This window comes from bacterium (assembly GCA_028820935.1).
In the GTDB taxonomy this organism is placed as follows: domain Bacteria; phylum Actinomycetota; class Acidimicrobiia; order Spongiisociales; family Spongiisociaceae; genus Spongiisocius.
The window spans coordinates 1-57,671 of the sequence record JAPPHZ010000016.1 but is presented as its reverse complement, the minus strand read 5'-3'; the positions used below and the strand labels follow the sequence as shown (position 1 = coordinate 57,671).

The 57,671-nt window shown below is 63.7% G+C and carries 53 protein-coding genes (1 of these 53 running past the window's edge); 26 read left to right on the top strand and 27 right to left on the bottom strand.

What is annotated here, in order from left to right; genetic code table 11:
• The 16 genes from OXM57_03345 to OXM57_03270 all read left to right on the top strand — a co-directional run.
• A protein-coding gene (locus OXM57_03345) for an amidohydrolase family protein (GenBank protein MDE0351707.1) crosses the window boundary here: on the top strand, positions 1–35 show its 3' end. Its footprint begins 1,186 nt before the window's first position; 35 of the gene's 1,221 nt are visible here — the last part of the coding sequence; the start codon falls outside the window, past its left edge; its stop codon occupies positions 33–35.
• Between the two features lie 183 nt (positions 36–218).
• The gene (locus tag OXM57_03340) at positions 219–1,076 is read left to right on the top strand and encodes an amidohydrolase family protein (GenBank protein MDE0351706.1); all 858 of its coding nucleotides are present in this window, start codon (positions 219–221) and stop codon (positions 1,074–1,076) included.
• A gap of 51 nt (positions 1,077–1,127) precedes the next feature.
• Entirely contained in the window at positions 1,128–2,780 is a 1,653-nt protein-coding gene (locus tag OXM57_03335; protein ID MDE0351705.1) for a DUF885 domain-containing protein, read from the top strand.
• Positions 2,781–2,951: 171 nt separating this feature from the next.
• Positions 2,952–3,818: a DUF1028 domain-containing protein gene (locus OXM57_03330; GenBank protein MDE0351704.1), complete on the top strand. Its 867-nt coding sequence runs from the start codon at positions 2,952–2,954 to the stop codon at positions 3,816–3,818.
• 28 nt (positions 3,819–3,846) lie between these two features.
• On the top strand, positions 3,847–4,545 hold the full coding sequence (locus OXM57_03325) for an SDR family NAD(P)-dependent oxidoreductase (GenBank protein ID MDE0351703.1): 699 nt from the start codon (positions 3,847–3,849) through the stop codon (positions 4,543–4,545).
• Positions 4,535–5,602 carry a sulfite oxidase gene (locus tag OXM57_03320; protein MDE0351702.1) on the top strand — a complete coding sequence of 356 codons (1,068 nt, stop codon included), beginning with the start codon at positions 4,535–4,537 and terminating at the stop codon, positions 5,600–5,602. The genes OXM57_03325 and OXM57_03320 overlap by 11 nt, the downstream gene beginning before the upstream one ends.
• Positions 5,603–5,893: 291 nt before the next feature.
• Positions 5,894–7,744 carry an ABC transporter substrate-binding protein gene (locus OXM57_03315; GenBank protein ID MDE0351701.1) on the top strand — a complete coding sequence of 617 codons (1,851 nt, stop codon included), beginning with the start codon at positions 5,894–5,896 and terminating at the stop codon, positions 7,742–7,744.
• Between the two features lie 121 nt (positions 7,745–7,865).
• Positions 7,866–8,909 carry an ABC transporter permease gene (locus tag OXM57_03310; protein MDE0351700.1) on the top strand — a complete coding sequence of 348 codons (1,044 nt, stop codon included), beginning with the start codon at positions 7,866–7,868 and terminating at the stop codon, positions 8,907–8,909.
• Positions 8,906–9,736, top strand: coding sequence for an ABC transporter permease (locus OXM57_03305; GenBank protein MDE0351699.1), 831 nt, complete (start codon positions 8,906–8,908; stop codon positions 9,734–9,736). The genes OXM57_03310 and OXM57_03305 overlap by 4 nt, the downstream gene beginning before the upstream one ends.
• The gene (locus OXM57_03300) at positions 9,733–10,692 is read left to right on the top strand and encodes an ABC transporter ATP-binding protein (GenBank protein MDE0351698.1); all 960 of its coding nucleotides are present in this window, start codon (positions 9,733–9,735) and stop codon (positions 10,690–10,692) included. Before OXM57_03305 ends, OXM57_03300 begins: the two co-directional genes overlap by 4 nt.
• Positions 10,689–11,657, top strand: coding sequence for an ATP-binding cassette domain-containing protein (locus tag OXM57_03295; GenBank protein ID MDE0351697.1), 969 nt, complete (start codon positions 10,689–10,691; stop codon positions 11,655–11,657). The genes OXM57_03300 and OXM57_03295 overlap by 4 nt, the downstream gene beginning before the upstream one ends.
• Positions 11,654–13,693 carry a hydantoinase/oxoprolinase family protein gene (locus OXM57_03290; protein MDE0351696.1) on the top strand — a complete coding sequence of 680 codons (2,040 nt, stop codon included), beginning with the start codon at positions 11,654–11,656 and terminating at the stop codon, positions 13,691–13,693. Before OXM57_03295 ends, OXM57_03290 begins: the two co-directional genes overlap by 4 nt.
• 138 nt (positions 13,694–13,831) lie before the next feature.
• Complete coding sequence (locus OXM57_03285) at positions 13,832–14,113, top strand: type II toxin-antitoxin system HicB family antitoxin (protein ID MDE0351695.1); 282 nt, start codon at positions 13,832–13,834, stop codon at positions 14,111–14,113.
• Positions 14,113–14,343: a type II toxin-antitoxin system HicA family toxin gene (locus OXM57_03280; GenBank protein ID MDE0351694.1), complete on the top strand. Its 231-nt coding sequence runs from the start codon at positions 14,113–14,115 to the stop codon at positions 14,341–14,343. Before OXM57_03285 ends, OXM57_03280 begins: the two co-directional genes overlap by 1 nt.
• Before the next feature lie 275 nt (positions 14,344–14,618).
• Positions 14,619–14,843: a hypothetical protein gene (locus tag OXM57_03275; protein ID MDE0351693.1), complete on the top strand. Its 225-nt coding sequence runs from the start codon at positions 14,619–14,621 to the stop codon at positions 14,841–14,843.
• A gap of 43 nt (positions 14,844–14,886) precedes the next feature.
• Positions 14,887–16,536: a hydantoinase B/oxoprolinase family protein gene (locus tag OXM57_03270; GenBank protein ID MDE0351692.1), complete on the top strand. Its 1,650-nt coding sequence runs from the start codon at positions 14,887–14,889 to the stop codon at positions 16,534–16,536.
• Positions 16,537–16,679: 143 nt separating this feature from the next.
• On the opposite strand, the gene OXM57_03265 is transcribed toward OXM57_03270, so the two are convergent.
• Positions 16,680–16,985: a hypothetical protein gene (locus OXM57_03265; protein ID MDE0351691.1), complete on the bottom strand. Its 306-nt coding sequence runs from the start codon at positions 16,983–16,985 to the stop codon at positions 16,680–16,682.
• Positions 16,986–17,177 carry a hypothetical protein gene (locus OXM57_03260; GenBank protein ID MDE0351690.1) on the bottom strand — a complete coding sequence of 64 codons (192 nt, stop codon included), beginning with the start codon at positions 17,175–17,177 and terminating at the stop codon, positions 16,986–16,988. It lies immediately after the preceding gene.
• 103 nt (positions 17,178–17,280) lie between these two features.
• Here OXM57_03260 and OXM57_03255 point away from each other — a divergent pair, with 103 nt between their 5' ends.
• Together OXM57_03255 and OXM57_03250 are read left to right on the top strand one after the other, a co-directional pair.
• Positions 17,281–17,784 carry a hypothetical protein gene (locus OXM57_03255; GenBank protein ID MDE0351689.1) on the top strand — a complete coding sequence of 168 codons (504 nt, stop codon included), beginning with the start codon at positions 17,281–17,283 and terminating at the stop codon, positions 17,782–17,784.
• A gap of 35 nt (positions 17,785–17,819) precedes the next feature.
• Positions 17,820–18,737 carry a hypothetical protein gene (locus tag OXM57_03250; protein MDE0351688.1) on the top strand — a complete coding sequence of 306 codons (918 nt, stop codon included), beginning with the start codon at positions 17,820–17,822 and terminating at the stop codon, positions 18,735–18,737.
• Between the two features lie 67 nt (positions 18,738–18,804).
• Here the strand turns inward: OXM57_03250 and OXM57_03245 are convergent, their stop codons facing one another.
• The 16 genes from OXM57_03245 to OXM57_03170 form a co-directional block, all read right to left on the bottom strand.
• The gene (locus tag OXM57_03245) at positions 18,805–19,608 is read right to left on the bottom strand and encodes a phytanoyl-CoA dioxygenase family protein (GenBank protein ID MDE0351687.1); all 804 of its coding nucleotides are present in this window, start codon (positions 19,606–19,608) and stop codon (positions 18,805–18,807) included.
• Positions 19,609–19,626: 18 nt separating this feature from the next.
• Entirely contained in the window at positions 19,627–20,643 is a 1,017-nt protein-coding gene (locus OXM57_03240) for a TRAP transporter substrate-binding protein (protein MDE0351686.1), read from the bottom strand.
• 248 nt (positions 20,644–20,891) lie between these two features.
• Complete coding sequence (locus OXM57_03235) at positions 20,892–21,134, bottom strand: type II toxin-antitoxin system RelE/ParE family toxin (protein MDE0351685.1); 243 nt, start codon at positions 21,132–21,134, stop codon at positions 20,892–20,894.
• Between the two features lie 25 nt (positions 21,135–21,159).
• The gene (locus tag OXM57_03230; protein MDE0351684.1) at positions 21,160–21,396 is read right to left on the bottom strand and encodes a type II toxin-antitoxin system Phd/YefM family antitoxin; all 237 of its coding nucleotides are present in this window, start codon (positions 21,394–21,396) and stop codon (positions 21,160–21,162) included.
• A 94-nt stretch (positions 21,397–21,490) separates the two neighbouring features.
• Positions 21,491–21,886 (bottom strand): type II toxin-antitoxin system VapC family toxin, encoded by a 396-nt coding sequence (locus tag OXM57_03225; protein ID MDE0351683.1) that lies wholly within the window; start codon positions 21,884–21,886, stop codon positions 21,491–21,493.
• Entirely contained in the window at positions 21,883–22,098 is a 216-nt protein-coding gene (locus tag OXM57_03220; GenBank protein MDE0351682.1) for an AbrB/MazE/SpoVT family DNA-binding domain-containing protein, read from the bottom strand. The genes OXM57_03225 and OXM57_03220 overlap by 4 nt, the downstream gene beginning before the upstream one ends.
• 394 nt (positions 22,099–22,492) lie before the next feature.
• Positions 22,493–23,128, bottom strand: coding sequence for an adenosylcobinamide amidohydrolase (locus OXM57_03215; GenBank protein MDE0351681.1), 636 nt, complete (start codon positions 23,126–23,128; stop codon positions 22,493–22,495).
• Positions 23,125–23,661: a hypothetical protein gene (locus OXM57_03210; protein MDE0351680.1), complete on the bottom strand. Its 537-nt coding sequence runs from the start codon at positions 23,659–23,661 to the stop codon at positions 23,125–23,127. Before OXM57_03210 ends, OXM57_03215 begins: the two co-directional genes overlap by 4 nt.
• A 34-nt stretch (positions 23,662–23,695) precedes the next feature.
• Positions 23,696–23,824: a hypothetical protein gene (locus tag OXM57_03205; protein ID MDE0351679.1), complete on the bottom strand. Its 129-nt coding sequence runs from the start codon at positions 23,822–23,824 to the stop codon at positions 23,696–23,698.
• A 16-nt stretch (positions 23,825–23,840) separates the two neighbouring features.
• Positions 23,841–24,347, bottom strand: coding sequence for a hypothetical protein (locus OXM57_03200; protein ID MDE0351678.1), 507 nt, complete (start codon positions 24,345–24,347; stop codon positions 23,841–23,843).
• Positions 24,344–24,781 (bottom strand): DUF433 domain-containing protein, encoded by a 438-nt coding sequence (locus OXM57_03195; protein MDE0351677.1) that lies wholly within the window; start codon positions 24,779–24,781, stop codon positions 24,344–24,346. Before OXM57_03195 ends, OXM57_03200 begins: the two co-directional genes overlap by 4 nt.
• A gap of 355 nt (positions 24,782–25,136) precedes the next feature.
• Positions 25,137–26,276: an SIS domain-containing protein gene (locus OXM57_03190; protein ID MDE0351676.1), complete on the bottom strand. Its 1,140-nt coding sequence runs from the start codon at positions 26,274–26,276 to the stop codon at positions 25,137–25,139.
• Positions 26,277–26,280: 4 nt separating this feature from the next.
• Entirely contained in the window at positions 26,281–26,688 is a 408-nt protein-coding gene (locus tag OXM57_03185) for a Rid family hydrolase (protein ID MDE0351675.1), read from the bottom strand.
• Positions 26,689–26,691: 3 nt separating this feature from the next.
• On the bottom strand, positions 26,692–27,588 hold the full coding sequence (locus tag OXM57_03180; protein ID MDE0351674.1) for a carbohydrate ABC transporter permease: 897 nt from the start codon (positions 27,586–27,588) through the stop codon (positions 26,692–26,694).
• A 1-nt stretch (position 27,589) separates the two neighbouring features.
• Positions 27,590–28,480 carry a sugar ABC transporter permease gene (locus OXM57_03175; protein MDE0351673.1) on the bottom strand — a complete coding sequence of 297 codons (891 nt, stop codon included), beginning with the start codon at positions 28,478–28,480 and terminating at the stop codon, positions 27,590–27,592.
• A gap of 44 nt (positions 28,481–28,524) precedes the next feature.
• On the bottom strand, positions 28,525–29,475 hold the full coding sequence (locus OXM57_03170) for a nucleoside hydrolase (protein ID MDE0351672.1): 951 nt from the start codon (positions 29,473–29,475) through the stop codon (positions 28,525–28,527).
• Positions 29,476–29,949: 474 nt separating this feature from the next.
• On the opposite strand from OXM57_03170, the gene OXM57_03165 reads away from it, so the two are divergent.
• The 4 genes from OXM57_03165 to OXM57_03150 all read left to right on the top strand — a co-directional run bounded on the left by OXM57_03165 (position 29,950) and on the right by OXM57_03150 (position 33,996).
• Complete coding sequence (locus OXM57_03165) at positions 29,950–31,329, top strand: sugar ABC transporter substrate-binding protein (GenBank protein MDE0351671.1); 1,380 nt, start codon at positions 29,950–29,952, stop codon at positions 31,327–31,329.
• A 167-nt stretch (positions 31,330–31,496) separates the two neighbouring features.
• Positions 31,497–32,000: a DUF3830 family protein gene (locus tag OXM57_03160; protein MDE0351670.1), complete on the top strand. Its 504-nt coding sequence runs from the start codon at positions 31,497–31,499 to the stop codon at positions 31,998–32,000.
• Positions 31,997–32,878, top strand: coding sequence for a carbohydrate kinase family protein (locus OXM57_03155; GenBank protein ID MDE0351669.1), 882 nt, complete (start codon positions 31,997–31,999; stop codon positions 32,876–32,878). Before OXM57_03160 ends, OXM57_03155 begins: the two co-directional genes overlap by 4 nt.
• Positions 32,875–33,996 (top strand): alkaline phosphatase family protein, encoded by a 1,122-nt coding sequence (locus tag OXM57_03150; GenBank protein ID MDE0351668.1) that lies wholly within the window; start codon positions 32,875–32,877, stop codon positions 33,994–33,996. The genes OXM57_03155 and OXM57_03150 overlap by 4 nt, the downstream gene beginning before the upstream one ends.
• On the opposite strand, the gene OXM57_03145 is transcribed toward OXM57_03150, so the two are convergent.
• The 3 genes from OXM57_03145 to OXM57_03135 form a co-directional block, all read right to left on the bottom strand.
• Entirely contained in the window at positions 33,985–34,254 is a 270-nt protein-coding gene (locus OXM57_03145; protein MDE0351667.1) for a hypothetical protein, read from the bottom strand. The genes OXM57_03150 and OXM57_03145 overlap by 12 nt on opposite strands.
• A gap of 1,906 nt (positions 34,255–36,160) precedes the next feature.
• Positions 36,161–37,195: a CHAD domain-containing protein gene (locus OXM57_03140; GenBank protein ID MDE0351666.1), complete on the bottom strand. Its 1,035-nt coding sequence runs from the start codon at positions 37,193–37,195 to the stop codon at positions 36,161–36,163.
• A gap of 868 nt (positions 37,196–38,063) precedes the next feature.
• Complete coding sequence (locus OXM57_03135; protein ID MDE0351665.1) at positions 38,064–39,140, bottom strand: hypothetical protein; 1,077 nt, start codon at positions 39,138–39,140, stop codon at positions 38,064–38,066.
• Between the two features lie 409 nt (positions 39,141–39,549).
• Between OXM57_03135 and OXM57_03130 the strand changes: the two genes are divergently transcribed.
• From OXM57_03130 to OXM57_03115, 4 genes are all read left to right on the top strand, one after another.
• On the top strand, positions 39,550–39,726 hold the full coding sequence (locus OXM57_03130) for a hypothetical protein (protein MDE0351664.1): 177 nt from the start codon (positions 39,550–39,552) through the stop codon (positions 39,724–39,726).
• A gap of 316 nt (positions 39,727–40,042) precedes the next feature.
• Positions 40,043–41,782 carry a P-loop NTPase fold protein gene (locus OXM57_03125; GenBank protein ID MDE0351663.1) on the top strand — a complete coding sequence of 580 codons (1,740 nt, stop codon included), beginning with the start codon at positions 40,043–40,045 and terminating at the stop codon, positions 41,780–41,782.
• Between the two features lie 75 nt (positions 41,783–41,857).
• The gene (locus OXM57_03120) at positions 41,858–42,307 is read left to right on the top strand and encodes a hypothetical protein (protein MDE0351662.1); all 450 of its coding nucleotides are present in this window, start codon (positions 41,858–41,860) and stop codon (positions 42,305–42,307) included.
• 217 nt (positions 42,308–42,524) lie between these two features.
• Entirely contained in the window at positions 42,525–43,679 is a 1,155-nt protein-coding gene (locus tag OXM57_03115) for a toll/interleukin-1 receptor domain-containing protein (GenBank protein MDE0351661.1), read from the top strand.
• Positions 43,680–43,897: 218 nt separating this feature from the next.
• Here OXM57_03115 and drmC read toward each other — a convergent pair whose 3' ends face one another.
• The 6 genes from drmC to drmD are packed head-to-tail and all read right to left on the bottom strand — an operon-like array spanning position 43,898 to position 57,113.
• Positions 43,898–44,680, bottom strand: coding sequence for a DISARM system phospholipase D-like protein DrmC (gene drmC / locus OXM57_03110; GenBank protein ID MDE0351660.1), 783 nt, complete (start codon positions 44,678–44,680; stop codon positions 43,898–43,900).
• The gene (locus OXM57_03105) at positions 44,677–46,533 is read right to left on the bottom strand and encodes a DUF1998 domain-containing protein (protein MDE0351659.1); all 1,857 of its coding nucleotides are present in this window, start codon (positions 46,531–46,533) and stop codon (positions 44,677–44,679) included. The genes drmC and OXM57_03105 overlap by 4 nt, the downstream gene beginning before the upstream one ends.
• Positions 46,530–50,186: a DISARM system helicase DrmA gene (gene drmA / locus OXM57_03100; protein ID MDE0351658.1), complete on the bottom strand. Its 3,657-nt coding sequence runs from the start codon at positions 50,184–50,186 to the stop codon at positions 46,530–46,532. The genes OXM57_03105 and drmA overlap by 4 nt, the downstream gene beginning before the upstream one ends.
• Positions 50,171–50,533, bottom strand: coding sequence for a hypothetical protein (locus tag OXM57_03095; protein MDE0351657.1), 363 nt, complete (start codon positions 50,531–50,533; stop codon positions 50,171–50,173). The genes drmA and OXM57_03095 overlap by 16 nt, the downstream gene beginning before the upstream one ends.
• On the bottom strand, positions 50,509–54,324 hold the full coding sequence (locus OXM57_03090) for a restriction endonuclease (GenBank protein ID MDE0351656.1): 3,816 nt from the start codon (positions 54,322–54,324) through the stop codon (positions 50,509–50,511). The genes OXM57_03095 and OXM57_03090 overlap by 25 nt, the downstream gene beginning before the upstream one ends.
• A 20-nt stretch (positions 54,325–54,344) precedes the next feature.
• Positions 54,345–57,113, bottom strand: coding sequence for a DISARM system SNF2-like helicase DrmD (gene drmD / locus OXM57_03085; protein ID MDE0351655.1), 2,769 nt, complete (start codon positions 57,111–57,113; stop codon positions 54,345–54,347).
• Between the last annotated feature and the right edge of the window lie 558 nt (positions 57,114–57,671).

Here is a 57,671-nt window from a genome sequence, read left to right as displayed (position 1 = left end):
GCAGCGATCACTGGGCGCCGTCCTGGAAGCGTTGAGGGTTCCCTGTCCGGCAACCACCACAACAGACGACAACCCTCTTTCGTCAGGGGTTTTCCGTGGTGAGAAACGGGCCGCACGCAGGGCCTCAGCACCGAGCATCCTGGTAGCCTCACACCAAACAACGGTTGGGGCTGCACAGCCAGATTCGTACGGCCTTGCCGGCGCAGGAAGGATCTCTAATGATTGTCGACTTTAGGATACGACCCCCCTACAGGGGCTTCAAGGATCTGCACATCTTCAGCCCTCGCGACCCCAACCCGGATCCTGTCACGCAGCACGGCCTCTCGCTCGACTTGCCGGAATACAAGTCGCGTTCTGAGCTATCCATGACCCATCTCATTTCAGAAATGGATGAGGGGGGTATCGACGTAGGCGTCGTCCACGGCCGGCAGTCACCACCACCCTTTGGCAGCGTCAGCAGCGAGACGGTCGCAGCGATAGTCGAGGAGTATCCCGGGCGGTTCGTCGGCTTCGGGGGTGTGGATGGCTCCCGAGGCGAGGAAGCTCTGGAAGAGATCGAGAAGTGCCACAGTCTAGGACTCCGGGGCATTTCCTTCGACAACGGGTTCTCTGATCCGCCATTGCATAACGATGACCCGCAATTGATGCCGCTGTACCAGTTATGCAGTGATCTCGGCCTCATCGTGTCCCTCACCAGCAGCATCTTCCTGGGTCCGGACATGTCGTACTGCCACCCTATCCACGTCCAGCGTGTGGCGCTCGCTTTCCGAGACCTGACAATCGTGGTACCACATGCCAATTGGCCCTGGACCACACTGGCCTGCAGCGTGGTCTTCCAGACCAACAACGTCCACCTGATACCGGACTTCTATCTGAACATGCCCAACACTCCCGGCGCTCACGAGTACGTGAGATCGGCGAACTACTTCATGAGCTACAACCTGCTGTTCGGTAGCAGCTACCCGGTGAGGCCCTTCGGGCAGAGTGTCGAGCAGTTCCGAGCGCTGCCATTCGACTCGGACGAGATACTCAATCGGGCTCTGGGAGAGAACGCCGCACGGATTCTCGGCCTCTAGCTAGGCACGAAGATCCGGCCGCGGCTCGCGGTCTCCAACTGTGAGGTCTTGTTGACGGAAACGCTAGATCAGGTCATTGCCGACTATGTGCAGACGGTGCTCCGAGCCGATCCGGTGGCGGCCACGCAGTTGGGCGTACACACGTGGGACTCGGAACTCGGCATGTTCGGACCCGAGGTCGCTGATGACTACCTGAGAGATCTGCATGGATTCGTCGCTCGTCTGGAGAGCGTCGACCTTTCCTCCTTGCCCTTCTCCAGCCAACTAGATGCGTCCGTCGCCATCGTCGATGCCAAAGTGAAGGCACGCCAACTGGTAGAGACACGGTTCTGGGAGCGGGCGCCGTACTGGCATCTGGAACGACTCGGCACCGGGGCCTCCGTGCTCATGCAGCGGCCGTTCGCGGCCGTCCAGGAGCGGGCCGAATCCCTTCTCACGAGGCTCGAGGCAATCCCTGCGTATCTGGCATCGGTACAGCGCCTCATCGTGCCATCGGACTTTCCCGAGCCGTACGTCGATATGACCATCAGGGTGGCCGACGGCCTCCAGACGTTCTTCGGGACATCGGTCCCGGTGTTCGCGAGTCAGCTGGAAGGCTGCATAGCGTCTCAGCTTTCGGCTGCTGCCCGGAGAGCGGCAGACGCCGTGGCAGCGTTCTCCGGATCAATGAGTGAGATCCGAGGCACAGCTGGCGGGAGCTTCCGGGCAGGTACGGCGTACTTCGACTTCCTCCTCCGCACGTATCACGGCGTCCCGCTCGACCACTCCGAGCTGTTCGAGTGGGGGAGGGACCAAGTGGAGGGGGATCGTGCTCGATTGGAGGACTACGCCGGAGCCCTGGACCCGGACACTCACTGGACCGAACAGGTGAGCCGGGTCAAGGAGCGCCATCCCCGCCCGGAGGGGTTTGCCGATGCCTACGCAAACGAGATGGAGCGAGCTCGTGTTCACTGCGTGGACAAGGATCTGATCTCGATACCCGACGACGAGGTGTGTCACGTCCGATGGCTGCCCGACTACTTGCGGGTCGGCTTGCCGATTGCTGTCATGTCACCAAGCCCTAACTTCGAACCCGGTCTGGTCAGCGAATGGCTGATCACGCCCATCGATCCGGACGCGCCTTCCCACCGCCGGTCCCAGCACATGCGAGATAACTGCTATGCGTTCTGCGAATCGATCGCAGGCCACGAGACTTATCCCGGACACCATCTCCAGCGAGTCCATCACAAGTTGGCGACGAAGGCGTCGCCGATTCGTACGTACTTCGTGTCTCCACTCTTTACCGAGGGTTGGGGCCTCTACACGGAGGATCTGTTGGACGAGACCGGCCTGTTCGACGACCCGGCGGTCAAGATCTTCAAGCTGCGTAATGCCCTCTGGCGTTCCGTTCGCGTGGTCATCGATACAGGCCTCCATACGAGGAATATGAGCCTGGCTGAAGCGACCAGGCTCTTGGAGGAAGAGGTCGCTCTTGATCGGCATATGGCTGAAGGCGAGATCACCAGATACATCAGGTATAACAATCCGACGTACCCTTCGTCCTACCTCATGGGTCGGACCGCCATACATGATCTGCGAGCACGGTGCGGTACCGGCACCTCGTTGAGGAGTTTCCATGATCGACTGCTGTCGTACGGCTCTGTCCCGCTTTCCTTCCTGGCGGAAGAGTTAACGGGAGACAGAGATCAGAGACCCGGAACGTAGGAGGGTACTGAAAAAGGTCCAGTTGGTCCGATTGCCGGAACAAAACCCCAGTTCAAAACACCGCGTGCCAACCAATCCCCGTCTTTTTCAGCACCCTCCTAGCCGTGACACGTGAGCAAGTATCTCGTCTGGGCAAAGCTGGCAACGTCCAGCCGTGCTAGCGTCGAAGCGGTGACGTTTTCCATAGTTGCTCGCAGCGCAGATGGTGCGTGGTGGGGGTCTGCGGTGGCGTCGAGATGTCTTGCCGTCGGACGAGCCGTACCTGCCGCCAAAGTGAACGTAGGTGCGATCGCTACCCAGGCAAAATGTAATCTCACGTACCGGGAACGCGGACTCGCCCTTCTTAGTTCCGGGGCCTCAGCAGAGGAAGTCGTGAGGGATCTTGTGAAAGACGACGACCAGCAACAGTACCGGCAGCTGGGGGTTGTGGACGCGATGGGGGGCGCCAGCAGCCATACCGGAGAGGACTGCAACGGTTGGGCCGGCCATGCAGTGGGTGATGGCTACGCCATTCAAGGGAACTTCCTTTCCGGTCCGGGTGTGATCGCCGCGATGGAAAGGGCTTGGCTGGCAACCGACGAATCGGAGGAACTCGAGCGCCGGATGCTTGCGGCGCTGCTGGCCGGTGATCGCGCCGGTGGCGACAGGAGAGGGCGCCAGAGTTCTGCGATCCTGATCGTTACCGAAGAGGGCGCCTACGAAGAAGGCGCCAGCGACGAGTACACGAACCTCAGGGTCGATGACCACCACGATCCGGTCCTAGAGTTGATACGCCTTTCCGATATCCGAGCGGTTCACCTGGTCCAGAGTGATGGGCCCGGCGCGATTCCACTCGAGGGAGAGGTGCTGGGTGAGATAGCGGTGTTGCTGGACCGGATCGGATATCCGCCGAAGACCTCTGCCGACGACGCGGTCGTTGCAGCGTTGGAAGCGTGGGCCATCGACGAGTACCTGTCCGGACGCTTTCACGGCGACTCGATCGACAGCGAAGTCCTGACCGTCCTCCGCAATCGCGCCGGCTCGGGCTCCCTCATCTGAACGCGGACTCCGGCCTCGAGGAGTTGAGATGGTTGTGACCCCCGACCTCATCGTCGTGTTCGGCGCGGCAGGCGGTATGGGCAGGGCGGTTACCGATCTGGCTCGGAACCAGTCGTTCCGGGTCGTCGGCTACGACAAGGCCCCCCGGGCGGACGGCGAGTTCGAAGTCCTCGAACTGGACGCATGCGATCCGGTTGAAGTACAGGAGGGGCTCGCGGGCGCGCTCCGGTACGCAAACGGGGGAAGCGTGGCGGTTGTGAACGCTGTGGGGGTGCCGAGTCGGGGCACGGTTGCGGACGTGGCGCCCGAGGAGTTCGATCGGGTCATCAACATCAACCTCCGATCGGCCTACCTCATCACCCAGGGACTAGTTCGCCTGCTCCAGTCCGGAGCTTGTTCATGGGCCGGGATCATCCACATTGCGTCCGGAGCCGGCGCTCTCGGCGCTGCGGATCGGTTCGCTTACAGTGTTGCGAAGGCCGGCCTGTTGGGGCTGTGCAAGCAGGTAGCCAAGGACTTCAAGGGCGACTCCTTCCGGATCGTGGCGATAAGTCCCGGTCTCGTGGACACCGACTTCGCCACTCCGATGCTGACCGCCGAAGAGCGTGAGGAGTACCGGCATCGTCGGGCTCGTTCTATATCAGCCGGCGGGATCGCAGAACTGGCCCTGTGGACCATCCGGCATGGCATGATCGCCATGCATGGAGGCTCTCTGGATGTCTACTAGCTCCAGCGACGGCTTGATGGTCTCTCGAGTAAGGGCAGAGCTCAGCCAGCCGCGGGTGTCACAACTGGGCGAGTTCATCACTCCGAACCGTCGGTTCTTCGTGCGGGACCACTTCGTAGACCGGCCCGTTATACCTGCGGATGAGTGGCGTCTGCATCTGACAGGAGTCGGTGTCCGGGACACGGCCGTCTCGCTCGCCGACCTCGGAAGCCTCCCATCAAAGTCCCTGACCGTGACGCTGGAGTGTGCTGGCAATGGCGGCTACGGCAGGGGTGCCGACCGGCAGCAACACCATATGAGGACCATGGTGGGGACGGCAGTCTGGCGAGGCGTTCCGGTCGCGGCCTTGTTCGAGGACGAGATCCCACCGGAGGTCACGGAGTTCGTCTTTCGAGGCTATGACGGCGGTGAGGATCCCGACGAGCCGGTCCCGATCGACTGCTACACAAGGAGCATTCCCAGAGCCAAGGTTCTTGACGGCGATACGCTGCTCGTCTACGAGATGAACGGTGAGCCCCTACCTCGAGAGCATGGGTTCCCGGTCCGGCTGATAGTGCCGGGTTGGTACGGCATGGATTCCGTGAAGTGGCTCAGGTCTATCGAGGCAAGAACCACACCGCTCGGCCATTTCTACGACGATCACAAGTACAGGGCCCAGTGGACGGATGCGGGCTTGCAAGCCGGACGGCGGGTACGCGAGATGGGAGTGAAGTCGTTGGTCCTGTCCCCTTCGAATGGTCAGCGGATCCTCCTCGGGGACATACCCATCTCGGGGTTTGCATGGGCGGGTCAACGTGACGTGACCAGCGTGGATATCAGCTTTGACGGTGGCCAGAGCTGGCAACCCACCGAACTCGGCGATGAGGTGCGGCCATACAGTTGGAGGGCATGGAGCCTGACACACAAGGCGGATGAAGTGGGTCCGCTGGACTTTATGGTCAGGGCCGTCGATTCCGCGGGTCGCGCACAGCCCATGGAGGCGCTGCCTGCGCGCAACTACGAAGCCAACTGGGTGCAGCGGGTGCGCGTGTTCGTGGTTGCCGGCTTAGAGCCGTAGACGTCCGGTCGGTAGTGTCCGCCCGAGTGGGTCAACTCAATGCAGACGGGTCTCCGGCAGACCACCGCAAGGGATCAAAATCCTTCTCAAGGTCCTACGCCGAGCCGTCTCGCAGGGGTACCAACACCGACACTTTCATAGCCCGGCGGATCTTGCCTTCCTATCGCGCCCCAGCATATGCCGTTTTCGCGCCCCTTCGCTATGGTTAACGGCGCTCTGTGCGCAGGTGACCCGACCGCGGACGCGACCACCTGCCGAGACCGAAAAGCGAGCGAAAGCAAGGATGGAAACATGATCAGATCTCGTGTGTGGGTAGCAGCCCTTCTGGCGATGGCGCTAGTAGCGGCCGCCTGCGGAGGGGACGACCCCGAACCCGCGGCCGCCCCGACCACCGCAGCCGCCACAACTGCCACTACAGCTGCCATGGCGGAGGAAACGACCACGACTGCCGCCATGGTGGAGGAGACCACCACCACGGCCGCAGAGGTGACGACCACCACCCAGCTGACGGGAATCGAGCTGGCCGGCGGCGAGGGCAGTTGTGCCCCCGAGCCCGAGGCAGCTCCGCCCAGAGGTGTCGCTCCGGTTGACGGCATGACCATCGTCCGGGCCATCAGCGGTGATGTCTCCACCATCGACCCGCGGCGTAACTTCGAGGCTCGCGCCTCTGAGATGGTCGCCAACATGTACGACCAGCTCACCACCTTCCATCTGGTGCCGAACGCCGACGGCGTGCTGGTGGCCGACTCCACCCGACCCCAGGGTCTGCTGGCCGAGAGCTGGGACTTCAACGAGGACTGCACCTCGGTGATCTTCACCCTTCGCCAGGGTGTGAAGTTCCACCACACGGGTAACGAGATGACCGCCGAGGACGTCCGGTGGAGCTTCCTGCGGGCGGCCTACCTGGACGGGGGCGGCTGGTTCGACCATGCGGTGATCGGCCTCTACGACTTCGGTTCGGAGTCCGACATCGAGACCGCCATCACGGTCATCGACGACTACCACATCCGTTTCGACTTCAACAAGCCCACCCCGTTCCCGTTGCACGTGCTGTCCAACGCCGGAGTCACCGTCTACGACTCCGAGGTGTTGATGGCCCACGCGACCGACGACGACCCGTGGGCACACGAGTACCTGAAGACCAACGACGTCGGAACCGGCCCCTTCTACCTGGAGAAGCTGGAACCGGGCGTCGAGATCGTGCTCAAGCGCAATGACGACTACTACCTCGGCCCGGCCCAGGCGGAGCGGATCATCCTGCGGGTGATCCCCGACGCCGCCCAGCAGGCAGCCCTGCTGACCGCCGGTGAGATCGACTTCGCCGAGGCAGTGCCGGTCACCGCCATCCCCGACCTCCGCGACCAGGGCGTGAAGGTCACCACGGTCGGCGGTAACAACCAGGCCGTCATGTACATGAACCCCACCAAGGAACCGTTCGACGACGTGAACTTCCGGCAGGCGATCTCCTACGCCTACCCGTACGATGACGTGCTGGAAGGCGTCTACTTCGGTGCAGCGAGCCGAGGTGGTGGACCGATCCCCTCGACCACTCCCTCGTACAACCCGGACGCTCCGTTCTACAGCCAGGACCTGGACAAGGCCCGCGAGCTGCTGGCCGCCTCGTCATACGACGGCCGGACTCTGGACCTCTACATAGACGGAACGCTGGCCTTCGCGCCCGAGTTGGCGATCGTGGTCCAGGCCTCCCTGGCCCAGATCGGGGTGGACGTGAACATCGTGAGGCTCGACTCCGGTCAGTTCCGCGACAACGTGTTCGCCCAGGACGGCGACGTACGGATCAACCCGATGGAGTTCTTCCTGTTCTACTTCGGGTCCGGTTCGTGGGTGAACGAGCCCCAGTACCACATGGAGCTGTTCTGGGAGCCCAACGCCTTCGCCATGCGGAGCAACTACGAGAACCCGGAGGTCACGGAGAAGCTGATCGCCGCCAAGTTCCTGAGCCCGGCCGATCCGGCGAGGGCCCAGCTCTACCACGACGTGCAGGCGCTGATGCTGGCCGACGCCCCCGCGGTGTGGCTGGCCGAGCCGCATCACATCGTGGCGTCCAGCCAGGACGTCCAGGGATTCATCTGGCGCCCCGATCAGATCAACCGTTACTACTACGTGACCAAGTCGGCCTGATCACCCGGTAGTAACCCGAAGAACAACGGACAAGCCGCCGGGCCGGTACGCTGGCCCGGCGGCTTTCCCCTTTTTGGGGACCGGTGCTGTAATACCAGGAGAAGTCGCGGGCTAGGAGAAGATGCTCTCTTACGTGATCCGGAGGCTGGCAGCCCTCATCCCGATCCTGATCGGGGTCACCCTGCTCGCCTTCATCGTCTCCCATGCCCTGCCCGGGGATCCGGCCCGCCAGTACGCGGGCATCAACGCCTCCGAAGCCCAGGTGGAGGCCATCCGGGCACGTCTGGGACTGGACCGTTCCCTGCCCCAGCAGTACTGCGTCTACATGATCGGCGACACATGTCTGGGGGGATCCGGGAAGGGCGGGTTGATACGTGGCGACCTCGGTGATTCGATCCGCACCGGGTTCTCGGTCGCCGAGGACGTCGGCGCCAGGCTGCCGGCGACCCTCGAGATGGTGGCCGCCGGGATGCTGTTCGCCCTGGCGGTGGCCCTGCCTCTCGGGGTATGGGCGGCCGTGCGAAAGGGCAAGCTGCTGGACAAGTTCTGCCGTTTCATCTCGACCCTGGGGGTAGCGGTCCCCGACTTCTGGCTGGCCATGATCCTCCTGCTGGTCTTCTTCATAGTCCTCCAATGGCTGCCGGGACCGGTGGGACGGCTGCCGATCGGCGCGGAGCTCCCCGACGGCCCCACCGGCCTGTACCTCGTCGACTCACTGGTGGCCGGCGATTGGGAGACGTTCCGGACGGCGCTCAAGCACCTGCTCCTGCCCATGGTGGCGATCGGCTTCCCGGCCGTCGCCCCCATCCTGCGGCTCACCCGCAACGCCACCCTCTCGGTGCTCAACTCCGACTACATCGCCTTCGGCCGGGCCGCCGGCCTGCGGGGGGCGCCGCTCTACCTGAAGTACGTGCTCCGCAACGCGCTGCCGGGCGCGGTGACCATGACCGGGCTGATCGCCGGATACATGATCGGCGGGGCGGTGCTGGTGGAGCGGGTGTTCTCCTGGCCGGGGGTGGGTCTGTACGGCTACAACTCCCTGGTCAACACCGACTACCCGGCCATCCAGGCGTACGTCCTGCTGTCCGCCGTCACCTACACGGTCGCGTTCCTGATCGTCGACCTGGTGCAGTCGTTGATCGACCCGAGGGTGAGGCTGAAGTGAGCGCCCGCAAGTACGACGCGCGGCTGGTCATCGGGCTGACCATGTTCGGGTTCATGGTGGCCGTGGCCGTCTTCGCCCCGCTCATCGCCCGTAACGATCCGCTGGCGATCGACCTGACCAACCAGTTCGTGCCGCCGTCGGCGGATCACTGGTTTGGAACGGCCAGCCTCGGTTTCGACGTCTTCGCCCGGGTCGTCTATGCCGCCCGCCACGACCTGCTGATCGCGGTCTCCGCAGTGGCCCTCTCCATCGCCATCGGTCACCCGATCGGGTTGCTGGTCGGCTACGTGGGCGGGTGGGGCGACTCGGTGACGATGCGCTTTCTCGACGTGATCCAGGCCTTCCCGGCCCTCGTGCTGGCGATCGGCGTGCTGGCCGCCCTGGGTCAGGGAGTCCGCAACCTGATCCTCGTGATCGGGATCGTGGGCGTGCCCACCTTCGTCCGCCTGGTGCGGGCCGAGGTCCGCTCGCTCCGGGAGCACGCCTACGTGGAGGCGGGCCGGGCGGTGGGCAACTCCCGGTCCAAGATCCTGGTGCGTTACATCGCCCCGGGGACCGTCGGCACGGTGGTCACCCAGGCGGCGGTCAGCTGCGGCTGGGCGATCCTGCTCGCCGCCGCCCTGGGCTTCATCGGCCTGGGCGTACCGCTTCCCGAGCCCGAGTGGGGGGCGATGATCGCGGAGGGTATTCCCGAGATGAGAAGGGGAGGCAGCTGGTGGATACCGGTCTTCCCGGGAATCGCCATCGCCACAACCGTCTTCTCCCTGAGTCTCATCGGCGAGTCGGTGGCCGACCTCGTGGAGCCCACCCGGAGGAAGTCACGATGAGCGCCCTCCTCGAAGTCCGGGGCCTGGAGGTGGGGATCAGTGGTCTCCCCATCCTCCGCGGGGTGGACATGGAAGTCAGGCCGGGGGAGATACTCGGCGTGGTGGGCGAGACCGGGGCCGGCAAGTCCATGACCGCCCGCTCCGTCCTCGACCTGCTCCCCGCCGCCGCCACGGTCGACTTCGCGTCCTGCACCTTCGCCGGGCAGGACTTCATCCCTCCCAAGGCCCGCCAGGAGGCCCGCGGCCACCGGATCGGCTTCGTTCCCCAGCGGCCCCGCGGCAGCCTCAACCCGGTGTTCCGGGTCGGTAACCAGCTGTCCGCCACGCTACGGCGCCTCAGGGGCATGGGAAGGAGGGAGGCGAAGGACGAGGCCCTCGACCTCCTCCGCGCGGTGCGGATCACCGACCCCGAGCGGGTGTACCGGTCGTTCCCCCACGAGCTGTCGGGAGGCATGTGCCAGCGGGTCTGCATAGCCATCGCCCTGGCCGGGGAGCCCGACCTGATCATCGCCGACGAGCCCACCACCGGCCTAGATGTCACCATCCAGGCCGAGATACTCCGGCTGCTGGGCGACCTGATCACAGAGCGCCACGCGGCCGGGATGCTGATCACCCACGACCTGGGGGTGGTGGCCGACGTGTGCGACCGGGTGGCGGTCATGTACGCCGGGCGGGTGGTGAACCTGGGCACCACCGCCGAGATCTACCGCGAGGCCCTCCATCCCTACGCCAACCGGCTGGTATCCATCGCCACCTCGCTCGACTCGGGCGGCACCCCCCGCGAGATCCCCGGGCGGGTCCCCAACCCGGGCGACCACCTGGCCGCCTGTGCCTTCGCCCCCCGCTGCTTCAGGGCCGGGCCCGGATGCTTCGACGAGGAGCCGCCCCTGATCGACCGGGCCGGGCAGATCGCCTTCTGCCACCATCCGGTCAACGCCGGGGAGGTCCCGCGATGACGGCCGCCGGCGACACCCTGGCCCTCAGGGACCTCACCAAGATCTTCCGGATCAGGACCCGCGGCTTCCGCCACGCCGACCTCAAGGCGGTCGACGACGTCACCCTGTCCATCGCTCCGGGCAGGACCCTGGCCGTGGTCGGCGAGTCCGGCTCGGGCAAGACCACTCTGGCCCGCCTCATCCTCCGCCTGCTGGAGCCCACCGAGGGGACGGTGCTCCTCGAGGACACCGACATAACCGCCATGGAAGGGGCCGAACTGGAGGACGTGCGGGGCCGGATGCAGATCGTCTTCCAGGACCCCTACGACTCGCTCTCCCCCTGGCAGACGGTGGGCCGGACCGTGGCCGAGCCGCTGCTGCTGCACGACGGCCTCACCATGAAGCAGGCCGCCGGGCGGGTGGCCGACATGCTGGAGCGGGTGGGCCTCAGCCCCGAGCACGCCCGCCGCTACCCCCACGAACTCTCCGGGGGCCAGGCCCAGCGGGTGGGCATCGCCCGGGCGATGATCACCGAGCCCGCCCTGGTGGTGCTGGACGAGCCCACCTCATCGCTGGACATGTCGGTCCAGTCCCAGATTCTGCTCCTGCTCCAGTCCCTGCAGGAGGAGATGGACATCTCCTACCTGTTCATCTCCCACGACCTGTCGGTGGTCCGCTACATCGCCCACGACCTGGCCGTCATGTACCTGGGCAAGGTGGTCGAGTCCGGCCCGGCCGCCGAGATATTCGCCTCGCCCCGCCACCCCTACACCGAGGCGCTGCTGCGGGCCGCCCCCCGTCCCGACCCCTCCCACAAGACCGACCACGTCTACCTGGTCGGCGAGCAGCCCTCCGCCCTGGACCGGGCCCCGGGCTGCCCCCTGTACGGGAGGTGCCCGATCTCCGAGGACGTCTGCGCCGACACGCCCCAGGAGCTGGTGGACATCGGCGCCCAGCACCGCGTCGCCTGCTGGAAGCGGATTTGAAGCTCCGGGTAGCAACCGACATCGGCGGCACCTTCACCGACGTGGTGGCGTACGACCCGGACCTCGGCAGGTACACCACCGCCAAGGCTCCCAGCCGCAGTGATGACCTGGCAGGAGGGGTCATGGACGCCCTCGCTCTGGTGGTCGACGACCCGTCGGGAGTCGAGTCCTTCGTGCACGGCTCCACGGTGGGCCTCAACGCCTTCCTGCAACGTCGTGGCGAGCGGGTCATCCTCATGGCCACAAGGGGCGCCAGCGACATCTACCACGTCGCCCGGGGCAACCGCCTCGACATGTTCAACATCCGCTACCGCAAGCCCGTCCCCCTCATCCCCCGCCGCGACATCATCCCCGTCGGGGGACGGCTGGACAGCGACGGCAACGAGCTGGCCCCCCTCGACCATGACGACCTCCGCCGGGCGGCCGAGCGCATCCGCTCCGAGAATGTCCGCTCCGTGGCCGTGGCCTTCCTGTTCTCCTACGTAGACCCCTCCCACGAGCTGGCCGCGGGCGAGATTCTGGCGGAGCTGCTGCCCGGGGTGTCCGTCTCCCTCTCCCACCAGGTGGCGGCCGAGTGGCGGGAGTACGAGCGGACCGCGTCGGCGGTCATGGACGCCTACATCGCCCCCTCCGTCTCCCGGTACATGGCCGACCTCTCCACCCGCCTCACCGGCCGGGGGATGGAGGCCCCGCTGCGGGTGATGCAGTCCAACGGGGGAGTCATCTCCGCTCGCTCCGCCTCCGAACGTCCGCTCCAGACCCTCCTGTCCGGCCCGGTGGGGGGCGCGGCCGGAGGTGTGGCGCTCGCCGAGGTCCTGGACCGGCCCAACCTGATCTGTATCGACCTGGGAGGCACCAGCTTCGACGTGAGCCTGATCACCGCCGGCCATGCCGACAGCTCCCCCTCCGCCCTGCTGGAGGGCCTGCCCGTGCTCATGCCCGTGGTGGACATCCACACCATCGGGGCTGGCGGCGGGTCGCTCGCCTACCAGCAGGCCGGAGGCCTGCGGGTGGGGCCCGAGAGCGCCGGCGCCCATCCCGGCCCCGCCTGCTACGGAAGGGGAGGGTCCCGCCCCACCGTCACCGACGCCAACCTGTACCTGGGCAGGATCGACCCCACCTACTTCCTGGGCGGCAACCTCACCCTCGACGTCGATGCGGCCCGGCAGGCCCTCGAGGATCTAGGGGCCAGGCTGGAACTGGACGGGGAGAAACTGGCGCTCGGGATCATCGAGGTGATCAACGCCAAGATGTCCCAGGCCATACGCACCCTCACCGTGGAACGGGGCATCGAACCCCGGGAGTTCAGCCTGGTGGCCTTCGGCGGCGCCGGTCCCATGCACGCCGTGGCGCTCGCCCAGGAGATGGGCATCGCCGAAGTGATAGTCCCCCCCGACCCGGGCGGCTTCTCGGCCTGGGGCATGCTGCAGTCGGCGGTGCGCCAGGACTTCAGCGAGGCCTTCTTCCGCGACTTCGCCGACCTGGACACGGCTGACGTGGAGACCCGCTTCGCCAGACTGGGAGAGACGGCCGTCGGCAGCCTGCTCGGAGAGGGCGTGGGCCACGATGCAATCTCCCTCGTACAGCGCCTCGACATGCGCTACCAGGGCCAGGAACACACCCTGACCGTCACGCTCCCAAACGGCGCCTCCCCGTCCGCGGACGGCCATCTCGCCGGCCTGCACAGACGCTTCGAGGACACCTACCGCGCCCGCTACGGCCACTCCAACCCCGATGCCTCGCTCGAGACCGTCAACCTGAGGCTCACCGCCCTGGGCGACGTGGGACGCCCCCTCCTCCAGCCCAACTACCGCCCCGACCACCCCTCCGACGCGCCGTCCAAGACTACCCCGGTGCTGTTCGCCACCGGCTCCTATCCCACCGCCCGGTTCCACCGCGAGTACCTGATGCCCGGATGCGCCATCGCCGGCCCCGCCATCGTCGAGGAGGCCACCGCCACCACCGTCATCCCCCCCGAAGGCTCCGCCACCATCGACGAGTACGGCTGCCTGATCATCAAAGCCCCGCCGCTGTAGCATGCTGCTCAACCACAGCTCGCTGGCACCGCACAGGTTCGTAGACGACCATATGGAGCACGACCTCCTCGACGTTGGGGTACGTTTTACACTGCTACTCGGTATACTGTAGTGACGAAGCACAAGAAGGAGCCACCGATGGCCGCGACTGACACCGCCGTCGCAATAACCGCAAATGACACCACCGCAATCGCTCGATGGGCTAAGGCTGCAATCGCTCAGGCCGAGGTAGAGGCCATGAGCGATCCGGCCGGTTACTTCGCTACCGTTCCGGCCTGCAAGGGTGCGTGGGCTAGCGGGTCTACTCCTGAGGCGGCCATCCGTGAGCTCGAAGATGTTCTGGCTGATTGGGCCGAGGTTCACTTGCGAACCGGGAACCAGCCACCGCTACCTGCCATGGGCGGCATCAGCCTCGGCTGATGAGCCGACGGCTAACCCCCGTTAGCCACCGCGATCTCCTGAGGAAGCTCCGCAGCTTTGGCTGGGAAGGACCGATACGAGGATCGAAGCATTCTCATATGGTGCAACCGGGGCGAGAATATCCGGTGACCATCCCGAACCCGCATTCCGGTCAGGAAGTGAGCGTACCCCTGCTCCGGCAGATCCTACGCCAGGCCGGGATCTCGCGAGACGAGTGGCTGGACGGATGAGAGCACGACCCGCCGAGTGACCCAGGCTCCAGTACGGAAGCCTGCCCCGACCACTATGTAGATTCACCGCTAAGTGCCCACCGATTCGGGCCGATCATGAGCGCGAATCGCCTAGTTTCGAAGGCGCAAATCTCACAATTGGCTTCAACTGGGGATGCATGGAAGGGATTTATCGATCGTTACAAGCGACACCGCTCGCCCAACAGCTGGGTACGATGCCACCACCCCGTCGCGCTGCTTTCCTAACGATCTACACTCAGGGTACGGTGACTCGCATGCTGAACCTCGCGGACGAGATCCAGAACGTACGTCTCAAGTACGAGACGCTTGCCAAGAGGCTCAACGACCTTGCAACCGAGCTGACCAAGACGTCCCATTTCCGCAGCCCTGACGACTATTCCAAGGCGACGACAGAACTTCGCGCCCAGTTGATCGCCATCCAGGAAGAGATAGAGGCCACCGTGGACTACATCAATCGATCGGCTGACCTCGCCGACTAGGCCGGGCAGCGAACGGTTGCCTGATGATCGGAGTTCTACCGCTATGAGACCCGACCCGATCACGATCGAGATCCTCCGGAACGCCTTCATCATGGCGGCGGAGGAGATGAACGCGGCGTTGATCCGTTCGGCCTACACGCCGGTGATCTACGAGTCGAAGGACTGCGCGGTGGCGCTCATCGACAGCAAGCACCGGGTGCTGGGCCAGTCCTCGGGGGTGCCGCTGTTCCTCGGCAATCTGGAGGCCTGCACCCTCGCCACCGAGGAGATGTTCGGGCGGTCCGTATGGGGCCAGGGCGACATCTGGATCATGAACGACGCGTATTTGACCGGCACCCACATGCATGACGTCACGGTCTTCGCCCCCATCTTCTACCGGGGCGACCTGGCCGGCTTCGCCGCCTCCCGGGCCCACTGGCTGGACATAGGCGCCAAGGATCCGGGGGTGCCGATGGACTCGGTCGAGATCTTCCAGGAGGGGGTCCGCCTGCCCCCCACCATGGTGGTGAGAAACGGCGAGCCCGTGCAGGACATATGGGACATCATCGAAGCCAACGTTCGCTTCCCCCGCTCCGCCATCGGCGACATGACCGCCCAGTTCGCGGTGGCCTCCATCGGCGAGCACCGCCTGGGCGCCCTCTTCGACCGCTACGGGCGGGACACCGTGGAAGCCGCCGCCGAGGAGATCTTCCGCCAGAGCGAGCAACTCGACCGGGAAGCCATCCGAGCCATCCCCGACGGCGAGTACGCCGCCGAGGGCTTCCTGGACTCCGACGGGGTGGGCGACGACCCGGTCCGCATCAAGGTCAAGATCACCGTGGAGGGTGAGCGCCTGCTCTTCGACCTCACCGAGGCGGACGGACCCGGCCAGGGCCCCATCAACTGCGGGGCCGTGCAGACCCTGTCCGCCTGCCGCCTGGCCTTCAAGTACCTGTTCAACTCCCACCACCCCGTCAACGGAGGCACCTTCCGCCCCCTCGAGGTCAAGACCCGGCCCGGATCGATCCTCCATGCCCGGTCCCCGGCCGCGTGCCAGTTCTACTTCACCCCCCTGGGACTCATGATCGACCTGATCTGCGCGGCCCTCTCGCCCGCCCTGGCCGAGACCGTCCCCGCCGCCCACTACGGCGACGGGATGGTGTTCCAGTTCACCGGCATCAACCCGCGCACCGACGAGCTGTTCCTCGACAACGAGCCCCACGTGGGCGGATGGGGAGCGTCGCAGGGCCGCGACGGCGAGGACGGGATGATCTGGACCCTGTCGGGAAACTTCCACGACATGCCCATCGAGGTGTTCGAGTCCAAGTTCCCCGCCCTGATAACCGAGTACGGCTACCGCCAGGACTCCGCCGGCCCGGGCAAGTGGCGGGGAGGTAACGGCATCATCCGCGAGTACCGGATGACCACCGACACCGAGATGAGCCTCTGGTTCGAGCGTTCCGGCAACCCCGCCTGGGGCCTGTTCGGAGGCAAGGACGGGGCACCGCCCGACGTGGTTATCAACCCCGGAACCCCGAGAGAGACCCGCCGCCTCAAGACCAACCGCATGCCGCTTCGCGAAGGCGATGTTGTCCGCTGCTACACCGGCGGCGGAGGAGGCTACGGCAACCCCCTGGACCGCGACCCCCAAGCGGTCCAGGACGACCTAGCCGACGGCCACATCTCCCCCGACTACGCCAGACGCCACCACTGACCGACCTCACCGGAGCGATCCGACGATCGACCTCGTCCGGATCGGGGTCACCACTTGCATCGGTTCACAGCCCGTGCGGCGACCTACCGGACACAGGGTCCACGTTTCCTTCATAGCGGTTAGGGCCTATCGCCACATATTCTCTATACTCTCGTCGAGATGGACAGAGTCGCAACAAGACCCCGGCCGGTCGCGGGCGCTGCCGCAGCCTTCGCACTTGTCCTGGTGTTCGTGTCCGGGTTGTTTCTGGCGTCCGGCACGCAGGCGTCCGGCGGCGTGACGTGTACGGCGGGTCCGTCCTCGATCCAGATGTCGTGGAGCGGCGAGACCCACGTGTTCCAGTACCAGGCGTACCTGTCGAAAGCCGGGACCCAGACGTCGAAGATACTGGCTTGGAGGAGCGCTTCCGGGACCGCCTCTGTGACGTTCTCCTCACTATCCGCCGGCACCTACAGCGTGTGGGTGGTCAAGCAAACCGTCGACGGCTCGTGGATCAGATTCGGGGACCAGAGCTGCACGGTGACCGAGACAACCACTACCACGGCCGCCCCGACTACCACCACGGCCGCGACTACCACCACGGCCGCGACTACCACGACCACCACTCCGGCGTCGGACTGGGCCGGGAGCATTTCGTGCACGGGGGGTCCGTCCTCAATCCGGGTGACGTTGGATCCTGCGGACGGAACGCGCCACCTTGAGGTGTTCGCGCGGCATTCCACCGGGTATCCGAGGTTAGGGCAATTGACCTACGGCGACTCGAATGGCGACTTCTGGACCGAGTTCGGTTCGCTTGCTCAGGGCACGTGGAACCTGTCGGCGTACGTGGCATTCAACGAAGGCCCGCGGCGCCAACTCAACAGCATCAGCTGCACGGTGACCGGCCCGTCGTTCCAGGCCACCACGACCACCACGGCCGCCACTACCACCACGACCACCGCGACGCCGTCGAACTCGCCGGCCACGGGCGCGCCGACGATCAGCGGAACGGCGCAGGTGGGCCAGACGCTCACGGTCGACACGTCCGGGATTGCCGACGCCGACGGCCTTACCGATGTGACCTACAGCTACCAATGGCTGTCGGGCCGCGACGCCGCAATCGCAGGAGCCACCAGCTCCACCTACACGGTGCAAGTGTCCGATACGGACAAGGAGATCAGGGTCCGCGTGACGTTCACCGATGACGCCGGCAACGAAGAGAGCGTGACCAGCGCCGCGACGAGCGCGGTGGTGGTCGGTGGCCTGTAAGCCGGATCGACCCGCAGGCGAGCGCTGATCCGAGGATGAGAAAGCTCGCATGGGCGGTCGCCGCCGTCCTGGCCACGGGTGCGCTGCTCGGATCCGGCTGTGGCGACGGCGCCGAAACCGACGCTGTCGATGAGGTCTCGGCGCCGTCGAAGTCCGATCCCGCGGCCTACACGAGATTCGTCGTGGACCAGGCCATCGCCCGCTACGAGGCCGAGGGGTTGGACGCCACGCTCGCCCACTACAACAGTCCGGCCAGCATCGATGATCAGTGGTACGTGTTCATCATCGACGGGAACGACATCGTGATCGGCCATCACGATCCCGACCGGCGGGGGCTGGACGTCAAGGGCTGGGTGGGTACCGACATCAACGGCTACGTCTTCGGTCCCGAGATGCTCGCCGCCGGCGAGGCGGGCCGCTGGGTGCCCTACGTGTACGTGAACCCAGCCGAGGGGACCCTCGGCGACGAAGGCGCGTTCGAGCTGAAGAACGCGTGGGTCATCCGCCATGATGGGCTGCTGTTCGGCTCCGGCTGGTACATCAACACCGAGGAGTTCGTGCCGCAGCTCATCTCCGAGTCGGCCGAGCACTTCCGCAGCGGCGGGCTGGAAGCCATCCTGGTGTTCTACAACGATCCCCAGGGCATCTCCGTGGGCCTGATCCCGACCGCCGGGTACTACAACACCACCGGCACACTCGACGGGTACTTCACGGGTTTCATCGCAGCCCCCGACGGCGAGATCCTGACCCACATAGATCCCCTGCTAATCGGAACCGACATCGAGGACCTGCTGGGGCCGGCGGTGAGAAACGCCACCGCCGAGGGAACCTGGATCACCGCCGAGGACAACCCTGCCGGAGCCGGGGGCCCCGAGACCATGCGCATCTGGGTAATCGACGTGGACGGCACCCTCATCGGCGCCGGCTGGTACGACTCAGGCGGCGCAGCCTGAGACGGCAACCCACCGACCGTCGCCGAGGAGAATGCATTCCCCATACGCATGGCTCCACGCCACGTTCCTAGGGCGGTGTCTCTCCGAATCTCTCGAACCGCTCCGTGGCATCGGCATGGGCCGCCAGTGCCGCCTCATCGAAGTCGGCCCGCGGTCGGGGCTCGAGGTCGAAGTGCCCGTACTCGTCGGCTCCCCGCACCAGCATGGCCGACTCCCGGACCCCCACCGTCTGCCGCACGTGGGTGGGCAGGTAGCGGAAGGCGATCCCGATGCGCCGGTCCGATGATGCGTTCGGCCGGGACCCGTGGACCAACAGGACATGGTGGAGAGAGATATCCCCGGCGGACAGCCTGAGATCCACGCCCTCGCTCTCGTCGACTTCGACCATCACTTCCTGCCCTCGCGACAGCAGGTTGTCCTCGCCAAAGGTGTCGTGATGCGCGACCTGGCCCCACCGGTGGCTGCCCGCCACGACGCGGACACACCCGTTCTCCTCGGTGCTGTCGGTTAGTCCCAGCCAGGCCGTGACCACCTCCGGAGGCTCCAGCCCCCAGTAGGTCGAGTCCTGGTGCCATGACACGAACCCCGGATCGTGCGGTTCCTTGATGAATAAGTCGGTCGACCAGCACAGGATGTCGGGTCCGATGACCGCTTCGACGGCATCCAGGATCCGCGGATGCCGGATCAGCCTGTCCAGCCAGGTCCACACCAGATAGGTCTTGAAGCGGTACTTCTCGGGCAACCCCTGGTGCTCGGCCTCGAAGGCCTTCAGGCGCCGGCGGCACTCCCGGGCTTCATCGGCCGAAAGGACGGGGATCGGGAAGTAGTAGCCGTCCCTACGGTAAGACTCGCTGATGCTGCTGCCGGACATGACCGATGTGCTCCGGTGTTAGCCGGCGGCTAGTTCGAGCATGCGTTCGTACATGGCCCGGGCGTCGAAGCCGGGGTTGGCGTCGACCCAGTCGTCGACCACGCTGCGGGTGGCTTGTTTCCACTCCTCCAGCTGGTCGTCGTCGAGCACGATCTTGACGATCCCGGCCTCCGCGTTTTCCTGGGCAGCGGTAATGCTGGCCCGGTCATAGAAGCCGGCTGCGGCATCGGAAACGGTCCGAGCGGACACACCGTCTATGGCTGCCTGCTGGTCCGGTGACAGACCGTTCCACGTGTCGAGGTTCATCACCAGGAACGATGCGAGGACGTAGCATCTGCACTCGGTGCCGCTCGCGATCACGTCGGTCAGGTTGTGGGTGGCCAGAGCCGTGTCGACCGTCAACAGGCCGTCGATCTCCCCGGCGTCGATAGCCGCCCGCACGTCGGGCGCGGCCATGTTCACGGGGATGGCACCCAGGGCTGTGATCACCGCGGCCTGTACGGGGGTCGGCGATCGCAGGGTGAGCCCCGATATGTCGGCCACAGAAGATGCGGTACCGTCCACCAGCCACAGGTCGCCCGGGCCGCCTGTCCACAAACCCAGCACCTTCACGTCGGCGTACTCGTCGCGCACGGCCTCGAACTCCTCATACAAAGCCCACAGCGTCCGGGTGGCTTGCGCACCGCTGCCGAACACGAAGGGCATCTCCACCACGTCGGTAGCCGGGAACCGCCCCGGTGAGTACCCCTGCAGGGCCCATCCGATGTCCTGGCCGCCCGCGGCCACGTTCGCGTATGTCTCCGCCGCTGTGCTGAGAGCCTGTTCGGGGTGGAACTCCACCCGCACGGTGTTGCCCGTTGCTTCCCATACGTCCTCCGCCCACTGGTCGAGGACCCCGACACGTACCGGGTGATCAGCCGCGAACGGATACCCAAAGCTGAGCGTCACCGGCTCGGAATCCTCCTCACCCGCACAAGCCGCCGCCACGACAGCGGACACCAACAGCACCACCAGAACCCGCCACCGACCAACCATCAACCCGCACCCCCAACAGTCGCTTCAAACCTCCAAGACCCTACCCCCCGAAGCTCTCGGGAGAGGAGTTGTCGGGGTCGTGGGAGGCGACAACGGAGCGACGGAGGCGCCATTGTCGCGGCGGCTTCCGGTGGGCGGGCGGGACGAGTGTGCTCCCTGCGGCACGACGCCCTTGCCTGCCGTCCGCCCCGGATGTCGTGTCAGGAAGCTCTCCAGCACATGGAGTGTTTCTGTAGGTCAGAGGGCCATCAGCGGTAGACATCTCTCCTCGGGCCAACCGTGAGGACGACGACGTAGCTTTCCGTTACCTCGTAGATGATCCGATGAGAACGTCCCAAGCGCGCGCTGCGCTTCCCTTTCAGGGGTCCTACCAGCTTCCCAACGATGTGCGGCTCGTGGTCGAGGCGTCGGATGAGTTCGTGCGCCTTGGCTGAGAGTTGGGGAGGTAGCTTGCCGAGTTGCTTCTTGGCGCCCGGGGTGAGCTTTGGCATCTGTGATGCTCAATCGATGCGATGCTCAATCAAGATCCACGAGGTTGCCGGCAGCGACGTCGGCCTCGGCGCGAGCGAGGCCGGCCATGGTCTCAGGGTCGGAGAGAATGTTGAGGGTCTCGAGCAGGGACTCGTATTCGTCGTAGCCGACGATGACAGCGGAGGGGCGGCCGTGTCTCGTTATCACAACGTCGGATCCGGTCGCTACGACGTCGTCCACGATCTCGCTCAGACGATTGCGGGCCTCTGTCAAGGGGGTCATCGAGAGCCTCCGGAGGTTGGTGTGTCAGTGCATGAGCCGAACTGTACAAGAGTCACGCCAGAATAACAGCTGGCACCCAGCTCGTCGACCAGGATCAGGCCGCGGCGAGTTCCGGAAAGTAGGTGGTGTAGAAGCCACGGTCCCGTGTGAGGAAGGCGTCGGCCGTCCTGAGGGCGTGGGCTCCGATCAGGAAGTCGGTGATGATCCGTTGACGCGGTCCGCCGGCTCGGCGGTACCGCTGCCAGCGCAGGCCCGCCTCGTAGGCGATGTCGGTGGTGATCGGCGACAGGGTCGCGTTGATCTGTCGCAGCGTGTCATCCATGGCGGCCCGGTCGTCGAACGCCGGAACGAGTTCTGCGTAGACGATGTCGCATATGACTACGGCGCCGGTGTCGTAGGCCGTCTTGAGTCGTTCCAGCGATTCGTGGCCGTGACGCTGGTCGCCGAGGAATATGTCCAGCAGGACGTTGGTATCGACCGCGGTGATCACCGTCCTCGGATCTCCTCTATGTAGTCGTCGGTGTCCTGGCTGCTGTCGAGGATGGCGTAGACCTGCTCGACGGGATGTCGGGCCGCGCTCCGCTTGTGGATGAGGAGTCCTCCCTCTGTGGGAGTCAGTTCCACCTCGACGTTGTGATTCAGGCCGAATCGCTCCCGCAATCTCTTGGGAATCGTGATCTGGCCTCTTTCAGATATGCGCATAACATCTCCGTCGGAAAGCCTGCTGTATTATTTCATACTCTATTGTACAGGACAGGTCTGGACACAGTGCGGCGGCGGATCTGGCTACCAGGAACCTTTCGATGGAGGGGTTTGGAATCGCTGGCGGATACGGCCCTGGTATGTGTGAAAACGGGAATCGGTCGCGTGTATAACAAGGAATGACTCCGATCCGCCTTTTGTGGCCGGCCGAGACGATGCAGGAGTTCGTCGCGGAGCCGTGTCGGGCTGCACACGGGCCGGGAGACCTTCGAACTGGGTGCCGGCATACTGGCGGCGCCCATCGCCACCCTGTGGGCATAGCCGGCCACCGCTTTCGGCTACAGACCACCTCGCCGGCGAACGAGTCGAGTTCCGGCACGCCCCGGCTCCGCATTCAGGCCCTTGGTGCGGCTCCAGTCCATACGGCTTGGTAGACGGCGTCGGCGATCCTGGTGCCCCACGGTGACCGCGGACCGGCGAACCGTTCCGCTGCGGCCTCGGCCGGCCACACGATCGTGACCGCGTCGGTGGCGGTCCCGGTTCCCGCCACCCCGCGGGCCGCCAATGCCTGGGCTTTGGCCTCTGTGGCCGTGATCACCGCGTTCACTGCTGCCCCCGGATCCAGCCCGACCGGAAGCTGCACCACGAGGTTGATCGTGCCTCCCACCGCCGGCGTCTTCGTCGCAGGCGTTCCGGCGGCCCAGGTGGGATGGCTGATCCCCACGGTGGCATCCACGGCCACCCCTCCGGAAATGCAGCGTTCCCGGCGGCTCAGGTCCACCGCCGTGAACATCGCCACCCCGGCTCCCCGCAGACCCAGTTCGGCCGCCACCTCACCGGCGTGGTCGGAAAGGTCGGTGCGGTCGTAGTCCGACCCGACGCCGATGTTGAGCACCCACTCCGCCACGCCCGGTCCACCGCCCACGGGCGCCGACGAAAGCACCGACATCGGATTCCCCCACCGCCACACCAGCACCCCCCGATGCTCGCCGGTCGCAGGGACCAGGAAGGGCTCGACCAGAGTGCTCATCTGCCACAACGGTCTACGGCGTCTCGCACTTCACACCAACCCGCCGGCGCGGTGAGACTGTCGAGCGTTGACATCCGTACGGTCTTCTGGGCGCCGACACGGTCGTCGAGCCTTCCTGTCGGGATCACCCAGAAGGTCCAGCAAGCCGGATCGGCCACGTTCTCGTTCGTCGCCGGCACTGCTTGATGGAGGCAGAACACGTACACGTCAGCAACCCGCCTGGGCGGATCGAAACTCTCCCAGGTGTCGGTAGCCGCGTCCCAAGCCGTCTTGCGGGGAGCGATCCGAAAGTTCGGTGTCGACCGGTTCTCAGGATTCCAACTCTGGCTGAGACCCGAGGCCTTGACCTCGATCTTGAGATTCCCATACCGTAGATCAACCGAGTCCCACTCGACTCGAGTATCCCCGTTGCCGATGATGCCGAGCGCTTGGCCGACCAACCACTCCGCAAACCACCCCCTGGTTGTGTTGTCGACGAGGTTCCCCACAGCCCATTTCCGGAAGCCATCGATGTCTAGAGGGAGATCGACCATTGCAACCGATCCTATCGACGGGTTTACCCAACACCTACAGGTCGGCGTCCTGGGTGGTCTTGCCCTGGCCGATCAGGCGCATGTTGACCGCGACGTACCTGACGCCTTCCGGATCCTGACCCCTGGCAAGCGCAATGCCGATCGCGTAGAGCTGCAAGGGCATGAGATGGGGTCACCGGTCACTGCTCGGCGGAGCCCAAGACCGGAGTGGCCAGTTCATCGTCGGATACCGCGACTTGCCGGTAGAGAGCACCAACGTCCTCGTGTCGGCGGTCCGCTAACTCCTTGAGCAGGTCCCAGGGATCTTTGGGCTGTGGAACGCGGGGACGTAGCCAGAACACTCCGGATCTGCCGGCCTCGACGGCATTGATGACTGACGGGAGGTCTAGAAGCAGAGCACCCGTGGCTCGGATGGGATCGTCCCCCACACCCTCGATGGCGAATATCGACAGTTTGGTCTTGATGACCGCAGCTAGCTCGACCGGGTTCTGCAACATCCTGTAGTTGTTTGTCACCAGTCCCCTGTATCCAAGCTGATACAGAGCCACCACGAGTTGCCGGTCCCCAAGATTCGTGAGTCGGGGATCGATGCGCTCGATGGGGAGAAGCTCAACATCACCAAACCATTCCGAGAGCGCTGCCAGGATCGGTTGGGGAAAGTTATGGTCGAGCGGCAGCGGGGTCACGCGGCAAGCGCGGTCTCAAGGTCGATTGCCTGTTCGATAGTCTCGGGAGTGGCGTGGGGGTAAAGCGCCTCCACCCGCCTGAGATCCCCGAAGCGTCTGTAGACGGCAGCCACCGACTTGGTGGTGATGCGCGAGCCGACGAGATGTGGTTCACCCGACACCTTGCCGGGGACGATACGGATGCTGGGTCGGGGCCGGACCAGATCCGGACCGTGGCCTCCCATCCCGAACGGGCCTAACAGATCGAGCATCGACACCAGGGACAGCTGGCCATGGGTACCGGCCGCCCAACCGTCACCTAGATACACCCTTCCGTCAATGTTCACCAGCAACGGTGTCCCCGACTGATGCGGTTCCTCAGCCCAGATGTCGAGGCCGCAGCGTTCGAGTTCGTCCAACGCTTCCCTTACCTGGGGCATAGGGCTTGCGGGCACGACAGAGTCTCGGAGGGGTTTGGGGTGGCGAAGCCAGTAAACGATACGGAGCGCCATCAGATCCGCGTAAGACCACAGCTTCTGTCTGGTGGGCGACACGGTAGGTACCACAACGTCTTTGCGTGCCCAGTAGTACACCGTCGATACAGGCACGCCCGACAACGCGGCTGCGCGGCGAGCGTCGTAACACCCGGCCAGAGCAGCCCGGAAACGCCCGTTTAGATCAACGCGGTAGCCGGTCACATCCCCTCCATCGACTTGCCTGTATGCAGATGCGACAACTACCAGGCTAGCCACCAGGCCCGACCTTTCACCGTTACGGCTCGATTGTCGAGGGTGAGTCTGCCAGACGCGCTTACAGGTCGGCGTCCTGGGTGGTCTTGCCCTGGCCGATCAGGCGCATGTTGACCGCGAAGTACCTGACGCGGTCCGGGTCCTGTCCTCTGGCGAGCGCCAGGTGGAGCGCGTAGAGCTGGAGAGGCATGAGGTGGGTAAGCGCGGCCACCTCCTCGACGGGTTCCGCCAGCGGTGCGACCGGTAGCACTCGATGACCGCCGAGGTCCGAGGGCTCGAGTTCCGACACGATGACCGGATCGCCCTCCAGGTCGGAGACGCCGCCGGCGATCTCCACCGCCTTCCCCTGCGACGCTCCTCGCGATGTCACCACCAGGACCGGATCCCCCGGTTCGAGCACGAACATCTGCTCGTGGGCGTACTCGTCGAGCGCCTCGCAGATGGCCGGTACGTAGCCCGTCTCGTAGAGCTTCGCCGCCCCGGTGAGGGCGGTGGCGTGATGGGGACCGGCGCCGAGCAGCACCCAGCGGTCCCTGGACCTATGCCGCGCCGCCAGCTCCTGAGCCGCCGGCCCCGCCATCTCGATCGTGTAACGCATCGCGGCGGGCGCGCTCGCTATCGCCCGGTCGATCGAGGCGGTGTCCCCGGACCGGATGGCGGCGACGCGGGCAGCGAGCCCCAGGGTCGATGCGATCATGGCGGTGTGGCTCGTGGTGTGCGACGCCGCGACCGGTGCTTCGGGCAGCGTGGTGACCAGCACGTGATCCGCCAGCCGCGCCAGTCGCGACCCTTCGTGGCCGGTGACCGCGAGAACCGGGACACCGTGGGCAGCGGCCGCCTCGGCACAGTCCACGGTCGACTGCGACTCGCCGGAGTTGGAATACGCCAGCAGGATTCCTCCGCTGATCTCCTCCAGCAGGTAGGCGGACGCGTCGAACGACTGGTGTACGGCGGCCGGCATCCCTGCCCACCGGGACATCGCGTAGCGACCCACCATCCCGGTGAAGCGCGAGTCGCCGCATCCCGCGAAGTGGAGCTGGCGGGGGTCCTGATCGGCGATCCACGCCGCCGCCCTACCCAGCCGCCCACCCTCGTCGCCGAGGTTCAGCGTGGCCACCTCGGGCTGGCGGCGGATCTCCCGCCACATGTGCAGCTCGGTGTGCCTGGTATCCGTCGTCCGGTCTGGGTTAGCCACTTTCATCCTCTCAATCATCCTGGGCGGCCAGGGACTCCGGCACGAACGCCACGGCCTCGATGATCACGTCCACCCCCTCCGGCAGGTCCGCCACCGTGATGAACGTCCGCGCCGGGTAGGGTTCGTCGAACGCCTCGGCATAGGCCCGGCTGACCGCCTGGAAGTCGCTGTAACGCCGGGCGAACACGCAGCAACGTATCACGCAGTCCATGTCCGAACCCCCGGCCACCACGATGCGCTCGATGTTCTGCATGCACATCTTCACCTGGGCCTCCACCGGGCCGTCCACGATGCTCCCGGCCTCGGGGTCGAACGGGAGCTGGCCGGAGGTGTACAGGATGCCGCCGCCGGCGGCGCCCTGGGAGTACGGGCCCTCGAACCCGGGATAGAGCGGAAGGTCAACGGCAGTCCGGCTCATCGGTCATCCTTTCATGGCGCTTTCGGCGAATCCCTGGACGATGTATCGCTGGAGGAGGAGGAACAGGATCAGCACGGGGACGGTGGCGATGGTCGCCCCGCCGAGGATCGCCCCCCAGTTGGGCAACTCGCCGGGGACCACCGTCTGGGCCAGGGCCACCTGGATCAGCTGCAGCTCGGGCCGCTGGATGATCACGAGGGGCCACAGGAAGCCGTTCCAGGACCAGAGGAACGTGATCACGGCCAGCGTCGCCAGGGCCGGCTTGATATTCGGGAGGAGGACATCGAAGTAGACCCGGAAGTGGGACGCCCCGTCGACCAGGGCGGCGTCGTCGAGCTCGCGGGGGACGTCGTCGAAGGCCTGCCGCAGCAGGAACAGGCCGAAGGCGCTGGCTATCTCCGGCAGGAAGACCGCCGGCAGCATGTCCCCGAGCCCGAGGCGGCTGGCCATGAGGTACATCGGGATGAGGATCGACTCGAAGGGCACCAGGAGCGTTCCCAGGATGATGATGAACAACACCCGCCGTCCCGGGAACCGCAGGCGGGAGAAGGCGTAGGCGCCGGTCGAGCAGAGGACCAGCGTCAGGATCACCTGCGACACGGCCACGATGGTGGAGTTGATCAGGGCGCGACCCATACCTAGGCGGCCGAACACCTCCCGGTAGTTGTCGAGGGTGGCGTCGAAGGGGAGGAAGGTGGCCGCCGTGACCGGCGCGGCGTCACGGAAGATGGCGAACTGCGGCTTGAACGAGGCCGCCACCACCCACCACACCGGGGCGATGAACACCAATGCCACGGCGATGCCGAGCGCCACCCGGAGGTATCCGGGCACCGGAGCGCTCAGCCGCATCGGGGCCTGCTCCGCCTCCCGCCGCCGGCGCATCAGTTTCAGCCCGGCCATCTCAGGCGCCCGTCCTCGACAGCAGCCGCCGCTGGAGGAGGGACACCACCAGCACCGTGGCGAGGAAGACCACGGCAATCGCCGATGCGTAGCCCGGGTCCAGGAAGCTGAAAGCCTGCTGGTAGAGGTAGTACACCATGAACAACGTGCTGTCGCTCGGCCCGCCGCGGGTCATCACGTAGGCGGGGGCGAACTGCTGGAAGCTGAAGATCGTGATGATGACCACCACGAACACGGTGGTTCTCGACAGGAGCGGGAGGGTCACGAACCGGAACCGCTGCCACGGTCCGGCGCCGTCCACCGCGGCGGCCTCGGCATAGACCGTGGGGATGGCTTGCAGGCCGGCCACGAACAGGATCATCGTGAACCCGATCTGGTACCAGATGATCATCAGCATCAGCGACGGGAGCGCCTGCGAGGTGCTGGTGATGAAGTCGAGACCCTCGAATCCGAGACGTTCCAGCACCCCGTTGAATATGCCGTTGGCCGGGTCCAGCAGCAGCCGCCAGATCGCCGTCACCACCACGATCGACATCGTGACGGGGGAGAACACGATGGTGCGGATGCGGCGGATCCCGCGCTGCGAACCGCGCAAAGCCATCGCCAGCGCCAATGCCAGCGGGATCTGGAGGACGAGCATGCCGATAACGAAGGTGGCGCTGACCCGCATCGACTTCAGGAACCGGTAGTCGGACGCCAGCCTGACGAAGTTGTCCGCGCCGATGAAGGTGCGCTCGTCAGGGCGGAGCAGGTTGAACTGCTGGAGGCTGGTCAGTACGACCTCGGCGATCGGTATGAGGCGGAAGACCACCAGCAACACCAGGAACGGGCCCAGGAAGCCGGCCACGGTGATGAAGCGGGAGTACCGGGCCTTCTTTTTCGGCTTGGACATGTCGGCTCCAGTGGGCGTGGAGGTGTTTGCGTGCTGTGCCTAGCTCATCCGTCGCTGTCAGCGGACTCCTGTGCGTGGAATATCTCGGTGAGGAAGTCGAGGAAACGCTCGCGATCCGCCCAGACCGCCACCCGGGCATTCTTCGGTTGCGACGCGAGGAAGAGGTGCGGTCGCTGATCGACGACCGTCCGGCCCCGGGTGAGGGTCCCATCCAGCTCGATCTCGACGTTGGCCCGCTCGAACCGCACGAGATCCGGGTCGACCAGCGCGCCCACGGCCAGGGCATCGTGGACGGGAGCGCCACCCCCCTCGACGGGCATCTTCGACTCGTACATGTGGATCCGCTCCGGCAGGAACGCGGCGGCGGTCAGGGCCGCCGGAGTCCCGGCCACGGCCCAGCGGGCCACGTCGTCGGAGGTGACGGGCGCCATGTGGGTGGCGTCCAGCGGGAACAATTCGATCGGCACGCCCGCCCGGAACACGACATCGGCGGCCTCGGGATCCCAGAAGATGTTGGCCTCGGCGCTGGCCGAGATGTTGGTGACGCCGATGCCGCCCCCCATGATCGCCAGCCGCCCGATCTTCGAGACGATCCCGGGATGCATCCGGAACGCCAGGGCGAGGTTGGTCAGCGGGCCGACCGCGGCGATGGTGATGGGAGCCTCCGCGCTCGCCAGCGTCTCGACGAGGAAGTCGACCGCGTGCATGGGCTCGGCCGTCCTCGACGGCTCCGGCAGGTCCAGATCCTGGGGCCATCCGGCGCTGCGGTCGATCCGACCTACGAGAGGACCGTCGGCGCCCCGGTACACGGGGACTCCCGAAATCTCAGCGCTCTCGAGGACCTTGAGGGTGTTCAGCGTGGTGACATCCACAGGACAGTTGCCGGCGACAGTGGTGACAGCGATCAGGTTCAGGTCCCGATGGAGGGCGCCGACGAGCAGCGCTATCGCATCGTCAGAACCCGTGTCGCAGTCGATGATCAGATCTTCCGACACTCGCCCTCCACCCCCGAAAACTCTCCCGTGTGAGGCTATCACTTCCGGCGCCGGCTAGGGCTTGGGAGCACCCCGGGAATGCCGTCCCGAGGGCAATCCGGTTGCCGGGAGAGCGCCGAAAAGCCCGGACGAAGAGGGCTCGCTCGCCGGCCCACGACCCTGACACCGGGAGGCCTGCCGATCAGCGAACCCCGTTAGATTGTTTTTTTTAGCAAACTCTAAGATTCGATGGACGCCGATCTCGGGACAGGGTTATGGTTGACCTATCCCTTGATCGAGAGATGATGGCAGGCATTTCAGCCGATCCGACAGGTTGCTGCGTTCCCCGAGTACTCCCGCGCGGGACCGCTCGGAAGCCGATCGCAACACTCTCCTCGGGCTCCTCGATCCGCTATCACGCTCGACGGGAGGTATAGCCAGGTAAGTGCGGTCCGCGTCAGGTGGACGGGCACGATTGAGGGGAGGCCCAGGGCCATGTGGAGCAAGAGGAAACTGAGAGCCGCTACGTTTGCGGCTTTGGCGCTGATGCTGGTCATGTCGGCGTGCGCGGAGGAGGAGGCCGCTCCCGAGGAACCTGCGGAGACTGCGGCCACCGCCGCGGCCACCACCGCGGCTGCTGCGGCCGCCACAGAGCCGGAGGGGTGTGCCGAGATCATCACGCTCCGGCTGCTCCGGTGGCAGGGCGACACGCTCGACATCGCCATCGCGGACTACATGGAAGCGGAACCCTGCGTGGAGATCGCGGTCGAGGAAGTGCCGTTCGGCCAGCTCTACGAGAAGATCAGCATCGTGGCGACATCGGATGATCCGCCCGACATCCTCCTCTACGACGGGCCCTTCACCCAGTCCTACGCGGAGGCCGGGATGCTGTTGCCGCTCGATGAATACATCAGCGACGAGCACCTGAACGACATCCTCGAGGCAACCCGCTCCGAGCACAGCTACCAGGGCGTGCTGTACTCGCCCGGGCTGGAGCAGTCGGCGATGGCCCTCTTCTACAACAAGGACATGACCGACGCCGCGGGCATCGAGCCGCCGCAGAACATTGCGGATGCCTGGACGTGGGAGGAAGCAGTGGCGGCCTTCCAGAAGATCCAGGACGAGGGGATCGCGGAGTGGGGCCTGGCCCCGTCAGCCTTCGGCGACGGCACGCCCGGTTTCGCCTACCGGGACCTGATCATGACCAGGTCGATGGGGGATCCCAACGCTGCCATGGGCTCGTCCGCGTACCAGACCTTCTGGGCCCTGTCCGGTGACGGATGCACGGTGGACGGATACCTGAATACGCCTGAGGCGATCGAAGGCTTGGAGTTCTACGCCAAGATGTTCAACGAGTGGGAGATCACCCCGAAGGTCGGGATCCCGAACGCCCTGCTCGACGGGACCGCAGCGTTCGGCCTGGAGCCGCCCTTCGTGGCGGGAGTCCTGGAGGCCAACGCCGACTTCGAGTGGGGGATCACGCCGGTGCCCTACTTCAACACGCCCTTCACCCACACGGGAAGCGTCACGGTCGGCGTCAGCGCCAAGACGAAGTATCCGGACGAGGCGGCGGCGTTCGTGATGTTCGCCACCAATCCGGAGCAGTCCAAGAAGTACTCCGACAACTACCAGTCGCTGCCGGTCCGCCAGTCCATCCTGGATCAGCAGACGTTCTTCGAGGTGTACCCGCAGAGCATCTTCGCCGAGTCGCTCGCCGTGGCCGGGCAACCGCGGCCCCCGACCCCGGCGTTCACCCAGTACGAGCAGATCGTGACCACTGCTCTGGGAGACATCGCCCTGGGTGCCGACCCGCAGGAGACCATGGACCGGGCCGTGGCCGAACTCGACCCGATCCTGGCGCGATACTGCGGATAGGAGAGCATCGATAGCCTGAATCCCCGCATGCCCGGCAGCACCCAGTTGCCACGGCATGCGGGGATAGGCGGTGGAGCAGGCAAGGGCGAGCGTGCGCGCATGTGCGTCCGCAGGTCCGAGCCGACCGGAGGGCTCGCGCACGCATGCCCGGACCGGGAGGTCGAGACATGACATCGAGTAGCGGCTTCCGGGTGTTCATCGACGATGAGTTCGTGGCGACGGCCCTGTTGAGATTCGATGTGGCGAGCCGGACCGCATCCGCCATCAGGGACGTGCTCCCGCTGGAGGCGCCCCTCATGCATGTCACGTGTTCCGGTGAAGGGGTCTTCTTCCCCGTCGACGAGGAGTTGGCGATCGACACGGGACCGGGCAGGGCAGGGTCCGACGGGGTGACGGATGGCGGGGTGGTCGTCCACGGCCCCCGGCTCGTCCAACCCGAGAACCTCACCGTGTACCTGTCGCAGGGCGATTTTGTCCTGACTCCCGACAAGGCCTGCATCATCGCCTACGGGAGACGGTGCGTGGTCCGCTCCTACGTCGGCGACCTGCCGAGCAACGCCTTCGCCTACATCCGTGATCCGGACGATCTCGACCGCCTCGAGACGCTGGCCAAGCGGACGCTCAAGGACGGAGCGAAGACGATCCGGCTCGAGCCGGAGCCCACCCTGTGACACCCTGGCCGGACGTCTGGTCCGTCGGGCTGATAATGGTCGACGATCTCTACGTGGAGGGCGAGCCGAGGGCCATGGGGCTGCTGGCCGGCGGGGCCGCCTACGCATGCGTCGGTGTCGCCTACGCGGGAGCCCTGGCGGGGCTCGTCGCCCGCGCCGGTGCAGGCATCGATCCGGATACGCTCGCCCAGCTTGGGCGGCGGGGCCTGGTGCTCGAGGTGAAGCAGGTGGCCGCCCCGAGCATCCACGAGCGCGTCTACGTGTCGGCCACCCGGGAGACGGTGTACGAGTGGGAGCCCGGCTCGGGTGACTATCAGGGCACCTGCCCGAGGCCGGGCGACTTCACGTCGGATCTGGCGCCGGACCAGTGCGTGCACATCGCGCCCATACCCGTGACTTACCAGGCCGCATGGATCGCATTCGCCTCCGAGGCCGGGTCGATGATCATCCTCGACCCGCACACAGAAGATGCCGCCGCCGACCCGGACGCCTACACCGACCTCATACCCGAATGCACCGCCTTCCTGCCCAGCGCGCTGGAGAGCGAACGCATAGCCGGGCCGGACCACGAGCAGGCGGCCCGGGACTACGTCGCGGCCGGCGCCCGGATGGCCGCGGTGAAGCTCGGCCCCGAAGGGTGCGTCGTAGCCACCGCTACCGGCGTGACCCACATCCCGGCCCGGACAGTCCATCGACCCACGGACACGACCGGCGCCGGCAACGCGTTCTGCGGTGCGTTCGCGGCAGCCGTCGCCCAGGGCCGCAGCGCCGTGGAAGCGGCCCGAGTGGCCGTCCGAGCCGGAGCACACATGGTCCGCCACGCCGGCACTGTCGCGGCGCTCGACGCGCTGCCGTCAAAGCCCGGCTCAGGACAATGAGCAGTACCCCGAAGGACCAGAAGATGGATCACCCGACACCTTCCTACGACGGCGTCAACCTGGCGAACCTCGCCGCCGAGCTGGAGATCCGCCTCACCGGCCGGTCCCCGGCCCGCGGTCTGCGCCCCGAGCTGGCCGAGCTGATCCCCCACACCCGGAACTACGTGCTCGTCATCATCGACGGCCTCGGCGATCACCAACTCTCCCACCCCGCCGCAGCCACCCTACGCCGCCACCGCCGAGCCGCCCTGATTGCGCCGTTCCCCACCACCACCTCGGTCGGGCTGTCCGCGGTGGCCACGGCAATGGCGCCCATGCAGCACGGAGTGATCGGATACACCCAGTGGATGCCCACCCTCCCCGCGGTCGTGGACATGCTGGAGTGGGTGGACTTCACAACCGGACAGCCCGTCGACCTCGACCCGGCCGGCTTCCACCCCACCCCCAACCTGCCCGAACGCCTCAGCGCGGCGGGTGTCAGAACGGTGATTTTCAAACCCACGGAGCTCCTGGACACCCCTGTGAGCAACATGGTCTGCCGCGGCGCCGAACGCCACGGATACACATCCCCGTTCGACATCCGCCAGCCGACCGTTTCCGGTGACGGCGACCGCAGCCTGACCGTCGTGTACACAGCCCCCGTGGACACAGCCGCCCACGCCTACGGCCAACGATCCCAGGCCTACAGCACGGCCCTCTCCCAAACAGGCCAGGTGTGGGAACACCTCAGACGATCTTTCCCGAGCGACACGACCCTCATCGGATCAGCCGACCACGGCCACTGCGACATCCCACCCGAAGGCAAGATCTACCTGGACGAGACCCTCACCGAAGGCATGACATGGTGGGGCGACGGCCGCGTCTCCTTCTTCTCCGGACCCCTCGAACCCGTACACCGGATCGCCCGCCGGACCAATGCCCAGATCGTCAGCACCGACCAACTACACCAATGGCTAGGCGGAGGCCCCCCACACCCCGCCCTCACCGAACTCCCGACCGCGGCCCTCCTAGCCCCACCGGCAACAGTCATCTTCCCCCAACACCTCCCCAGCCCCTACATAGGCCACCACGGCGGCATCACCCCCCAAGAGCTACTCATCCCCCTACTAGTCGTCTAGCCGCTGGCTCAGGTCCACCGCCGTGAGTATCGCCACCCCGGTGCCTCCTGGATCCAACTCGGCCGCCACCTCCCAGGCGTGGTCGGAGAGCCGGTCCGGTCGTAGTCCGATCCGACGCCGATGTTGAACACCCCACTCTGCGACGCTGGGTCCACCGCCCAAGGTGCCGACGACAGCACCGACATCGGAGTTGCCCACCGCCACACCCCGATGCTCGCTGGTTGCAGGGACCAGGGAAGGGTCCACCAAGCGGCTCAACTAAAGAATCGCTCGGCGTTGGGTGAGTATCTTCATGGTTCTGCTGCTGGCGACGATCCACTTCCTTGTGTCCGGGCAAATCCATCCGGCGATCGCGACAAGGGCCTGCCAGTCACTGGCCAAGTCGCGGTTGTGGATAGGTTCGTGGTGAGCTACGCGGTTCCGCGGCCTATGCAGCCGCGCCATCCGGTTGTGGACGTCGGACCGCACGCTCGAAGGAGCGGGCCCTCTGCCCATCAGCAGGCCTGGAGGCTGTCTCGCCGGGCGTCAGGTTGGCGAACACGATATGCTCGTGGAGTTGAGGGTCGCTCTCTCTTGAGGTGGTTTGCGGGACCCGGGCGCCGATCAGTCCCGACAGGCAACCACCGGGGGGGGGGGCGTCGCGGCTGGCTGCCCGCGTAGTCTGCTCGATCTGATCTTGGGTCCAGAGATCGGAGATCGCCCACAGCGTCGACGCCGAGTTCGGCGGCGCGATCGACCACTTCCAGAGGGCCTGTTTCTGCCGGACACCCGCCGCTTGATAAATGGGAGCTTACGAGATGCAATGGGTTAGCAGAGAAGCGGACAGGATCTGGCAGGAGACGAGAAAGTGGAGAGACAATCGCCATCTTCGCTTTGGCGGTAGAGGCGGCTTTCTCTTGACAGCGGTTGCGCTGGTCGGGGCTGGGTGGACTGACATCACGACGCTGGAACGCGTATTCCATCTCGCGATTACACCGTTGGCAGTGATCTGGGGCTTCCAACAGATCTCACATCCATCGGATGGGGAGACGTCAGTATCTGAGCAACTACGTGCGAGCCACAGAGCATGGCAACAGCGAGTCGAGAAGGTGGCTCAGCTAAGTGGGATATTTGCTGTTGTGGCGATACTCATGTTCACGGCACTCCCGAACGACACCGCAAAGGGGTTCCTATATCCAGTCGTGATTGTTACCGCTGCGCTAGCTATCGGCAGTACGAGGACAAGGATCCTGAACAAATACCGCACCCCCGCTGCGGATTCATCTGCCGCTGCGGATTCCCCGCCCACCACTGGGGATTCATCTGCCACTAACTGGCAGATGGTACCACTGTTCGATCTCCTAATAATCAGCTGGCTGATTATTAGAGCACGAGAGATTACAAGAGATTGGCATGCTGGCATTGGCGCTCTGTTAGGAGGGTTCATTGACGAACGAGGACTTTGGGTATCGATTATATTGATGCTTCTTTATGAATGGTTAACGGTTGCCAAGTGGGGAGGCGGTATTGGCCGCACACTGACACGAACAAAGGTCGTTGGTGCCGTCCCGGACCGACCACCCAGTTTGATGAGGGCTCTCGTCAGAGCTATCGGAACGGTATGCTTTCTTAGTATATTTACACTACCAGCCATTTTTTATGCTTGGTTTGGTTGGCAAGCGTTTACAGGGCTGCTGACGGGGGGGTTGTTCCTAGCCCTCTGGTTCAAGCCGATCCGGGGTAGAGGCCTACGAGACATCCTTAGCGGAACGAGGGTCGTGAGCACCGGCAAGAAGTCGTAGCTGATCCCGCCCCCGGGCCCCTCTCTGCACTTGAGCGCGGCCGAGGCCACAACCATCATCTCGCCACCGACTACCAGAATTGGCTCCCAAACTCAACCCGGGCCCATCCCCGACTTGACAAAGATAGGAGCATCTGGGACCTACTCGTCACCGTCACTCCCCACTGAAATCCGATGAGCCGGCAAAGTCATGGTGTAGTCCCTCGTGGTGGTCGTCATGCTGAGGTCACCGAGGTCCGGTGTGCGATGCGTGCCGGGGCGTGCTCTCGGCGAAGCCGACGAGTGGGGACCGACCCGGTTCGAGCACCAATCAATATGCTCGCGAGCGTACCTCTCGGGCTTCGCATGGTCCGCCTTGATCCGCGTCCTGATGCTCCTCAGACCTCAGGTGTGTTCCCGGGTGACCGAGGCCCGGCTCTCCGCCAGGCGAGTGAGGAGTCCTGTTCGACCACCCGGGGAATCGAACCGTTCCCATGCGTTGGCGAAGTCGGCCCGGCGCGTGGCAGCCCGGCGATCCTGGCTGGCGATCAGCTGGCCCAATGCGTTGAGCTGGGCTCGGTTGCCGCTGCGCACGGGTAGGCCTTCGGCGTAGCGGCGAAGCAGCTGGCCGGCGACGCAGGCGTCCTGGAACTCGCCCAGCACATCCTGGAGTTCCTTCAGCCGGGTGGTCTCCGCCTTGAGCAGCTCGCCATAGGTCGGACGGAAGAACTCGAGGAGGTAGCGCAGCCGCTTGCATCGGATCCGCAGCTCATGCAGCGCCTCGTCGCTGGACGCGGACGTGATCTCACGACCACGGCGCAGCACCCCCCGGTAACGCTTGCCGATGAGCAGCTGGGCGGCCTCGCCGACCGTGATCGAGCCCAAGGTCTCCATAGCGCGCGCAGACGGACCCCGTTCGAGCCGCTCCGCGAAGCCTTCCTTCAAACGCCCGTACCGCCGGCTGGCCATGCCGGCCAGCAAATATCTTCGCTCCTCGCGCCACCGATCGGCCAGATACTGCTGGTAGTCGTCCAGGTGCGCAGCATCCTCCTCAGGTATCTCGGACAGGAAGTGGGGGAGGTTCCCCCTGGCGACGTCGAGGTCCCGCACACCACCGAGAGCGGCCGCCAGCCACTTGAACTCGCCGTTGAACGACCGGATCGAGGCGGGCAGCACCTTCTTGAAGGCTCGAAGGGCGGAACGGAGGCGGCGCGTGGCCACCCGCATCTTGTGTACCCCTTCGGGATCCAGACCCTCCCAGGCCCTGGGTTCCTGGGCGATCATCTCCTCGAACTGCTCGAGCAGGCGGCCATAAGCCAAATGGATGGCCGGATCGGCCGGGCCGGGTGCCCGTTCTCGCAACATCTCCACGAACGGCGTGCTCGCCGGCAACACCACTCGAGAAGCCCGCGGGGGTGACAGGTTCTCCTGTTCCGACACCTACCGAGTCTAAGCGGCGGAGAGGCACCAGAGCCCCTGACAAGCCCAGTCCGCTAACTGCCCTTGCGCGGTCCCGCCAGCCTGATTACTTTGATCGGATGAGCCATTGAGGAGGGCTTCGAGACGGTGTCAGGCAAACGGGAGGCCATAGCACGAGTCAATTCCTATCTCGGACAACAGCTACTTAATCATCAAAACACTCACTTCGCTAATGTAAACAAGGCAGTACCAGTCTGGTGGTTGGAGATACCGGTAAGAAAGATAGGCAAGCAAGTCCATATCCTCCTTCGACGTGAGGACGGTGGCCTGATATGGCTGAGGTGCCCCCCAGGTACTCTGGATAGCAATGAATTCAGCCATCGATTAGACAAGGATGTAATAAGTCTTCAGATAGAAACTGGTCCACGTTTGCTTAGAGACTGTCGATCAGGTTACAACTTCTCCCGAAATGTCGAACTAGAGTTTCCGAGCATCTAACTTCAATCAACACTCCTATGGCGTGGGCGGAACCACCACTGACATTTGCCACGCCGCCCTCGAATCAGGAACTTCGCTGCGACCTCCGGACAGGCCGCCTCAAGCCGAGAGGTAGTGACCTCCCAGGGCGTGCTTTCTCCCGGCGGCTCCGGGACCGACCCCGGCCGTGAGACCGTGGTGCGGTCTCCCGTTCCGACACCCACCGAGTCTAAAGCGAGGGACACCTCGGTTGATCTCGTCGCGTTCTCGACGCTGAACAAAGGGCACGGCTGGCCGCGAAGCTTGGGTTGGCGTGTTGGACCAGCATCGAAGCCGCCACCCAAATGCCTGAGGCGCTGGACGACGGTCCAGGGGGCGCCGTGTGCCAGCTGTTCGCTAGACAGTCAGCTGCTCAAGAATCCTCGACTGGTCGCTGACCGCGTGGCCACGCATCGATCGCTTGTTCCGGTTCATGCCGTTGTATCCACTTTCTCGCGGCAGCCTCGCTGAAGCCACGCGACCGGAGGACATCGAGGGTAAGTGTTCGGATTTCGCGCTTACGTTCCAGCTCGTCCAGGTGCGCCTTCATCTGAACTACGACGTCGCCGTGGTCGTAGTCGTAACGGCCATTGATCTTCTCGGCGAACAGCGGCAAGAGTTTGTAAAAGCGCCGCTCGCTGATCCCAACGTGCGTCCATGGATAGCGGTCGGGTGCCTCGCGTTTCCTGTGTTCCATCACGGAGATGCCTGCTTTTCGCCGCACGTACCGACGGGTTGCCTCTGCGCCTTGCGCTGGGTCGAATCCGGGGCGGATCAGTTGCTCGAGCAGCATCGCAGTTGCGGACTCTCTGGTCGGGGCATTGGTATGACGCTGAATGCGCTGTACCGATTGGGGGTACGCTGCCGCGACGGCCCCTGCCAGTGCTGGCTCATCCGCCCCGATGTAGCCGTGCCAATATCCTTTCAGGACCACTTGGCAGGCGATCTCCTGGGGCGTCGAGGCCGGGTCCAAAGTAATGGTCGGCACGCCGTAACCATGTATCGCGTCCGCCAGGACGCTCCACGGCCGATCCTTCGGACGCTGGACCTCGTCAGTCCAGATACGAGCAGTGAAGGCCCACTCCACGGGATGTTGCGTCATTGGGGCGGCGATCAAGATTGGCTCGGTGGCCACGAGCGGGAGGACCTCATCGCTTGTCGTCTCCTCGTCCAGTAACAGCTCCAGGAGCCGGCCCTCGTCGTACGTCTTGCTCGTTACCCAGATGAGGCGGCGGGCAATTTGAAACCACCAACCCTCCGCCAGAGTGCCGAGGATCGGGACGTAGAACCGGACCGCAGGATCCATCACGAGGCGAAACAGGTCCTTGCGCTCCTCGGGGTCGAAGAGCGTGCCAAGCCAGTGAAGGACGTGGTCACCTTTGAGCGCACCGGTCCGTGAGGCCTCGGCGATGAGCTGGCCAGCAACCCAGAGGGCGTCGGCGGCGGACATAGCTTTACGAACCGGAGAGTCGATGGGCACGACTTGCAGGGTTGTTGCAATCTGGGGGTTGACGGGGTCGGGTACCGCCCATACCCCAGCCGTAGTCTCCATGGACCCGACCTGCAAGTCTGGTACGTCAACCAGGGGCAACCCACCTGAGTTGATGGTCGCCGTAGCTCGGCGTGGCTGGTGGAAGCTCCGACCCGCCAACACTTCGATCTCTGTTCCGGCCTGGGCAAGCAACTCCACGATCAGACGTCGATCAGAGTTTCCCCCGAAGCGCCGAGTGAACTCCTCAACAAGATTCTCGGACCAATGTCCCATTTGGGCAGTATATCTAAGTATGAACAGTCGAGGACCCAGTCAGAATCGAGAGCGAGCGAACGAGACCCTGCGGGGCCAGCTGACGCCACGCTTCATGCTGGTCTTCTCTACGGTCGTCGCCCTAACGCTCCTGGCGCTGGCCTTGAACGTGCTGTTGGCTCTGTTCGGCGGCGACTCGGACCAGGTCAGGGCTGCCGCCGACGTATGTTCCACGACATACAAGATGGGCTTCGGCGCGATCGTGGGACTGATGACCCAACGAGTGGTGTAGCACCCACCAAAAGAGGTCACGCTGTACGCACGCGGCGGAGCCTCGCTCTCGGCCAGCAGGGCCGCTTGGGGTGACAGGGTGGGGAGTTTCTCTGATCGAGACTGGGGAACTCTCGACGATCACCGACAGAGTTTCCTGGGTATCGGCTTGGGCTTGGTAAGGCGTCGGTAGGCAAGCATGAGACCATTACCTGCCCTGGACTGCGGGCATCAGTGTGGGCGGCCATCCCGGGTAACGTCCTTGGAGCATGGCACGCCCCACATCGACTTTCGGCTTGCGTGGGTACAAGAACTTCCTGAGCCTTTATGGCTTGGCGGTGCTGGGCGGCTTTATTGCTCTTGTCTTCGTCGATGGGCGTCCTGCGTCAGAAGCGCGGGAGGCGTTGGTCGCTGCTCTCGTGCCTATTGGGTTCGTCATCGTGTTCGGGTTCGGGTACGGGGCGGACCTCCCGAGACGGGTTGCTCGGTTCGGGCCTGACCGCGAAGAGCGCACGTTCTTGGTGGTTGCCTTGTTCTTTCTGGTGGCCCTGGCAACGGTGGCCTTTACTCTCGCTTACCTGACGGTCGAAGAGGGTCAAGCTCTTTGTCTCGTTACGTGCGACTTGCAGATTCTGGGGGTAGGCCGGTGGCAGAATCCGTTTCGCCTGAGCTACTCGGGCACCCCGAAGTACCTTGCTGCCGGGGTGGGAGCGGTGCTTGTTGGATCCGTTCAACTGCTAACCACCTTGGTCGCTCCGCGGAGACTCGGCCCGGATGTTCCCTTCCGGAGTCTGAGCCGCCGCGTTGGATGGCGGGCCGTAGCGGTCACAGCCTTCTGGGGTGTCGGATGGTTGCTGGTCATCGAAGCGGCGGTTGCCGTTGCAGGTGTCGGTCTGCCGGTCGTAGCTGTCCTCCGGATCTTCGCTGCACTCTTCTGTGTGGGTGCTATCGCGTTTGAGATTTGGCACCCTTGGGGTCGGGTCGTGTCGGCTCCCAACGGTGAGCCAGCAGCGGGCTGGAAGGTAGCGCTCCGGGCCTTGGCGATGTCGTTCGTGTTCACCCCGTGGGCCGACCTTGCCGTGTTCTCCTGGACGCTCACGACGTCGCACATTCTGGAGTTCATGATCGCACGGGTGTTTCTCGGGTTAGCTGCGGGCGGGGCAGTGGTCCATGCTCAAGGTCAGGGTATACCTGACGTATTACTCAAGGTTTACGTAAGGGGAAATCAAGAAGCGGAGACTCAGTCAGACGGCACCGCACCAATGGGGAGTCGGAGCATCCGGCCACCAGCGTTTGACCCGGACCCCGCGGACCCATTCGCCAAGGATCTGCTGGGCCGTAGATCACACGTCGTAGGACTCACCGACAGGGTCGTGACACTGGCTGGGCCGGCGACCGTGATGGTCGATGGGGGCTGGGGGTCTGGCAAGACGGCCTTCTTGCGGATGTGCGCAGCCGATCTGCGGAGCCGGGGAGAGACCGTCATCGAGTTCGACGCTTGGGCGGCGCAGCACACACAGCGGCCGGCCCTCGACCTGCTCGGCGCTCTTTCGGAAGGTATCACCGACCCCGGCGCAGGTCACCTCGCCGCGGCGAGGACCCGCCTGGCGACCGCTCTGCGGGGCGCGGTGCCAGATCCCCGTTACGACTCATGGAGGGAACAACGGCGGGCTGCCACCTCGATTCGCCAATCTTTGGAGTCAGCAGCAGCCGGACACGGACGACTGGTGTTGATTATTGACGAACTAGACCGCTGCCCCCCTAGCTACGCCCTCGAAGCCTTGGCAGACATCCACCACCTCTTTGCCGTCGAACGGGTTGTGGTGATAGTCGGTGTCAACCGCGGGGAGTTGTGTGAGGTGGTGCGGACTGTTTACGGCCCCCAGTTCAAAGCCGACGGCTATCTGCGCCGCTTGGCGGACATTCACATCTCCCTTCCCGCTACGACCCAGATTGACACATCCGACTTCTTCGCCAACGCCCTGCGAGAAGCGGGACTCACCGAGCCTGCCGACCCGCGCAGCCTTCAAATCTTGCGTCTGGTGGTTGACCTTGAGACCTGCGCTCTGCGGGATTAGCAACAAGCCGTACACGTCTACGCCACCGCATCAACAGCCCCCGCACCACCCGCACTCCCACCCTCGGTGTGGGAGATGTCACTCGCGGCGATGACTGTTCTGCGCTTCGCTGACCAGAACGCCTTCCGGGCCTTCGTTGCCGGCACAATCGACAGCTTTGAAGCCCTATCCAAAGCGTACGCGGCTTTCGGGCCCGAACCTATCCTGGTGAGCGGTGACAGGACAATACCGTTCCACGGACTGCGGGTCGAAGTGTTCTCAGCTGCCTTACTGAACATCAACCGGGACAGCAGCGACTGGTGTGCCGATCCGGCAAAGTTCCGTGAGCAATACATCCCGATACACCAACTCCGTCCTACATATGTCAAACCCGACGAAGGGACGGCGGCTGATCAGGTACTCACCATCCTCTGCGGTGCCATCCGTGGACAGTACGACCCAACCTATGGTCCGCCGTCCCCGCTGGAAGCCGCTGAGGTAGCCGCAGCCCTCGACCTCGCGTATCAGCCTTACCCGGAGGACTGACCATCTGGTTCCACCGAGGCGGTAGGAAACTGACGGGCTCCCGTGTGAAGGAACACGGTGCGAATAGAGATGGACGGCGGAAGACCTTCTGCTTCCAACGCTTCGGCACCGCTTGAGACCACGATCCCTGGCCCAGACCTAACGCCGGCCACACCTCTGCCACTGCGCCAGACGCCATTACCGGCTGAACTTCCAAGATTTCGACTAGACTCATGTGATGTCACAAAATGGGCGAGATGCTCGCTTTGGTGCGTTTCTGAGTTACGCACAACAAGACGATGACTACGAAGACGGCCGGATCACTGAGTTAAGGCGTCGTCTAGAAGCAGAAGTTCATATGCAAATGGGCGTACCCTTCAAGATCTTTCATGACCGACGTGATATCTTTTATGGACAGCAATGGCGAGCGCGAATTGGCGAATCCTTGGACGGTTCTACGCTGCTTATAACAATAATCACACCTTCCTTCCTAAAGAGCAAATTGTGCCGAGAAGAGGTTCTCGTATTTCTAGAGGGTGAGCAGTCATTAGACCGCAATGACCTAATCATCCCTATCCTATATATGCGGACACCAGGGCTTGACAATCCTCACGACGAGGTCGCCGTGGAACTTGCAAAACGACAATACTTCAGATGGGGGGATCTGCGCTTTGAAGACATGAATTCTAACAGTGTACGGAAGGCGATTGCTAAGTTAGCAGAAGACATCGTGAGTGCTTTCAAGGCTGTTCTCACATCTGAAGCAGAGGCCCCGCTCGACAATCTGTCTGCTGACGACATCTCCGATGACCCTCCAGGATTAATGGAGCTCCTTGCCGAAGCTGAAGAGGCTATCCCACTATTCAATACAGCAATACGTGCACTCACAGATCTTCTTCATGAAACTGCCGAAGTCACAACTATGGCCACAAGTGAGCTACAGGCCAAGAGCACGGTACCAAATCCAGGGGCGGCGCGGGTTCTAGTTATTCGACGTCTTGCGAAGCGCCTAGAGAAACCGATATCTGAAATGGAGAACGTAACAGACGATTATGTAGATCAGCTCGCGCGCGTCGGGAGCGGAATCAATGTACTTACAGAGCTAATTCGTGATGCAAAGACAGAGGACAATATTGAAGCTGCTCACGGCCTGCTCAAAAACCTAGTTGAGTTAGCCAAGAATGGAGAAACGGGAATAGATCAGATCGCGCGACTCAGGGAGATTCTAGCCAACAACTATCGCCTGAGTAGTACTCTACGACCTGTTCTAAGACGTATGTCCAACGCTCTGCATAAGGTAGAGCCTAGTAAGTATGAGTTCATAACTTGGCGTGACGACCTTTCGGCAGTACTATTATCAGGTGGTAGCAACAGCGATACTTCCTGTAAGTAACGCAGTGCGGATGGTATGTGGATAGCCGTCCGTCAGCGTCGGATCCATTACTCGATCACCATGGATGTCACACTACCTGGGGCTTCAACGACGCCGCCACAGGTATTCGATCGCCTGGAGACTTCTTTACGCGAGGCGGAGTGGACTCTGGCTGGGTGGACAGGGCCTTGTTGGCACTGACCATGCGCTGCAGCCTGTCCGGGTAGGAATGTGAATCTCTACGAAACGTCGAGAGTTCCTTGCTCAATTAGTAGTCGGATGTGATGGGCGAGTTGCCCCGGAAGCGGCCCTGCTTCGATGAAGATGCCGAGTTCGATGTTGTCGTTAATCCCGGCGCTGGTCAGATTCGCGCTGGTGATGAGCGCGGATGTACGGTCGGCGATGACGCACTTCGCGTGGAGGCGGGCGGTTGTTGCGAAGTGCGCTCGGCGGGTTTCGTCGGGCCACCGGTAGAAAGTGGCGGTGCCCCTGAGGGGCGCAAGTGGGTGTGTTGGTCCGATATCGAGCGGACCGCCGGGATCGTCCGGCGTCTCGAGAATGATGGTCACCTCGACTCCCCTCGCTGCAGCGTTGGAGAGGTCCGTTGTCAGATCACCGACGTTGTGGGTGGCGAAGGACACCAGTATGAGGCTTTCGGTGGCGTTGGCCACGAGTGCGTTGAGAACGGATCGTGTGGATCGTAGGCCCAGGGCTTCGGTAGTGGGTCCAGTCCAGACCAGGCTGGTGCTGTACTCGGTCCTTACCGCCTTGGCAGTCTTGGCTGCGGCCCGCATGGCAGCCGCGACCGCGGCTCCGGAGACATCCGGGGTATGTGACCATGCATGTCCGATGGCTCGGGCATGCTCACGGTAGTTAGCGGCGGGGTTCGCGGTGACTAACAAATCCTGTGATTTGGGTGACCAACGGGGCCTGTTGGCCACTGCTACAGCTCCGGCGGCCAGGAGCTCCGCGGGGACGTGAATAGCAGCTTGGACCGTCGCTCGGGTCAGCTGATCGGTCATGTGAAGTAGCTGCCTGTTTGCTGGCCGAGGATGGGGACGACGGCTGCTCGGTCGAGGTGGCGGTTGCCGGCTTCACAGGACGTCTCGGGAGCGAAGAGACAGGCATGGCAAGCGGCGTTGTGGAGAGTGTCGCCTAGGTCGCCGGCGTGGTGATCTGCGCACATGGGATCAGTAGAACACAGCCTGGCCCGGGTTCTCGCTTCTCTCAGTACCGAGGCGAGCCGATTGGGTGCTGTAAGAGCGACAAGGCCCCCGAGCGTACCTTCAGAGTCGGGGGAGGCCGTGTACAGGAGAACGCCGGCCATTGGCGGGCCCGTAGGGCTACCTGATTCTCGGCTGTATAGGCGCTCCCTTATCGATGCGGTGGAGTATCCGCACTCGAGAGCGACCTGGTGAATCAGCATGTGCGACAGCGTGTGTAGCAGTATGAACCGGGCGGGCGGTAGTCCTCCATCGGGGTCGAGTCCTCGGCGGGTGCGCCAGTTACGGACAGCTTGGCGTAGGTACTCATACCGCTCGGTGGTCCGATAGCTTGCCTCCCACTGTTCGACTCGCGTTTCCGGAAGCCGGATCAGTATTCCTTCGCCTCGGACTTCGGCGGCGGGTAGCCAGGACTGAGGCTCCTTCCAGATGGGTGCGATCCGGTGTGGGTGCGATGCATCGGGTCCATCAATACGTGTAAACCCGCACAGGGCTAGGACTTCTCTGAGCCGTCTGACGGCAACTGGATGGTCGAGCGTGACCCTGAACCCGTCAGGGATATCGAGCGTTTGTACCTCAAAGTCGTCGGACTGTGGAGGCACCGCGGCAGTGAATGCGGCCCATTCGGGACCGCGCAGGTCCTCGGGTCCGGCACCGGGTTCGCCGCTGGTGCGCCGGTCGACGATGGCTGTCCATACATCATCTGGGTCGTAGCGAAGCAGCCATCGGAGCGGTCTCTCTCCTGCACCCTTCATGAGCCTCTTGAGTATGAATGCCAACTCGCCGCGTTCTTCGATGTCCTCGAGGTGGTCCCAGTGTTCTGCGACTTTCTGTTCGATCTCACCCGTCACGGTGGGGATCGATAGAGCGGACCGGTAGACGGAGAACCAGCCATTAGACGCGCCGAGTAGCAGCGCTCTGGTGGGTTCCTCACAGGCGGTATCGAAGCGATGTAGGTGTGGGTGCCGACCCCGGCAACGCGGGAGGTGCTTGTCGGCGTCTAGGCCGAACGCATCCTGTGCAATCCGGGTGGCATCGCAGGTCTTACACACGACCCGCACGTCTGTGGCTCGGCTGGCCTTCCCGACCTCCTTGAGTTCAAGGATTGGACCGTCCGGACATGGCTTACCACCATGCGCATACTCCTCCCAGGGAAAGTCGTCTAGGTGGCCAGCCGGGCAAGCAATGAGGAAGCGGGCGGGTACCGCGGTGGGACGGCGGCCGTAGCACTTGTCGTGGTAGTAGCGGGCCCAGTCAGGTCGATACACGGGGACGTTGAGTTCGAAGAGACGACTATCAACCGTCGACAGCAGGTCGCAGCGGGTACAGCGCAGCCATCGGGGGAATGGGTAGACCGGGACGCCGATGCGGGCCCAATCGTCGAACGCGTTCGCGGTTTCTTCCTCCCACGGAGGAGTACGGAACTCAGCAACCTGGTTACAGCCGGGAATCGTCTTTACGGACCTGACCAGTCGGGGTTCGAGGATCCGCTCCGTGAAATTGATGTCCCAGGTATCGGTGCCAGCGAGGATGACCGACAGCCGTGGCAGGTCGATCACCGCCCCGGGGCCGTATGTGTGGATCATCTGTGACGGGCGGACGCCACCGACCCGTCGTGACTTGTAGGTGTTCCTTGACCTAGTGGGGCTCATGTGGTGGTGGCGGCCTCGTCCGCTTCGACCGCTTCTCGGATGTCGTCATCGGCGGCGGTGACCGGTCGCAACAAGCTGGCAGGTTGACCGAGAATGATCGGTGGTTGGCTGAGGGACTCGTACGAGGGGTCGTGTTCGCTGATCTGCAGATTCGCTTGCACTTCGGTGTCACGCAGAGAGTTCGGACAGGTCCACATGTCCCAGTCGCCCGTTTCCGGCTTCAAGAGTAGGGCCACGTCGGTGGCCGTGCGCTTGGCGTAAGACAGGTGTTGACGTAGTTGGGTCTCCCGATCCCATGCATCAAGACGTTTGTTTGCCATCGCGGTTACCAGATCTTTGGTCGATAGGTCGCCAGTGACCGAACTGGCACGTTCCGCGATCGCTTGGACATCTGAGGCTATTCGCTGGTCCGGCCGGCTGAGTTCTCTAGCCGAAGGGTTCGGGTTCCAGTCGCCATGGCTGTGGCGCACCGCGGATACCAACACACCGGTGAGGCCCTTATCGAGGGCCCGCTGGGAGAACGGCGTGACCGACAGAGGCTCGACATGTCGGTAGAAGGTGGCGTGGTAGTGGACGAATGTCTCATAGTGTGATAGGTCGCGTGGCCGAGCCCAGTTGTAAAGGGTGATTACGAGTCCCGGCCCTTTAGGATCGCGGCCGACCCTCGATGTAGCCTGGATGTACTCCGCTGTGGCCTTGGGTTGGCCGACGACGATCATCGACGCGAGACGTGGAACGTCCACACCGACCGAGATCATGTTGGTCGCCAGTAGCAGATCGACCGGTCGTTCGCGCGGTTCCGAGTCCTTGTCTTTGCCGGTCTGGGGCTCCGATGGTTCGGGTTCGTGGGTTACGAACAGCTGGCGCAGGATTGTCTTGATGTCATCAGCGGACACCCGTGAGGTCAGCTCCTTGAGTTCAACGGACGGGCGGTTCGCGAGGCCCTCGGTGAATCTGGTTCTGCGTAACTTTGTGCGAAGCTCATCTTCGGCCATACGGCGCATGCCGGCGAGTTCCCTCACCGCGTTGAAGTACCCCACGGTGGTCATCCACGGGTCTGCCCTCACACCTTCGGAGCCGAGTTCGTCCCAGATCGCCTTAGCTGCAGCCATAACAGATGCGAACACCCTCAACTCCACTTGCTTCAGTCGCTCGCCGTGGGCACATATCCCCATATAGAGGCGTCCCGGCGTTTGGGGACCCGGCAGTACCTGCTCAGCAAAGAACGATCTGCCCACGTCGAGGACCGGCGGCGGGAAGATCCGGAGGTTCCTCCAGAACACCGACCAAGCCTGCTCGCGAGCCCTGCGGGTCGTAGCAGTCGACGCGACAACCTTCGGGCGGACGAGCTGTCCGTTGTAAGTCCAGGAAGAAAGCCTGTCTATCGCGGTTTCGTAGAGGCCTGCCATAGTGCCCAACGGTCCGGTGACCAGATGCATCTCGTCTTGGATAATCAGATCAGGCGGCCGCAGCCGAACAGTAGGCACGGTGCTGGCAGGGGGATGCGAGTGGCGCCGCTGATGGGAGTCACGTTCTTTCCACTGATACTGATGTGACTGGTCGAGGTCCGGGTTGCGGTATCCGTGGCGCTCACAGCGGGACACCACGCGTCCGAACAGCGTTGAGGTTGCTCCATTCCAGGGGAGCTGAGCAAACTTGTCAATTGTGGCGATCACGAACGACGGAACAAGCCTATAAATCTCCTCGTCCACAGTCACAACAGGGATGCCCTCGCCGTTGGTCTTCCGCTCCGTGAATGAGCACTCCTTATCTCCGCAGAACAGCAGGAATCGCTCAAGTACGGGGTCGAAGCGGCTGTCTGTCTTGGGGTCGATCTGCCGTCCGCACCAGGGACAATCAGTTAACTGGACTGGTGTCGCCTGACCGCCACCGAAGCCCCCTTGCTTGGCATCCTCGGCGAACTTTTTCGCGTCCGCGGCCTTGTTGGGCGAAACTGAACCTCCAACCCACATACCGAGTCGGAACGGCGCACCCGCATAGCGCACGTCGCGTTTGGCGCGATGTTGGCGCCACAACTCCGCTGAGCACATGAGAGTCGCTGCCCGCTGGAACTGCTGGGCGGTCAGCAGCCGCAGGGTGTAACGCATTAGTACGGCCACACCGTCTCGGCCGTCAACGGCGTCCTCGCCATCTCCTACCACACCCTGCATCCGCCGGATGGCGAGTGTGTATGCCACCAGCCCGAGATAAGCCTCAGTCTTGCCACCGCCAGTCGGAAAGAACAGCAGATCAGCCAAGGCGTCCCTGTCGTTTCGCTCCGGATGAGCGGGGTCGGTCAGCGACGGGATACACAACAGGACAAACGCCAGTTGGAACGGTCGCCATGATCGGTTAGCAGGCCAGTCAGATGCGGTGACCGCCTCGTACAGGCTCAGTTCGGGGTCGTGGCGGCGAGCGTCGATAGCAACAGTGTGGATACGCTGGCGCCACATGGATTGGTTGGCGAACCGGAACGCGTCCAAGGCATCCGGGTCTGTGCACACCAGGTCGATCCCGTCGGCTACCGCATCGGCCACCCGTTTGGCTTCAGAGACTGTAAGGCGGGCAGTCTCCTCGTGTCCCTCAAGCCTGGTAGCGGGATCACCAACACGGGCGAGCTCTTCGTCGAGCCAAGTTCTGTAACCGGCAGTCAAGGGCGCAAGAGCTGTCCGGAGTTCCTTGGGTCCGAGCTCAGACAGCAACTTCATGTCTGTGACCAGACCCGACAGTTGAGGAACCGCACCCGTATGAGGGGCGTCGGTGCGCCATACCTCATACTTCGGAATGATGGCCGTTCCGACACGAACCGCACGGCGCGGATCTGTGGCAGACACCTCCACCTCGATCCCAACCCCGTGCCCTACGCCAAACTCCACGACGTCGCGATACTGCATGTCTAACTGGGCAACTTCGACCCGTTCCCAATCTGGAACAGCCACGGAACCCGTCAGAACCTGGTCGCGGCCCAGGAAGGCATCAGAACCGTCGGCGGCAGACAGGGAGAAACCAGCCTGGAACATCCAGCGGCTGTCCTTGTTGCGCTCAACCTGGGTCTGTTCGTTCGACAAGAACACCGTCACCAGCCACGGTCCGTTCCCCGAAGCAGTGATCCGGCCCCGCAGTACGATCCCTTCTCCGTTGACAGCCAGCGGTCCGAACTCGCCAGCGGCCAAAGGCACGACCACGTCGACCGTTCTGGGATGTCGAACCCACACCGGAGCTCGGGACCCATCCGCCTGAGTGTGGAACTCCCGCAGATAATGACCCCAGCGACACCGCGCCACTAGCACATCGACCGTGTCGGCAACTACAACGGATAAGCCCATTGACGACTGCGACAGAACCAGCCTTGGACTACGGCCATCCTGAACACTTCTCTCAGGGCCATCGCCGTCCTCCGGTCCAACATCGTCGTCGCGTTCGGGATCCAGTGCGACCGTTCCCTTCGGGGCCAGCATCCCAACCAAGTACCGATCGCGTACCCGTCCCGGTGACGACCAGCGTCCGTTACGCATCCGATAACCCAGGAGGACTTCGTTGTCACCGTCGAGAGGGCCTAACAGATCGGCTGTGACCCTCCCAACCAGGTCCGTACGCAGATCCCAAGGAGTCGGCACCGCGCCCTGAACCTGGCCGGTCACCGCCCACCCCATAGCAACGAACCCTGATTCGCAAGCTGAGTCGTGGTGACCGAAACCTCCTTAGCGGATTCATGCAACCCGGCAGCAACCTCCGCTTCGTACCGGACCTTGTTCAACTCCAACAAGCGGTCCAGCACTTCATCACCAGCCTCCGGCGAGAAAGTGAACCGATCTCCCTGTCCCCGCACCTGATAGAAACCATGTCCCAGGTCCAGATCCGACCACCCATACGCGTCGCGCACCGCCACATCCAACTCCACGTGCAGGTCCCGGACCTGTCGAATAGCAGCGTCGGAGCGTCCGTAGCGGTTATGTACCAGGTTATAAACGTCGGTCAGCCCCAAGTTGTGCTCGACCATGAGACGGGAACGATGCGTATCCAACCTATCGCCAGCAGACGTGACTCTGTCGCTATGCGGCGGCTGTGGGAACGTCTCGAACACATCGGATGGGGTATATACGGGGTCGTTTCGCATCGAACTCCCGTGCCGGAGCACCCATCGCCAGTGAAGACCCGACGAAAGAACGCCGAACAAAAGTAGTCGTCAAGGCTAAAGACCACCAACTTATGCGCGAGCACCTGTCCTGTCGGTACAAACGCCGGTAGCTGGACCTTGCTTGTTTGGCATAGGGCTAAGACCCTGTTGAGCGGCTTGATCGTGCGGTAGAGCTTCGGACGTTTCTCCGCATAGATCCAGTAGAGCTGAGGTAACGGCTTTCGCTTCTTGAACTCGCCGTTTGGCTTGCGTTCCTGCCGCTCAGGTTTGACCTTGTCTTCGACGATCGAGAAGCAGTCGGGGTATCGGCGGGCTCGGTATTCCGGCCAGTCGAAGAAGTTGATAATCCATCGCGGAGCCGTATGACTCGGCGACTGGTTGAGGTCCTTGCCTCCTAGGTAAGGTGCCAGCACGTCGGCGTTGCGGGGATTCATGTCGATGAGGGCTTCTGCCTTCTCGGGGCTCATGGTGAATCCCATTCCGAGAACATAGGAGCCAATAAAAGATCTGTCGGCGTTGGCGGCGAGGCGCTGTTTACGCCACCCCGACCGTGAATGAGGGTAGAGCATCTCGTCTATGCCGATGACCGGCCGCTGGTCCAGGAGCGGCTCGCTGTCCCAAGGGTGGACGGTCCCCCAAACTTTGGCAATCTCCAACGTAGCGTCGCCGGGCCACCTTACCGATGAGACAGCTCGGTGGATGGTCCATCCTGCATCGACTATCCGCGTAAGACCTACCTGGCTGGCGTCGCCCTGTCCGATGGTGTTGGTGGCAAGCAGACCGAAGGATCGGGCTACTCGGGTCGCGTTCAGGAAGAAGTAGGCAACGAGGTCAGCCGATCCTCTCGTTCCGCCTGCGATCCAGGCGATGAGATGGTTTCGGTAGTCGACACCGGCTGTACCCGTGATCTTCTGACCGCCCATGAATGGTGGGTTCCCGACAATAGCGTCAAACCCGGAGGTCCTAGACGGGGGTCTGTTGAAGACTTCGGGGAACTCGATCGGCCAGTGGAACGGGCTACGGACCGGAGCACGGTCGGGCCGTCCGTGTTCCATACTTGCCTGAGCTCGATCGTGGACACGACGCAGGGCCTGGTTCTCCGCGGAGGTACCGAGAGCGCCAACGAATTCCACGATGACTCCGGCGTCGCCTTCTATCCGACGGGTCATTGCCTTCTTGGGATCGTTTTCTCCTGCTGCGTTCAGAGCGGCACCGGTGAGCACGTCGGCTATGGCCACCAACGTGGACAGGCGGCCTTCGCTGTCGTAGTGAAGTTTCTGTTTGCGTTCAACATCGGCTGGGCCGATCGTTTCAATGCTGTGCATTTCCTGTCGCATGTCTAACGCTTTGTCGACGAGGCGGTCAACAGCTCGGACGGCGTCGCCTCCCGGCGAAAAGCCCGGAATCGGGGTGGGCCGCCTTCTCCCGGCTCCGATGTCGAAATGGAGGTAGCGGAGTTGGTCGAGGTCGTAGATTCCCAAGAGGCTGTCACCGGACTTGATGGCGTGGTCCAAGAACGTAAAGGGTCGCTCTTTGGCCACGGTGGTGAGCCACATCGATAGTTTGGTCATTTCTGCGGCCATGGGGTTGCGGTCGACGCCGTAGCAGCAGCGCTCCGCAACCTGGCGGCGGGCTTCAACCACGACATCAAGCCGGTTCGGGTCGTCCGCTGCGGTGACGGTGTCAGTAGCCCGAGGATCGCCCTCTGACTTCCAGGCCTCGATGAGACGGTCGGCCAGATATCGGCAGGCGGCCACGAGGATGGCTCCCGACCCGACCGCAGGGTCGCAAACCTTGAGGTCGAGGATGTTCGTCGAGGATCTGATCCGCCAGTGTCTCGTGTCGGATGTGTCTTGAGGACCTGGCGAATAGCACAGCGGAGCGAGGGTGTGCTCGACGAGTTCGTCCGCCAGTTCCTTCGTGGTATAGGCCGTCCCGCTATCGCGTCGGGAGCCGGTCTCGGTCACATATACGGATCCAGGTAGGAAAACGAGGGGTCGGTCCCGGAGGTCGAGTCGTAGTAGGTTCGCGAACGGCTGTAGTCGTCTGGCCAACTGCTCGTCACCTTGGCAGGCTTGGATCAGACTCGCTCGACGCCGTGGATCGATCGGTGCCTCTAGAAGTTTCCTTACCTGCTTTGGTGTGCCAACTTTTCGGCCAGCCTTGGCTGCTTGCGTTCCACTGATCCACGCGACTAACGGCTCTTTGCCGTCGATCAGCTTGGCATCGAGTTCGGGTAGCCCGATCTCGGGCTCTTCACCTGGTTTGCCTGTGAGGCCGAGCACAACATGGTTGGCTCGTACCGCGTCGTGGTCAAGTAGACGTTCATAGATATGACCTATCTGTTCAACGTCGACATTCCGGTATGACAGGCGGCGGGTGTCTGTGCCAGCCCTACCGGTTCTGAAACGGAGCACTAATAGAGCGTCGAGCATGGCCAGCACATCGAGATCGGTGACGCCGATCGGTGTGCCCGCGGTCACCTTCCAGCTACTACGAGCCGAGCGGCCTTCCAGGAACGGGAACCGGTCGGGGTCAAAAAGGCTTCCCCCGTAGGCTGGCACCGTAAGTTCGTTGTGGTGGACACCGCCGTGCGTGGCCCGACTGGTGGCCAGCAGCCGGTGCCAGGCCGTCGTGCGGGTTTCAAGAGCCTCGGGGTTGGCGAACCGTTCCTGTTGCAACGTCTCACGCAGAGTTCGGATCGAGTAGAGACTCTGATAGTGAGGGTTGTCTACGGGCAGCAGACCGTTTTCTTCGGCCACGAGGAGAAACACGATGCGCATCATCACGGTCACCGCGGCTTCGTATACCTCGTGAGGTTCGACGCCGGCCAGAAGTGTGCCATTCCGTTCTAGGTTGGCCCGCGACACTGCGTTGACCAGCAATTCGGTAGCCCTTCGCACCTGGGAACCAAGCTGGTCGGTGACCTCGTGCTGCGCAGCTGCTGACTCCACCAGGAGTGATTCAGGTGTATCCGAGTCCGGAACGGCGACAAACCGCCTCTCGTGCAGCATGGAGCGGAACGAGTTCAGATGCACAGGCTCCGTTGCGAACTCTGACGCCCTCCATGTGCCCCAGCCGGTGGCTTCTCTCTCCCGCGCGTGGACGAGAGTGAGGTGGTCGCCGTCGGTTACGAGTGCCAGGGGCACCCGGTGAGCCCTGCAGGAGAGCGCCGCGCGTTGCACCCATGTCGCGGACCAGCTGTCACCCGCAGGTCGCGCACGCGGGTCGGTTCCGGCTGGCAGATAGAAGACCAGCACGCGCGGCCGCTGTGTGAGGCCGTTGCCATCGGTCGGGGCGCCCAAGATTCCTACTGGAGGTACCACCGTCGGCTGGTAGACGCCGGAGGCGACGACGGTCACGTCGTATCGTGTGACTCCGTCCGCGAGTGCGGCAGGCAAAGCCGAGCCTGACAGGTAGTCGTTCCCCCAGTCGAGCACCTCCTTCAGCAGCCACTCGATGTAGTTCGTGCGGTCGTCGGCAAGTCGGGCCGACTCCTCATCTTCGTCGCCGTACCAGCGGGCCTTGTGCTCCGCGCGCACTTCGGTTGGCGTGGGATCCAGACCATTCGGGAATGCACGCCTGAGGGCGGGCAGCGCGAACCACGGATCCTCCGCGTCAGCAAGGTTCAGCCAGTCCTCGTGCTGTTGCACAACGCGGCGGCTGGTCGACACTAGTTCTTCCCCATCGGGACTAAGAACTCCACCGCTACCGGAAACCAGTTGACATCCCGCACGGCATAACGGCGACGCAGAGTGCCAATCTCCGTGTCAATATCAGTGTCGATCCGGCCGACACGATCCCGGAGAGCGCAGACGTCGGCGTCGAACTGCCTGCGTTCTTCAGTATCGAACAGGCGCAACTGCTCCGTGCTGTCCGAGCGCTCTAGCTCATCTAGACGACGCTGGATGCTCGATTTGAGATCCTCCAGTGTCCCCCTTAGACGCCGCTCTTCAGCCTCGCGCTTGGCATCGATCGCCCGGCCCCGCTGCTCGCGGATCTCCTCAGCCCGGACCCGTAAGGCCCGCTCAAGAGGCTGCCGGATCCGTTGCCACTGATCCACATACCGGTCCCGAATGTAGTCCGGGACCGATCGTGTACTCGCTGAGGCCAAGGCTGCGCGAGTCTGTCCAACATTTAGGCGCCGTTGGCGGCCACCTACTCGGACTGCTGCTGGCTCTATGACCTCGTCAAGAGTGGAACCATCAGCGCCATTCACCACAACGCGGCCATGTGCTACGACTACCGGATCGTCGATCTCTGCGAATCGCACGGCGGCCCGGTTGATCTTCCGCTCGACCGCCGCTCCCCACACCTGGGCTCGCAACACGCGGAGGCAACGAGCAACGAACGGGTGACCCACATGAAGGTAGGCGACGTCATCATGCCCGGATGCCACAGCCGGGTCGAACGTGACCGGGAGCCTGAAGTTCTCAACCTCATTGTGCAGGCCCACCAGCGTCTCACCCCATGTGCCACTGAGATCGCCCACCTCGAGTACCGGTACGGGGCCGTCGGCTCTCTGCAAGGACGTCTCCCGCAGCGGAGGCTGACTCTCGATACGCAAGGCCACCTGAACGGCTCGCAGAACGTTGCCAGGGGCTAGATCTAGCTGTGCCACGCTCCCTCTGTACAGGCGACGAACGTTGCCGATCTCAGCCGAGAACTGCCGTTTGAGGCGTTCCAGGTCGACTCTCGCCTGGTCGCGCTTTAGTTCGATCAGATCATCGACGTCGAGTTTGTGGTCACCAAGGCGCAGCATGCGAGCCTCAACGCGCTCAGCCAGCACTGATGAGACGACGCCTAGGTCATCGCGGATGTCGTTGACCTTTTGTGCCAGGCGCAGCAGAAAGGAGTGGTCGTAGCCAACGGGGTCATCGTCGACGGCGCCTGAGGCGGCGAAATGGAATATGTCGACCGTAGGAGACTTCTGGCCGTGCCGGTCAACCCGGCCGTTTCTCTGCTCCATCCGGTTCGGATTGAACGGCACTTCGATATGCACCAGCCGATGACACGCCCGGTGAAGATCAATCCCCTCTGCGGCCGCGTCTGTAGCGAGCAGAACCCGAACCCTCGTCTTGCGGGGGTTGTAATTGAATTCCCGGATGATCCGCTCCCGCTCCTCGGTTTCGAGACCTCCATGGAACACCTCAATTCGCCCCCGCATAGCGGGCCATTGCCTACGCCGAGCGGTGAGGATCTCCTCGAGATAGTTGAGGGTGGCGCGGTACTCCGTGAAAACCACCACCCGCTCGTCGTTCCAGTGGCCGTCAGGGAAACAGGTCTTGGCGATCCAGTCGAGCAGCTTCTTGGTCTTTGCGTCAGCTCTCCGCCATGTGGCTTCGGCGCGTGCTCGCATTCGGGCGAGGATTGCGGTGGCTTGATCGGTACTTGCCGCCGGGTGCGGCTTCTCCGTTCCCGGGAGTAGGCCTCCCCGGTCGACAGTTCTGGCAATAGTCGCCCCGGCCAGCGCCAAAGCTTCTTTCTCGTACTCGGACACGTCGGCGGAATCGTCCGGGTTATCTTCCAACGCTGCCACCGCCTGCTCAAGGGCCCGACTCGTAGTCCGTCGGTGCGCGGCAGCGTCGAGAGTCCGGATGTGCTGCTCAAGGGTGTGCTTGAAAGCCGCAGGCGAAGACAGGAGACGCTTCCTTAGGAGGAGTGTCACGAACCGTGACGCTGCCCGCTCGCCACGAGTAGCGGCTGATCCCATCCGCAACGCGGTGTAGCTGTCCAGCAGTTCGAACAGCTCTCTTTCCTGACGGGGGAAGACCACGTCGATCGAGTGGATCCTCCGTTCGGGGAATCGCTTGCTTCCATCAGGCAGCAAGCTCCGGAGGTGCGTCTTCAGCCGACGGACGATCACGGCGTCGCGTTCCGATCGCTTTGGCGCAACGCCTTTAGTGAACCGGTTCGGGTCAAGCATCTCAAGCAGTGCTTGGAAAGACTCCCTATACCCATTGTGCGGTGTGGCCGTGAGAAACAGCCGATGCTCGAAGTGCGGAGTAAGGCGCTTGATGGCTTTCGTACGCATTGACTCGCGGGCGTAGCGGCCCACCGCGGAAGGGGCGATCCGATGGGCCTCATCGACGATCAGCAGATCGAACGCTCGCGGGAAGGTGTTGGGATCCGGTGGCAAGAACTCGTCAAACCAGCGCATCTGAGACTCGAACTTGACCCACTCCATCGACACGATGAGGCGCGGATGCGACCGGAACGGGTTGATCCCGACACCCCGTTCCCGCCTCAACCGGCGGACATACTCAGTGTCCACCACCTCGAAGCGGAGCCCGAACTGCTCGGCCATCTCCCTCTTCCACTTCAAGCACAGACTCGGTGGGCACACAACAAGGATCTTCTGGACCTGGTTACGCAGTACCAACTCCTGAGCGATCAGTCCTGCCTCAACTGTCTTACCTAAACCTACGTCATCAGCTATCAAGAGACCTCACTCGTGGCATCTGTAGCGCCTTGACCAGGGGAAGCAACTGGTAGTCCTCGATGTCTATGCCCGCTTGAAACGGAGACTGAAACCCCGAAGGATCCACCGAGGCCACTGCGCCCCACCGGGCAGCGTCAAGAAACGCCGCGAAGGTCTCCGGCGTGTCCGTACCAGACGCCGGGTCAGGTAGCTGTGCCTGAGGGCGAATCTCAGTTCCAGGCTCTGTCTCCCAGAACACACTTAAAGTAGAAGACGAACCTCTATCGTCTATTGGAGTGAGAGATACCAAATGGTGATTCGTCAAATCGTCCGAGAGAGCTGGATCCTTCGGAAGTGAGGACTCAAACACAAACTTGATCACCCAATAGCGGTCACGAACACGAACGAGGCATCCCTGCTCGGGTACAGCAGGTGCCTGCCGCGTTTCTGACGACGTCAATAGAGTCTCCTACACATCAGCCGTTCGTCTCGGGCTGAGCTCCGCGAAGTCTCCCGAGATGCCGCAGAGTGGAGTCCATTCTTGTGGTGTACGGGGGGTGACGGTCCTTTGATTTAGGT

Bases quoted from the DNA above. Each gene is read 5' to 3' on its own strand.
- OXM57_03135 (MDE0351665.1), bottom strand. From the start codon at position 39,140: ATGTCCGCCGCCGACGCCCTCTGGGTTGCTGGCCAGCTCATCGCCGAG.
- OXM57_03115 (MDE0351661.1), top strand. From the start codon at position 42,525: ATGTCACAAAATGGGCGAGATGCTCGCTTTGGTGCGTTTCTGAGTTAC.
- OXM57_03250 (MDE0351688.1), top strand. From the start codon at position 17,820: ATGAGAAAGCTCGCATGGGCGGTCGCCGCCGTCCTGGCCACGGGTGCG.
- OXM57_03315 (MDE0351701.1), top strand. From the start codon at position 5,894: ATGATCAGATCTCGTGTGTGGGTAGCAGCCCTTCTGGCGATGGCGCTA.
- OXM57_03325 (MDE0351703.1), top strand. From the start codon at position 3,847: ATGGTTGTGACCCCCGACCTCATCGTCGTGTTCGGCGCGGCAGGCGGT.
- OXM57_03210 (MDE0351680.1), bottom strand. From the start codon at position 23,661: ATGGTCGATCTCCCTCTAGACATCGATGGCTTCCGGAAATGGGCTGTG.
- OXM57_03205 (MDE0351679.1), bottom strand. From the start codon at position 23,824: ATGCCCTTGCAGCTCTACGCGATCGGCATTGCGCTTGCCAGGGGTCAG.
- OXM57_03190 (MDE0351676.1), bottom strand. From the start codon at position 26,276: ATGAAAGTGGCTAACCCAGACCGGACGACGGATACCAGGCACACCGAG.
- OXM57_03285 (MDE0351695.1), top strand. From the start codon at position 13,832: ATGGCCGCGACTGACACCGCCGTCGCAATAACCGCAAATGACACCACC.
- OXM57_03130 (MDE0351664.1), top strand. From the start codon at position 39,550: ATGCTGGTCTTCTCTACGGTCGTCGCCCTAACGCTCCTGGCGCTGGCC.
- drmA (MDE0351658.1), bottom strand. From the start codon at position 50,186: ATGGGGTGGGCGGTGACCGGCCAGGTTCAGGGCGCGGTGCCGACTCCT.
- OXM57_03270 (MDE0351692.1), top strand. From the start codon at position 14,887: ATGAGACCCGACCCGATCACGATCGAGATCCTCCGGAACGCCTTCATC.
- OXM57_03310 (MDE0351700.1), top strand. From the start codon at position 7,866: ATGCTCTCTTACGTGATCCGGAGGCTGGCAGCCCTCATCCCGATCCTG.
- OXM57_03245 (MDE0351687.1), bottom strand. From the start codon at position 19,608: ATGTCCGGCAGCAGCATCAGCGAGTCTTACCGTAGGGACGGCTACTAC.
- OXM57_03340 (MDE0351706.1), top strand. From the start codon at position 219: ATGATTGTCGACTTTAGGATACGACCCCCCTACAGGGGCTTCAAGGAT.
- OXM57_03180 (MDE0351674.1), bottom strand. From the start codon at position 27,588: ATGGCCGGGCTGAAACTGATGCGCCGGCGGCGGGAGGCGGAGCAGGCC.
- OXM57_03150 (MDE0351668.1), top strand. From the start codon at position 32,875: ATGAGCAGTACCCCGAAGGACCAGAAGATGGATCACCCGACACCTTCC.
- OXM57_03275 (MDE0351693.1), top strand. From the start codon at position 14,619: ATGCTGAACCTCGCGGACGAGATCCAGAACGTACGTCTCAAGTACGAG.
- OXM57_03300 (MDE0351698.1), top strand. From the start codon at position 9,733: ATGAGCGCCCTCCTCGAAGTCCGGGGCCTGGAGGTGGGGATCAGTGGT.
- OXM57_03320 (MDE0351702.1), top strand. From the start codon at position 4,535: ATGTCTACTAGCTCCAGCGACGGCTTGATGGTCTCTCGAGTAAGGGCA.
- OXM57_03095 (MDE0351657.1), bottom strand. From the start codon at position 50,533: ATGGTCGAGCACAACTTGGGGCTGACCGACGTTTATAACCTGGTACAT.
- OXM57_03230 (MDE0351684.1), bottom strand. From the start codon at position 21,396: ATGACCCCCTTGACAGAGGCCCGCAATCGTCTGAGCGAGATCGTGGAC.
- OXM57_03120 (MDE0351662.1), top strand. From the start codon at position 41,858: ATGTCACTCGCGGCGATGACTGTTCTGCGCTTCGCTGACCAGAACGCC.
- OXM57_03295 (MDE0351697.1), top strand. From the start codon at position 10,689: ATGACGGCCGCCGGCGACACCCTGGCCCTCAGGGACCTCACCAAGATC.
- OXM57_03240 (MDE0351686.1), bottom strand. From the start codon at position 20,643: ATGGTTGGTCGGTGGCGGGTTCTGGTGGTGCTGTTGGTGTCCGCTGTC.
- OXM57_03165 (MDE0351671.1), top strand. From the start codon at position 29,950: ATGTGGAGCAAGAGGAAACTGAGAGCCGCTACGTTTGCGGCTTTGGCG.
- OXM57_03105 (MDE0351659.1), bottom strand. From the start codon at position 46,533: ATGAGCCCCACTAGGTCAAGGAACACCTACAAGTCACGACGGGTCGGT.
- OXM57_03160 (MDE0351670.1), top strand. From the start codon at position 31,497: ATGACATCGAGTAGCGGCTTCCGGGTGTTCATCGACGATGAGTTCGTG.
- drmC (MDE0351660.1), bottom strand. From the start codon at position 44,680: ATGACCGATCAGCTGACCCGAGCGACGGTCCAAGCTGCTATTCACGTC.
- OXM57_03175 (MDE0351673.1), bottom strand. From the start codon at position 28,480: ATGTCCAAGCCGAAAAAGAAGGCCCGGTACTCCCGCTTCATCACCGTG.
- OXM57_03280 (MDE0351694.1), top strand. From the start codon at position 14,113: ATGAGCCGACGGCTAACCCCCGTTAGCCACCGCGATCTCCTGAGGAAG.
- OXM57_03215 (MDE0351681.1), bottom strand. From the start codon at position 23,128: ATGAGCACTCTGGTCGAGCCCTTCCTGGTCCCTGCGACCGGCGAGCAT.
- OXM57_03220 (MDE0351682.1), bottom strand. From the start codon at position 22,098: ATGCGCATATCTGAAAGAGGCCAGATCACGATTCCCAAGAGATTGCGG.
- OXM57_03185 (MDE0351675.1), bottom strand. From the start codon at position 26,688: ATGAGCCGGACTGCCGTTGACCTTCCGCTCTATCCCGGGTTCGAGGGC.
- OXM57_03235 (MDE0351685.1), bottom strand. From the start codon at position 21,134: ATGCCAAAGCTCACCCCGGGCGCCAAGAAGCAACTCGGCAAGCTACCT.